The organism is Mesorhizobium sp. M0052, from assembly GCF_040323255.1.
Taxonomy (GTDB): domain Bacteria; phylum Pseudomonadota; class Alphaproteobacteria; order Rhizobiales; family Rhizobiaceae; genus Mesorhizobium.
This window is the reverse complement of sequence record NZ_JAMYUS010000022.1, coordinates 1-54,805: the sequence shown is the minus strand read 5'-3', so window position 1 is coordinate 54,805 and position 54,805 is coordinate 1. Positions and strand designations below refer to the sequence as shown.

Annotated in this window: 60 protein-coding genes (1 of these 60 cut by a window edge); 39 read left to right on the top strand and 21 right to left on the bottom strand. The window is 62.8% G+C overall.

The window, feature by feature from the left end; translation table 11 throughout:
* Both NKJ77_RS25615 and NKJ77_RS25610 read left to right on the top strand, forming a co-directional pair.
* Positions 1-1,172: the 3' portion of a mandelate racemase/muconate lactonizing enzyme family protein gene (locus NKJ77_RS25615; RefSeq protein WP_023831412.1), read on the top strand. It extends 43 nt beyond the left edge of the window; only the last 1,172 of its 1,215 coding nucleotides appear in the window; its start codon lies beyond the left edge, outside the window; its stop codon occupies positions 1,170-1,172.
* Positions 1,169-2,086 (top strand): NAD(P)-dependent oxidoreductase, encoded by a 918-nt coding sequence (locus NKJ77_RS25610; RefSeq protein ID WP_023805985.1) that lies wholly within the window; start codon positions 1,169-1,171, stop codon positions 2,084-2,086. Before NKJ77_RS25615 ends, NKJ77_RS25610 begins: the two co-directional genes overlap by 4 nt.
* Positions 2,087-2,178: 92 nt before the next feature.
* Here NKJ77_RS25610 and NKJ77_RS25605 read toward each other — a convergent pair whose 3' ends face one another.
* Entirely contained in the window at positions 2,179-3,117 is a 939-nt protein-coding gene (locus NKJ77_RS25605; protein ID WP_023728217.1) for a diacylglycerol/lipid kinase family protein, read from the bottom strand.
* Between the two features lie 659 nt (positions 3,118-3,776).
* On the opposite strand from NKJ77_RS25605, the gene NKJ77_RS25600 reads away from it, so the two are divergent.
* Positions 3,777-4,013, top strand: coding sequence for a hypothetical protein (locus NKJ77_RS25600; RefSeq protein WP_023683739.1), 237 nt, complete (start codon positions 3,777-3,779; stop codon positions 4,011-4,013).
* Positions 4,014-4,131: 118 nt separating this feature from the next.
* Here NKJ77_RS25600 and NKJ77_RS25595 read toward each other — a convergent pair whose 3' ends face one another.
* The gene (locus NKJ77_RS25595; protein ID WP_155923215.1) at positions 4,132-4,764 is read right to left on the bottom strand and encodes a hypothetical protein; all 633 of its coding nucleotides are present in this window, start codon (positions 4,762-4,764) and stop codon (positions 4,132-4,134) included.
* 286 nt (positions 4,765-5,050) lie between these two features.
* Here NKJ77_RS25595 and NKJ77_RS25590 point away from each other — a divergent pair, with 286 nt between their 5' ends.
* Both NKJ77_RS25590 and NKJ77_RS25585 read left to right on the top strand, forming a co-directional pair.
* Positions 5,051-5,566 carry a hypothetical protein gene (locus NKJ77_RS25590; RefSeq protein WP_023672002.1) on the top strand — a complete coding sequence of 172 codons (516 nt, stop codon included), beginning with the start codon at positions 5,051-5,053 and terminating at the stop codon, positions 5,564-5,566.
* Between the two features lie 141 nt (positions 5,567-5,707).
* Complete coding sequence (locus tag NKJ77_RS25585; RefSeq protein ID WP_245266129.1) at positions 5,708-6,160, top strand: YegJ family protein; 453 nt, start codon at positions 5,708-5,710, stop codon at positions 6,158-6,160.
* A 116-nt stretch (positions 6,161-6,276) separates the two neighbouring features.
* Here NKJ77_RS25585 and NKJ77_RS25580 read toward each other — a convergent pair whose 3' ends face one another.
* Both NKJ77_RS25580 and NKJ77_RS25575 read right to left on the bottom strand, forming a co-directional pair.
* Positions 6,277-7,245 carry a DUF3137 domain-containing protein gene (locus NKJ77_RS25580; RefSeq protein WP_023749774.1) on the bottom strand — a complete coding sequence of 323 codons (969 nt, stop codon included), beginning with the start codon at positions 7,243-7,245 and terminating at the stop codon, positions 6,277-6,279.
* Between the two features lie 45 nt (positions 7,246-7,290).
* Positions 7,291-8,337, bottom strand: coding sequence for a CapA family protein (locus NKJ77_RS25575; protein ID WP_031195364.1), 1,047 nt, complete (start codon positions 8,335-8,337; stop codon positions 7,291-7,293).
* Positions 8,338-8,483: 146 nt separating this feature from the next.
* On the opposite strand from NKJ77_RS25575, the gene NKJ77_RS25570 reads away from it, so the two are divergent.
* The 5 genes from NKJ77_RS25570 to NKJ77_RS25550 all read left to right on the top strand — a co-directional run bounded on the left by NKJ77_RS25570 (position 8,484) and on the right by NKJ77_RS25550 (position 15,752).
* Positions 8,484-9,749: a hypothetical protein gene (locus NKJ77_RS25570; protein ID WP_023711161.1), complete on the top strand. Its 1,266-nt coding sequence runs from the start codon at positions 8,484-8,486 to the stop codon at positions 9,747-9,749.
* 122 nt (positions 9,750-9,871) lie between these two features.
* Positions 9,872-13,048 (top strand): excinuclease ABC subunit UvrB, encoded by a 3,177-nt coding sequence (gene uvrB, locus NKJ77_RS25565; protein WP_023831414.1) that lies wholly within the window; start codon positions 9,872-9,874, stop codon positions 13,046-13,048.
* Between the two features lie 215 nt (positions 13,049-13,263).
* On the top strand, positions 13,264-13,599 hold the full coding sequence (locus NKJ77_RS25560) for a hypothetical protein (protein ID WP_023728225.1): 336 nt from the start codon (positions 13,264-13,266) through the stop codon (positions 13,597-13,599).
* A 305-nt stretch (positions 13,600-13,904) separates the two neighbouring features.
* Complete coding sequence (locus NKJ77_RS25555; RefSeq protein ID WP_023711159.1) at positions 13,905-15,431, top strand: ABC-F family ATP-binding cassette domain-containing protein; 1,527 nt, start codon at positions 13,905-13,907, stop codon at positions 15,429-15,431.
* Positions 15,432-15,578: 147 nt separating this feature from the next.
* On the top strand, positions 15,579-15,752 hold the full coding sequence (locus tag NKJ77_RS25550) for a hypothetical protein (protein WP_023672009.1): 174 nt from the start codon (positions 15,579-15,581) through the stop codon (positions 15,750-15,752).
* A gap of 49 nt (positions 15,753-15,801) precedes the next feature.
* On the opposite strand, the gene NKJ77_RS25545 is transcribed toward NKJ77_RS25550, so the two are convergent.
* Positions 15,802-16,416, bottom strand: coding sequence for a glutathione S-transferase family protein (locus NKJ77_RS25545; RefSeq protein WP_352535918.1), 615 nt, complete (start codon positions 16,414-16,416; stop codon positions 15,802-15,804).
* 220 nt (positions 16,417-16,636) lie between these two features.
* Between NKJ77_RS25545 and NKJ77_RS25540 the strand changes: the two genes are divergently transcribed.
* Both NKJ77_RS25540 and NKJ77_RS25535 read left to right on the top strand, forming a co-directional pair.
* Positions 16,637-17,065 carry a VOC family protein gene (locus tag NKJ77_RS25540; protein WP_023705894.1) on the top strand — a complete coding sequence of 143 codons (429 nt, stop codon included), beginning with the start codon at positions 16,637-16,639 and terminating at the stop codon, positions 17,063-17,065.
* Between the two features lie 71 nt (positions 17,066-17,136).
* Positions 17,137-17,490, top strand: coding sequence for a DUF1428 domain-containing protein (locus tag NKJ77_RS25535; RefSeq protein WP_023683729.1), 354 nt, complete (start codon positions 17,137-17,139; stop codon positions 17,488-17,490).
* A gap of 7 nt (positions 17,491-17,497) precedes the next feature.
* Here NKJ77_RS25535 and NKJ77_RS25530 read toward each other — a convergent pair whose 3' ends face one another.
* The gene (locus NKJ77_RS25530) at positions 17,498-19,132 is read right to left on the bottom strand and encodes a tetratricopeptide repeat-containing sulfotransferase family protein (RefSeq protein WP_352535917.1); all 1,635 of its coding nucleotides are present in this window, start codon (positions 19,130-19,132) and stop codon (positions 17,498-17,500) included.
* A gap of 203 nt (positions 19,133-19,335) precedes the next feature.
* The gene (locus NKJ77_RS25525; protein WP_023689691.1) at positions 19,336-19,518 is read right to left on the bottom strand and encodes a hypothetical protein; all 183 of its coding nucleotides are present in this window, start codon (positions 19,516-19,518) and stop codon (positions 19,336-19,338) included.
* Between the two features lie 323 nt (positions 19,519-19,841).
* Between NKJ77_RS25525 and NKJ77_RS25520 the strand changes: the two genes are divergently transcribed.
* The 3 genes from NKJ77_RS25520 to NKJ77_RS25510 are packed head-to-tail and all read left to right on the top strand — an operon-like array spanning position 19,842 to position 20,549.
* Positions 19,842-20,111 (top strand): hypothetical protein, encoded by a 270-nt coding sequence (locus NKJ77_RS25520; protein ID WP_023672014.1) that lies wholly within the window; start codon positions 19,842-19,844, stop codon positions 20,109-20,111.
* Complete coding sequence (locus NKJ77_RS25515) at positions 20,108-20,374, top strand: hypothetical protein (RefSeq protein WP_023711156.1); 267 nt, start codon at positions 20,108-20,110, stop codon at positions 20,372-20,374. The genes NKJ77_RS25520 and NKJ77_RS25515 overlap by 4 nt, the downstream gene beginning before the upstream one ends.
* A gap of 37 nt (positions 20,375-20,411) precedes the next feature.
* Positions 20,412-20,549, top strand: a complete 138-nt coding sequence (locus NKJ77_RS25510) for a hypothetical protein (protein WP_023683725.1) — start codon at positions 20,412-20,414, stop codon at positions 20,547-20,549.
* A gap of 555 nt (positions 20,550-21,104) precedes the next feature.
* On the opposite strand, the gene NKJ77_RS25505 is transcribed toward NKJ77_RS25510, so the two are convergent.
* Positions 21,105-21,521 carry a Kazal-type serine protease inhibitor domain-containing protein gene (locus tag NKJ77_RS25505; protein WP_023833512.1) on the bottom strand — a complete coding sequence of 139 codons (417 nt, stop codon included), beginning with the start codon at positions 21,519-21,521 and terminating at the stop codon, positions 21,105-21,107.
* A 484-nt stretch (positions 21,522-22,005) separates the two neighbouring features.
* Here NKJ77_RS25505 and NKJ77_RS25500 point away from each other — a divergent pair, with 484 nt between their 5' ends.
* The 3 genes from NKJ77_RS25500 (at position 22,006) to NKJ77_RS25490 (ending at position 23,400) form a co-directional block, all read left to right on the top strand.
* The gene (locus NKJ77_RS25500) at positions 22,006-22,218 is read left to right on the top strand and encodes a cold-shock protein (protein ID WP_006202520.1); all 213 of its coding nucleotides are present in this window, start codon (positions 22,006-22,008) and stop codon (positions 22,216-22,218) included.
* Positions 22,219-22,569: 351 nt separating this feature from the next.
* The gene (locus NKJ77_RS25495; RefSeq protein WP_023672019.1) at positions 22,570-22,782 is read left to right on the top strand and encodes a cold-shock protein; all 213 of its coding nucleotides are present in this window, start codon (positions 22,570-22,572) and stop codon (positions 22,780-22,782) included.
* A gap of 192 nt (positions 22,783-22,974) precedes the next feature.
* A complete protein-coding gene (locus NKJ77_RS25490) occupies positions 22,975-23,400 on the top strand; it encodes a BA14K family protein (protein WP_023672020.1) in 426 nt (141 codons plus the stop codon).
* Between the two features lie 66 nt (positions 23,401-23,466).
* Here NKJ77_RS25490 and NKJ77_RS25485 read toward each other — a convergent pair whose 3' ends face one another.
* From NKJ77_RS25485 to NKJ77_RS25475, 3 genes are all read right to left on the bottom strand, one after another.
* Positions 23,467-24,105, bottom strand: coding sequence for an MBL fold metallo-hydrolase (locus tag NKJ77_RS25485; RefSeq protein WP_023695789.1), 639 nt, complete (start codon positions 24,103-24,105; stop codon positions 23,467-23,469).
* 230 nt (positions 24,106-24,335) lie between these two features.
* Positions 24,336-24,650 (bottom strand): hypothetical protein, encoded by a 315-nt coding sequence (locus NKJ77_RS25480; RefSeq protein ID WP_023672022.1) that lies wholly within the window; start codon positions 24,648-24,650, stop codon positions 24,336-24,338.
* A 145-nt stretch (positions 24,651-24,795) separates the two neighbouring features.
* Positions 24,796-25,689 carry a branched-chain amino acid aminotransferase gene (locus NKJ77_RS25475; protein ID WP_023672023.1) on the bottom strand — a complete coding sequence of 298 codons (894 nt, stop codon included), beginning with the start codon at positions 25,687-25,689 and terminating at the stop codon, positions 24,796-24,798.
* 244 nt (positions 25,690-25,933) lie between these two features.
* Here NKJ77_RS25475 and NKJ77_RS25470 point away from each other — a divergent pair, with 244 nt between their 5' ends.
* From NKJ77_RS25470 to NKJ77_RS25455, 4 genes are all read left to right on the top strand, one after another.
* Positions 25,934-26,467, top strand: a complete 534-nt coding sequence (locus tag NKJ77_RS25470; protein WP_023683723.1) for a MarR family winged helix-turn-helix transcriptional regulator — start codon at positions 25,934-25,936, stop codon at positions 26,465-26,467.
* Complete coding sequence (locus NKJ77_RS25465) at positions 26,454-27,173, top strand: response regulator (RefSeq protein ID WP_023672025.1); 720 nt, start codon at positions 26,454-26,456, stop codon at positions 27,171-27,173. The genes NKJ77_RS25470 and NKJ77_RS25465 overlap by 14 nt, the downstream gene beginning before the upstream one ends.
* Positions 27,174-27,248: 75 nt before the next feature.
* Entirely contained in the window at positions 27,249-28,664 is a 1,416-nt protein-coding gene (locus NKJ77_RS25460) for an ATP-binding protein (protein WP_023672026.1), read from the top strand.
* A gap of 222 nt (positions 28,665-28,886) precedes the next feature.
* Positions 28,887-29,909 (top strand): glycosyltransferase family 4 protein, encoded by a 1,023-nt coding sequence (locus NKJ77_RS25455; RefSeq protein WP_023683722.1) that lies wholly within the window; start codon positions 28,887-28,889, stop codon positions 29,907-29,909.
* A gap of 10 nt (positions 29,910-29,919) precedes the next feature.
* On the opposite strand, the gene NKJ77_RS25450 is transcribed toward NKJ77_RS25455, so the two are convergent.
* From NKJ77_RS25450 to NKJ77_RS25440, 3 genes are all read right to left on the bottom strand, one after another.
* Positions 29,920-30,279 (bottom strand): tRNA-binding protein, encoded by a 360-nt coding sequence (locus NKJ77_RS25450; protein WP_023672028.1) that lies wholly within the window; start codon positions 30,277-30,279, stop codon positions 29,920-29,922.
* Between the two features lie 6 nt (positions 30,280-30,285).
* Positions 30,286-30,786, bottom strand: coding sequence for a type III secretion system chaperone family protein (locus NKJ77_RS25445; protein ID WP_006202532.1), 501 nt, complete (start codon positions 30,784-30,786; stop codon positions 30,286-30,288).
* A gap of 316 nt (positions 30,787-31,102) precedes the next feature.
* Positions 31,103-31,405, bottom strand: coding sequence for an accessory factor UbiK family protein (locus NKJ77_RS25440; RefSeq protein ID WP_023711152.1), 303 nt, complete (start codon positions 31,403-31,405; stop codon positions 31,103-31,105).
* Positions 31,406-31,559: 154 nt separating this feature from the next.
* Between NKJ77_RS25440 and NKJ77_RS25435 the strand changes: the two genes are divergently transcribed.
* The 10 genes from NKJ77_RS25435 (at position 31,560) to NKJ77_RS25390 (ending at position 39,643) form a co-directional block, all read left to right on the top strand.
* Positions 31,560-31,718: a hypothetical protein gene (locus tag NKJ77_RS25435; RefSeq protein ID WP_245259839.1), complete on the top strand. Its 159-nt coding sequence runs from the start codon at positions 31,560-31,562 to the stop codon at positions 31,716-31,718.
* Positions 31,719-31,802: 84 nt separating this feature from the next.
* A complete protein-coding gene (locus NKJ77_RS25430) occupies positions 31,803-32,042 on the top strand; it encodes a BrnA antitoxin family protein (protein WP_023831418.1) in 240 nt (79 codons plus the stop codon).
* Between the two features lie 103 nt (positions 32,043-32,145).
* The gene (gene lgt / locus NKJ77_RS25425; RefSeq protein ID WP_023672032.1) at positions 32,146-33,030 is read left to right on the top strand and encodes a prolipoprotein diacylglyceryl transferase; all 885 of its coding nucleotides are present in this window, start codon (positions 32,146-32,148) and stop codon (positions 33,028-33,030) included.
* Positions 33,027-34,091 (top strand): class I SAM-dependent methyltransferase, encoded by a 1,065-nt coding sequence (locus tag NKJ77_RS25420; protein WP_031195367.1) that lies wholly within the window; start codon positions 33,027-33,029, stop codon positions 34,089-34,091. Before lgt ends, NKJ77_RS25420 begins: the two co-directional genes overlap by 4 nt.
* Positions 34,092-34,242: 151 nt before the next feature.
* Complete coding sequence (gene pgeF, locus NKJ77_RS25415; RefSeq protein ID WP_023705898.1) at positions 34,243-35,037, top strand: peptidoglycan editing factor PgeF; 795 nt, start codon at positions 34,243-34,245, stop codon at positions 35,035-35,037.
* Positions 35,037-36,188, top strand: coding sequence for a M24 family metallopeptidase (locus NKJ77_RS25410; protein ID WP_023683716.1), 1,152 nt, complete (start codon positions 35,037-35,039; stop codon positions 36,186-36,188). Before pgeF ends, NKJ77_RS25410 begins: the two co-directional genes overlap by 1 nt.
* 55 nt (positions 36,189-36,243) lie before the next feature.
* The gene (locus tag NKJ77_RS25405) at positions 36,244-36,840 is read left to right on the top strand and encodes a hypothetical protein (protein WP_023831420.1); all 597 of its coding nucleotides are present in this window, start codon (positions 36,244-36,246) and stop codon (positions 36,838-36,840) included.
* A 141-nt stretch (positions 36,841-36,981) separates the two neighbouring features.
* Positions 36,982-37,917, top strand: a complete 936-nt coding sequence (locus NKJ77_RS25400) for a ribose-phosphate pyrophosphokinase (protein ID WP_023686119.1) — start codon at positions 36,982-36,984, stop codon at positions 37,915-37,917.
* Positions 37,918-38,009: 92 nt separating this feature from the next.
* Complete coding sequence (locus NKJ77_RS25395) at positions 38,010-38,525, top strand: hypothetical protein (RefSeq protein ID WP_023686120.1); 516 nt, start codon at positions 38,010-38,012, stop codon at positions 38,523-38,525.
* A 146-nt stretch (positions 38,526-38,671) separates the two neighbouring features.
* The gene (locus tag NKJ77_RS25390; protein ID WP_023683714.1) at positions 38,672-39,643 is read left to right on the top strand and encodes a Bug family tripartite tricarboxylate transporter substrate binding protein; all 972 of its coding nucleotides are present in this window, start codon (positions 38,672-38,674) and stop codon (positions 39,641-39,643) included.
* A gap of 35 nt (positions 39,644-39,678) precedes the next feature.
* Here NKJ77_RS25390 and NKJ77_RS25385 read toward each other — a convergent pair whose 3' ends face one another.
* The gene (locus tag NKJ77_RS25385; RefSeq protein ID WP_023733350.1) at positions 39,679-40,551 is read right to left on the bottom strand and encodes an AraC family transcriptional regulator; all 873 of its coding nucleotides are present in this window, start codon (positions 40,549-40,551) and stop codon (positions 39,679-39,681) included.
* 203 nt (positions 40,552-40,754) lie between these two features.
* On the opposite strand from NKJ77_RS25385, the gene NKJ77_RS25380 reads away from it, so the two are divergent.
* Together NKJ77_RS25380 and NKJ77_RS25375 are read left to right on the top strand one after the other, a co-directional pair.
* Positions 40,755-41,999, top strand: a complete 1,245-nt coding sequence (locus tag NKJ77_RS25380; protein ID WP_023744301.1) for an MFS transporter — start codon at positions 40,755-40,757, stop codon at positions 41,997-41,999.
* Between the two features lie 142 nt (positions 42,000-42,141).
* Positions 42,142-43,056: an alpha/beta fold hydrolase gene (locus NKJ77_RS25375; protein WP_023817450.1), complete on the top strand. Its 915-nt coding sequence runs from the start codon at positions 42,142-42,144 to the stop codon at positions 43,054-43,056.
* A gap of 98 nt (positions 43,057-43,154) precedes the next feature.
* Here the strand turns inward: NKJ77_RS25375 and NKJ77_RS25370 are convergent, their stop codons facing one another.
* On the bottom strand, positions 43,155-43,997 hold the full coding sequence (locus NKJ77_RS25370; RefSeq protein ID WP_155923963.1) for an alpha/beta fold hydrolase: 843 nt from the start codon (positions 43,995-43,997) through the stop codon (positions 43,155-43,157).
* A gap of 150 nt (positions 43,998-44,147) precedes the next feature.
* Between NKJ77_RS25370 and NKJ77_RS25365 the strand changes: the two genes are divergently transcribed.
* Positions 44,148-44,579, top strand: coding sequence for a MarR family winged helix-turn-helix transcriptional regulator (locus tag NKJ77_RS25365; RefSeq protein WP_023670043.1), 432 nt, complete (start codon positions 44,148-44,150; stop codon positions 44,577-44,579).
* Positions 44,580-44,601: 22 nt separating this feature from the next.
* On the opposite strand, the gene NKJ77_RS25360 is transcribed toward NKJ77_RS25365, so the two are convergent.
* The 5 genes from NKJ77_RS25360 to NKJ77_RS25340 form a co-directional block, all read right to left on the bottom strand.
* On the bottom strand, positions 44,602-44,847 hold the full coding sequence (locus NKJ77_RS25360; RefSeq protein ID WP_352535916.1) for a glutamine amidotransferase: 246 nt from the start codon (positions 44,845-44,847) through the stop codon (positions 44,602-44,604).
* Positions 44,735-45,364 (bottom strand): glutamine amidotransferase, encoded by a 630-nt coding sequence (locus tag NKJ77_RS25355; protein WP_352535915.1) that lies wholly within the window; start codon positions 45,362-45,364, stop codon positions 44,735-44,737. Before NKJ77_RS25355 ends, NKJ77_RS25360 begins: the two co-directional genes overlap by 113 nt.
* 178 nt (positions 45,365-45,542) lie before the next feature.
* Positions 45,543-46,544, bottom strand: coding sequence for a rhamnose ABC transporter substrate-binding protein (locus tag NKJ77_RS25350; protein WP_023701576.1), 1,002 nt, complete (start codon positions 46,542-46,544; stop codon positions 45,543-45,545).
* Between the two features lie 46 nt (positions 46,545-46,590).
* On the bottom strand, positions 46,591-47,580 hold the full coding sequence (locus NKJ77_RS25345; protein WP_352535914.1) for an ABC transporter permease: 990 nt from the start codon (positions 47,578-47,580) through the stop codon (positions 46,591-46,593).
* Positions 47,577-50,138: an ATP-binding cassette domain-containing protein gene (locus tag NKJ77_RS25340; protein ID WP_352535913.1), complete on the bottom strand. Its 2,562-nt coding sequence runs from the start codon at positions 50,136-50,138 to the stop codon at positions 47,577-47,579. The genes NKJ77_RS25345 and NKJ77_RS25340 overlap by 4 nt, the downstream gene beginning before the upstream one ends.
* A gap of 242 nt (positions 50,139-50,380) precedes the next feature.
* On the opposite strand from NKJ77_RS25340, the gene NKJ77_RS25335 reads away from it, so the two are divergent.
* The 4 genes from NKJ77_RS25335 to ychF all read left to right on the top strand — a co-directional run bounded on the left by NKJ77_RS25335 (position 50,381) and on the right by ychF (position 54,484).
* Positions 50,381-51,613 (top strand): ROK family transcriptional regulator, encoded by a 1,233-nt coding sequence (locus NKJ77_RS25335; RefSeq protein WP_245274371.1) that lies wholly within the window; start codon positions 50,381-50,383, stop codon positions 51,611-51,613.
* 265 nt (positions 51,614-51,878) lie between these two features.
* Complete coding sequence (locus tag NKJ77_RS25330; RefSeq protein ID WP_023686131.1) at positions 51,879-52,523, top strand: 50S ribosomal protein L25/general stress protein Ctc; 645 nt, start codon at positions 51,879-51,881, stop codon at positions 52,521-52,523.
* A 21-nt stretch (positions 52,524-52,544) separates the two neighbouring features.
* The gene (pth, locus tag NKJ77_RS25325) at positions 52,545-53,285 is read left to right on the top strand and encodes an aminoacyl-tRNA hydrolase (protein WP_352535912.1); all 741 of its coding nucleotides are present in this window, start codon (positions 52,545-52,547) and stop codon (positions 53,283-53,285) included.
* 95 nt (positions 53,286-53,380) lie between these two features.
* Complete coding sequence (ychF, locus tag NKJ77_RS25320; protein WP_023754576.1) at positions 53,381-54,484, top strand: redox-regulated ATPase YchF; 1,104 nt, start codon at positions 53,381-53,383, stop codon at positions 54,482-54,484.
* Positions 54,485-54,805: the final 321 nt, after the last annotated feature.

The following is a 54,805-nucleotide window of genomic DNA, read 5'->3' as shown; positions in this document are numbered from 1 at the left end:
CGCCCGGCATCGGCGGCAAGTATTTCATCTTCGTCAAGCTGACCACCGATGGCGGCGTCGTCGGTTACGGCGAGGCCTACAACGCCACCTTCTCGGCTCACATAACAGCGAAGCTGGTCGAGGACATGGCCGAGCGTTACCTGATCGGCCACGATCCGCATGACATCGAGACCTTCTTCCGCCGCGCTTATTCCTCAGGATTTACCCAGCGCCCCGACGTTACCGGCATGGGCTGTTTCTCGGCCCTGGAAATGGCCTGCTGGGACATTGTCGGCAAGGAAGCCAACAAGCCGGTCTACAAATTGCTCGGCGGCCAGGTGCATGAGACGCTGCGCTCCTACACCTATCTCTATCCGCACACCGGCAGCGTCCATTCGGAAGACGCGCCGGACGGCAGGAACGTCTACAATGACCCCGAATTGGCGGCCGCCTGCGCGCTCGAATATGTCGAGCAGGGGTTCAACGCCGTCAAGCTCGACCCGGCCGGACCTTATACCGCCTTCGACGGCCACCAGCCGCGCCTGATCGACATCGATGTCTCCACCCGCATGGTCAAGGCGATCCGCGAAGCGGTCGGCACCCGCGCCGATATTCTGTTCGGCACGCATGGCCAATTCACCGCGTCGGGTGCGCTGCGCATGGCGCGCGCCATCGAGCCCTACGATCCCTTGTGGTTCGAAGAGCCGGTCCCGCCGGACATGCCCGAAGTGATGGCGCAGGTCGCCCGCGGCACCTCGATCCCGATCGCCACCGGCGAGCGGTTGACCACGAAGTTCGAATTCGCTCGCGTGATCGAGAACCGCGCCGCCACCATCCTGCAACCGGACCTTGGCCGCTCAGGCGGCATTCTCGAAACCAAGAAGATCGCCGCCATGGCCGAGGCATACCACATCCAGATCGCGCCGCACTGCTATTGTGGGCCGATCGTTGGCGCCGCCAACATCCAGCTGGCGGTGACGCTGCCCAATTTCCTCATCCTGGAATCGCTGAAGCAGTGGGACGGCTTCCACGCGACGCTCTTGAAGAAGAAGATCGAGTGGCAGGACGGCAATGTCATTCCATCGAAGGGGCCGGGCCTCGGCGTCGAGCTCAACGAAGCGGTCTGCGACGCGCATCCCTACACCGGCAAGGACCTGCATTTGCAGATGATGCAAACGCCGCTGATGCCGTGAGCGAACGCTACGCCTTCATCGGCCTTGGCCATCTCGGCGGCAACCTTGCCGCCAGCCTGTTGCGCAACGGTTTTGTCGTCATCGTCTTCGACCGCGACCCCGCCGCCGTCGAGCGCCTCGTGGCGCTCGGCGCCACGGCCGCGACCAGCCCGGCCGAAGCGGCGGCACAGGCCGGCAATGCCATTACTTGCCTGCCCTCGCCCAAGGTCAGCGAAGCGGTGCTGGCGAATGCCGGCGGCCTGCTCGAGGGTCTGCCCAGGGGCGGCTCCTGGATCGAGATGTCGACCAACGGCCGCGACGAGATCCTGCGCCTCGCCGCCCTCGCCGCGGCCAAAGGCATCGAGACGCTGGAGTGCCCGGTCACCGGCGGCGTGCATCTGGCCGCGGTCGGAAAGACCACCGCGCTTGTCGGCGGCGATGCTGCGCTTTACGAGCGCCATCGTCCGGCCATCGAAGCAATGTGCGCAAAGTCGTTCCTGATGGGTCCGGTCGGCTCGGCGGCGGTGATCAAGGTGATCACCAACATGCTGGCCTTCATCCATCTCGTCGCCGCCGGCGAGGCGCTGATGTTGGCCAAGCAAGGCGGCCTCGACCTCGCGCAATCCTACCACGCCATCGTCGCCTCCTCCGGCAACAGCTTCGTCCATGAGACCGAAAGCCAGCTCATCCTCAACGGCTCCTACGACATTGGCTTCACCATGGACCTGGCACTGAAGGACCTCGGCTTTGCGCTTGCGATGGGCAGGGAGTTCAGACTGCCACTCCAATTGGCGCCGCTTGTGAGTGAGATTTTCCTGATGGGCAAACAGGAATATGGCGGCGGCGCCTGGTCGACCCAGATCGTCAAACTGCTCGAGGATGCCGTCGACATGGATCTGCGCGCGCCCGGTTTCCCAGCCAAGCTGGAAAGCTAAGCCGGGTAAATATGTCCTGCGATTTCAGGCCCTTGGCCGGTTCGCCGGAATCGCCGCTCAAACCACCTGAATCAATCCCTCAACGCCTTGATTCAATATCTCAGCGTCAGCGCTCCGGGCAGGATCTCAAACGTCGCGGGTATACGCCCCGGCGACTCGCCATCTATGTCGACCAGCGCGCCGTTCTTCTCGACATCGCCGATAGGTTCGACCACCACTTTCCGGCCACGCAATATGGTGATGGCGGGATGGTTGCGGTGCCGGCCGCCATAGAGCAGCCGAATATCCCAGATCAGCTTCAGCTTGCCGGCCGCGCGCAGGATGACGATGTCGAACTGGCCGTCGGCGAGTTCGGCGTCCGGGGCGATCATCATGCCGCCGCCGAAGAACTTTCCGTTGGCGACCGCCACCAGCGCCATGCGCGCCTCGACCGGGGTGCCATCGTCGACGGTGATCCTGACGTCCTGGAAGCGGTAGCGGATGAACTCGACCACGGTGCGCCAGAAAAACAGCGCCTTGGCCGACATCCTGCCCTTGCGCTTGTCGGCATTGACCGCACGGTCCGTGGCGCCGGACAGGCCGAGGCTGGCGATATTGATGAAGTGCCGGCTGGCCAGCGCGCCATGGTCGTCGATGTAGCAGATGCGCCCGGCATCGACCTTGCGCGCCTTGGCTTCGGCGATCCGCTTCAACGCCGCATCCACCTCTTTCGGCAGGCCAAGTCCGCGCGCGAAATCGATGCCGGTGCCGCAAGGCAGCAAGCCAAGTTCGGTTGTCCGGCCGCTCTCATCGAAAGCCTGCAGCAATCCGTCGGCCACCTCGCTGGCGGTGCCGTCGCCGCCGGCCGCGATCACCAGCTCGAAGCCGCTTGCCGCGAGGTCGAGCGCCAGCCTTTCGGCGTCGCCCTCGGCCTGCGTCTCGCGCAGCTCGAATTCGCCGAAATGCTTTTTCAGCGATGCGGCGACCTCCGGCCAATGCCGTTTCAGCCGGCCGCCGCCGGCAATCGGATTGAGCACCACCCCGACTTTCAATGCGCACCCTCCCCGCACCGAGCCGATAGGCTCGATGCTTTGCCGGCATTGAAGCCCGCGCCAGCCGGCGGAGCAAGGGGCACAGCCGATCAGGCGCCAAAAAGCGGGCGGGCTGTCTAATGCAGCTGGAGTCGAAATTCCGAGCTTTGTGGCAAACGATCCCCGATAATCCCGTTATCCACAGGCTCACGCCCATTCCCCAAAACCCTTACCCGGCGTAAGTTTAACCATCTCAGGCGGCTACCGATCGCCACGCCGAAAGGCAAAGCGAAAAGGCGGATTTCCTGAGGCCCGTACGGCCCGAAGCGAGAGCAGGCTTGCCTGTTCGAGGGACGGATGCCGAGACCTACGGGGCCGCGGAAAGCGTGCGAACGCCAACGGCGGACCGATGCTGCCATGAAGGACGGCGAAAACCTTCGATGGCGCGCCGAACGAAGCTCGCAAGGGTGGAGAACGGCGTGGTCTGGAACGGGCACTGCCCTCGGGCGGTGACTGGCAGGACCGTCAAAATCAAGGCCGGCATGGCGCGACGACTTCACGGAAGTTGCTGCCGCGACCGTGTCCTGATCTGACAGGGAGGCGCTGGGAGAAATCCCGGCGCCGACTGTCTTTTGGGCCAAGGGTCCGGTCGGCGAAGCGACGCGTAAGAAGCCGATACTTTGCTGGAACGCGATTTCGGCGCTGACGGCACCATCTTCATCACCAGGCGCGGTCAGCAATTCACCGACATGATCCCGCGCCTGATCGACAGAGGCGTGTCCTTCGTCGAGATCGGTGGCAACGACGCGATCATGCTCACCGTGCTTTCGGCGGCAGACTTCGCTCCGCCCGAAGGCGCCCGGGCGCTGTTCAGCCAACCGTTCCGATCGATCCGGCCACCCGTCGCACCGGGCTGATCGTCGCCGTGCGCAAGCTGCACATCGTGCTGCCGGCGCTGTTCGAAGCAGGCGCGAGGCTGGAGCGCGTCTACAACTGAAGCCGCGCCCTGCACCGCGGCCTGCCCGGCGGGCCAAGCTACTTCTTCGGGCCGATGCCCGGGATCAAATTGAGGCCAGCGTTTATATATTCCGGCCGTATGGCGCCGCTGATGAGCGTGAAGGTGGCGAGCATGATGCTGGCCAGCGCACCGTCATGCCATGGCCTGAGGGCCAGCGCGTTTACGGCATAGGCCCAGAATGGGAAGGCGAGCATCGACATGACGATGTTGGCTCCCGGAGCCTCCGCATTGTCGGCTGAATCGCTGACCGATTTCAGATACACCGGCGTCATCGCCAGCGCGACGATCAACATGATCCATGAAATGGTCCAGACGCTGATACCGGCCATTTCAATCTTATAGATGGCTGCCTGCACCTTACCCGGAATGTCCCCCGGATTGCCTTTGGTCTCTTCCGCCACCGCATCGGTCAACGCCTTGGCAACCGGCTGCTCAGTGGCATTGACCAGGATGGAGTTGACGAAGATGAAAAATGCCACGACTTCGGCAGGCACGTACTTCGCCACCCGGTCGAGATAGCCGTCGCCGCCTTTCGATCCTTGATCTTCTTGCTTGTCATCGTCGACGCCGAGCGGAGCATCGCCTGGAATGCCCTCGAGCGTTGAATCCCTTTTCGGCACAGGCTCAGCGGACCGAACAATTCTTCCCATGACAAACCCCTCCTATATTGTTGTATCGCCCCGTGAGTATCGTAGTAGAAAACCGGGCCAAGAAACAGTTGTCGCGGCCATAGCCGACAAGATTTATTCAGGCTTCTTCCTGCAAATGCATCACGCTCCCGCCCTATCTGCTACCGGGTGTCTCGAAATCCACCTATAGTGAGCCGTACCCGAAAAACGCATCCCCCGGCTCATCGCGTGATCGCGGCCAAAATCCCGCCTTGTTCGCGCGCGATGGAAGGACTGGCTGCCGGGGGGCAATCCGAAGGACAAGACCGTGATCAAGACCGCCCTTGTCGCCATGACCATTGTCGGCTGCGACTGCGACGCCAAGCTTTGCGAATATATCGGCGAGACGCCGGCGAAGTGGGCGACTATCGCCGACTGCGAAGCGGCGATGAAAAGCCAGATGCTGCACCAGAAGAACTTCGACTATCCGCTGGTCTCTGGCATCTGCCGCAGCAAGGGGTCGGCGTCTTCTTCGCAACTGGCGGCGGCCGCATCCCGCCCGGAACTGAAGCCCGCCAGCCGGAATGTCCAAACCCCGTTGCCGCCGGAACTGAGCCATCGGCCGAGCGTTCCCGTCGGCTCCCCGACGACGGCCATGGAGGCAGCAGCGGTACGGCCCGTCGCCTACGAGCAAGTGGTCGATGGCGGAACAGGCGTGCTCTACCGCACCAGGAACGGCTACGCCGTGGTCAAGACAGATCTCGGCCGCGTCGCGTCGGCAACGGTCGGCATTGCCAAGCGGTCCGCGAACTGGCTGGCAGGGCTGGTGCCGAGCGGGTTGTGAGCGGCCTGCCGTTCGGACCATACCACGCTATCGCACTGCCGTTGAAAACTCCAGATAGATGCATGATGGTGTCAGGCATCGACACGCAGGAGCGCCATTTCATGAAGCATGCAGTTCGAACCGTGCTGTCCCGGTGCGGCCTTGGCGCCGATTCCGACCGGTGCGCAGGATTCCGGCCAGGGCGGCGACAAGGTTGTAGGCGTCGCCAGGGACGATCCGGACATGGCGGCGGCCATTGCGCAGGCGCGCGCCAGCCTCGATGAATTCCTGTCCTTGTCGGATGCGCCGCCAGCCGGGACAACCAGCTACAAATTGAAAGTCGAGGTCAGGGACGGAGACGCCTCGGAGCATTTCTGGATCATCCCCTTCCACAAGACCGCGACCGGCTTTGCAGGAACATTGGCCAATGAGCCGCAAGCGGTGCACAATGTCGTGGCCGGCCAGGAACTCGAATTCAACCGGGACGATATTTCCGACTGGGGCTACACCAAAAACGGTCGCCAGGTCGGCAGCTTCACCGTCTGCGTGATGTTCAAGACGATGGCGCAAGAAGACGTCGAATATTATCGCCAGAACTACGGCTTCGCCTGCTGACGCGCGGCAGCCTGGCTAATGCATGCGCCCAAACAGGACCGCCGTTTTGGGGCAACGATATGCATGAAAACAAGACCTGAAGCGCGTCGCATGAATTCGTTTCGACGCGCGGCGCTTTAGGCCTCGCCATCCGTCGCGCCGATCTTGCGCACCAGCGCCGCCGTCGCCAAGATCGCGCCCATATCGGCGATCATCGGCGCGATGTGCTTGGTGTAATCGAGTGGCACGGAAATGGCGGGCAGTTCGAAGAAATTCTTCGGCTGCGGCAAGAGCAGGAAGCCATCGCTGCCATTAAGTGCCACCCGCGCCGGATCATCGCGCCATGTCTCGTGCAGCCATTTCAGCGCCTGCGCCAACCGGCCGCTCACCAGCGGCTGCGCGGCGGCGACATTGTCGGTGCGAAATTCGTAGTCGCCGTCGAGCAGCGGATCGCCGCTGGACAGTTCCTGCATCTTGCCGGCGAAGATGCCGCGGAAGAAACCGACCACCGCGTTGCTGCGGCGCGTCGCGACCAATATGCCGGGGAACGGCGCGATCGTCTCGAACGCAACGATGACGCCCTTGAAGACCGTCGACGAGCCTTTGCCCGAACCTTGGCGCAACTCCGCCTCGTAGAGCTCGAACGGAAAATCCTCGTAGCGGCCTGACACGATGTCGTCGAAGCTCTGCCGGTTGAAGGCGCCGACCACGGCGCGCGGCAGCCGGTCGAAGGAATTCGGCGTCACGCTGTGCTGATAGCGCACATCCCTGATGAAGCCGAAGATGATCGGCAGCAGCGTGTCACGGAACGATTGCTGCAGCCTCGTCGCCGGCCTGATCGCCAGGAAGTACAGCAGCAGCGCCGCGAAGAAACCGCCGGCATAGAGGAACACATGCGGCGTCGAGAACCATTGCTCGTTCAAGTCAGCGACCTTGTTGAACAGCCAGGCCACCAGCACGACAAAAACCAGCAGCAGCCCCAGAAACACCGGCACCCGCCAGCGCACCTGGCGGTAGGCCGAAGCCCGTCCAGCCTCATAGATCTCGATATTCTTCCTGATGCCGGCGACCACCGCTTCATCAGGCATGAACTCAGCTGCTTCCATCGCCCCCTCGCAAGTCCGTTTATGCCTATAATAGCGGGAAAGTCGTCAGTCGCCAAAGATCGCCTTCAGCCTGGCTTCGACCTTGCCCTTCATCCGGCCAGTCAGCGCCTCGACCGGAACCAACCGCTCATGCCCGCCTGAGCGCAGCCGCATGAAGGGATGCATCCGGTACCCGGCGATCGCACCGCGCATGCCGAGATCGGCGCTGACATCGACGACGAAAATGCCGGCGATGCGGCCGGGCCAGGGCTGCCGCGCCAGCGCCGTGCCGAGGAAGTCGCCAAGCCCGTAAGCCACGAGCGTCTTGCCGACCCATTGCACCGGCTGCACGACATGGGCGTGGTGCCCGGCAATCAGCCCGACGCCGTGACCGGCCAGCACCCTCGCCAGCATTTGCGTTTGCGGCTGCGGAAAATGCCGGAACTCCCAGTCCCAGTGCGGCACCGCACAGGTGAGATCGATATTCTTGTCGGCCGCGCCTCTCGGCCATGCCGCCGGATCGCCTTGCATCGAGACAAGCTCGGTGAATGGCCCGGCGTCACCATTGCGCCACAGTGTGAAGGCGGCAAAGCCGATCGTCAGCGGCCCGGCCTTGACCTGCTCGACCGGTCCTTTTTTCGCGGTGCCGATGGTGCGGATTCCAAGCCGCTTCAACGCCGCAACGGTCTCGTCGAAACCGGCGACGCCCTGGTCGAGCACATGGTTGTTGGCCAGCGACAGCACGAGCTTTTCACGCGCGATGCCTACGGCGGCAAGCGCCGCGGCAAGAAACCGCTCGCTCATCGCATGGTGAGTGCCAAGCCGCGTGCCAAACGCCACGCTCGGCCGCTCGACGACCGGACTTTCGCAATTGCCGATCACCAGATCGGCTGAGCCCAAGAGCTTTGCGATTTCCGGATCGCACTCCGGCGCACTATGGTTGGCCACCGCCGAAATATCGCCGACAAAGGCCAGCCGCACCTTCCGCCCCGGCGGCGGATCGATGATCGTCGTCGCCGCCCTCGGTGCAAAATCCCTGACATCGCCGCCGAGAGACGGTTTCAGGAAGCGCGGCAGCCATGACAGTTTGTAGGAAAGCGGATAGTTCGACACGCGACGCCCAATCGTTTGCCCAATCGGTTAGCTTGTGTAGACGGTCTGCCCGGGAAGTGTCGACCGTCAGTCCTTGAAACACTGCCGCCGGCAGACACGGCGCCAAATGCGTGTAATGTCTGCGCATCGCATAGTGGAGGGATGAGATGACACGTTTTGCAGGCCTGCTGGCGTCCGCCCTCCTCCTGTTGCTGCCTTTATCTTCGGCCCGCGCCGCCGCGCCCAAAGCGGCAACCGCTTTGTTCGAGGCCAAAACGGTGACCGAGCGCAACGCCGCGCTTACCACGCTCGAGGCTGCAGCCCAGGGCGATCCGGCGTCAGCCTATGCCGCCGGGGCCGGCGAATTCTTCACCGCGCTGGAAATCCTCGCCGGCGGTCTGCACCGCCACGGGTTCGAAAGCCCGCAATCATTCATGCTGCCGCTGATGCGGCTGCCGATTCCGGACAATCCCAATCCCGAACCGCTGACCTATGAGCAGTTCCGCGCCATTCTGGTCGCCTTCCGCGACCGGCTGGAGACATCCGCGGCCACTCTGGGCTCGGTACCCGCCGATGCCGATATCGGCATGGTCGTCGACCTCACCCATGCCGGCATCGATCTCAACGAAGACGGTGCCATCGCGCCGGATGAAAGCATGGCCGCGATCATGGCCTCGCTGTCGCGCGGCGGTATCTCGTCGGACGGCGCCGCTCCCTCGCTCACATTCCGCTTCGACCGGGCCGACGGTTTCTGGCTGCAGGGCTATGCCGAATTCCTGATGGCGCAGGCCGATTTCTGGCTGGCGCATGATTTCAGGACCATGTTCGACGGCTCGTTCCACATGCTGTTCCCGCGCGCCAAACTGCCGCTGCAGGACGTTCTGGTGCCTCCCGCCGGGGACATGGGCAGCAGCATCTTCTCATCGGAATGGCGCATCGCGGATTTCATCTCCATGGTTCACCTCGTGAACTGGCCGGTGGTCGAGCCGGAGCGCCGTCAAGCGGCGCGCCGCCATCTGCTCGAAATGATCCGGCTGTCGCGCGAGGACTGGAAGGCGATCCGCGCCGAGACCGACAATGACCGCGAATGGCTGCCGGGACCGCAGCAGAAGGGCGAGAACCCGCTCACCGGGCTCGAAGTCGGCGAGGAGCAGGTCGAGGCCTGGCTCGCCACTCTGACCATGGCCGAAGACCTTTTGGAAGGCCGCAAGCTGCTGCCGCATTTCCGCATCACGGTCAGCACCGGCCAGGGCATCAACATGAAGCGTTTCTTCGAAGAACCGAAGCCTTTCGACCTGGTGCTGTCGATTACCGGCCCGGCCATCGCGCCCTACCTCGAGAGCGGTGAGATCGTGACCAGCGGCGAGTTCGACCAGATCCAGCGTCAGTTCGGTGGCGGTGGGTTTTTGACCTTCGCGCTGTGGTTCAATTGAGCAGGTGGCCCGGCTTTGCGTGACACAGCTCCTGACACCCTTGTGTCAGGAGCTTCGACCCGCTTAGCGTCCGTTGCCATTGCACTCTTTCCATTTTGGCGGACTCTGCCCATATTTGGGGCATGGCCAAACTTCCCGAGAAAAAGACACCGTCTCCGGCGGGTGACAACAGCGCTTCGCCGCCCAAGCGGCGCAGCCCGTTGACCGATTTCCTCGATGCCTCGGAGCCTCTGCACAGAGCCGGCTTTGCCGAAGCGCCGCAGGCCGACTTCACCGGCACGCCGCTGACCGGCTCGATTGCCGACTGGGCCGAGCAGATCGAGCAGGAGGCCGAGAAGGAAGGCCGTCTCACCGGTAAGGGCGATGGTAGATCGCCAAAGTCCGCGAAGAAGATCCCGGAGCGGTCCGCTGCGCCCGGCCGCAGTTCGCGCGGGACCTCGATGGGTGGCGCGGCAACGGCGCGCGAACGCACCGCCGCCGGCCTCAACCCGGTCGCCGGTCTCGACATCTCTCTGGAAGACGCCGAGACGATGGCCTCGGGCAGCGTCACCGCGACGGTCGCGGCGCTGTCGGCGCTGATCGAATCCGGCAACCCCTTGCACAAGGACGGCGTGCTGTGGACGCCGCACCGCCCTGCCCGCCCGGAAAAATCCGAAGGCGGCATCGCCATTAAGATGGTGTCGGATTTCGAGCCGGCCGGCGACCAGCCGACCGCCATCAAGGATCTTGTCGAGGGCGTCGACAACAATGACCGCACTCAGGTGCTGCTCGGCGTCACCGGCTCCGGCAAAACCTTCACCATGGCCAAGGTGATCGAGCAGACGCAGCGCCCTGCCTTGATCCTGGCGCCCAACAAAACGCTGGCCGCGCAGCTCTATTCCGAGTTCAAGAAATTCTTCCCCGACAATGCGGTCGAGTATTTCGTCTCCTATTACGACTACTACCAGCCCGAAGCCTACGTCCCGCGTACCGACACCTTCATCGAGAAGGAATCCTCGATCAACGAGCAGATCGACCGCATGCGCCATTCGGCCACGCGTTCGCTGCTCGAGCGCGACGACGTCATCATCGTCGCCTCGGTGTCCTGCATCTACGGTATCGGCTCGGTCGAGACCTACACGGCGATGACCTTCCAGATGCAGATCGGCGACCGGCTTGACCAGCGGGCTCTGCTCGCGGATCTCGTCGCCCAGCAATACAAACGCCAGGACATCAATTTCGTCCGCGGCTCGTTCCGCGTGCGCGGCGACACGATCGAAATCTTCCCGGCTCACCTTGAAGACCGCGCCTGGCGCATCTCGATGTTCGGCGACGAGATCGAGGCGATCACCGAATTCGATCCGCTCACCGGCCAGAAGACCGGCGAGCTGAAGAGCGTCAAGATCTACGCCAACTCGCACTACGTGACGCCGCGTCCAACGCTCAACCAGGCGATCAAGTCGATCAAGGAGGAGCTCAAGCACCGGCTGGTCGAGCTCGAGCGCGCCGGCCGCCTGCTGGAGGCACAGCGGCTCGAACAGCGCTGCCGCTTCGATCTTGAGATGCTGGAAGCCACCGGCTCCTGCGCCGGCATCGAGAACTATTCGCGCTATCTCACCGGCCGCCAGCCGGGCGATCCGCCGCCGACTTTGTTCGAATACATCCCCGACAACGCGCTAGTCTTCATCGACGAAAGCCACGTCACCGTGCCGCAGATCGGCGGCATGTATCGCGGCGACTTTCGCCGCAAGGCGACGCTGGCCGAGTATGGATTCCGCCTGCCCTCCTGCATGGACAACCGGCCGCTGCGCTTCGAGGAATGGGACGCCATGCGACCGCTCTCCGTCGCCGTTTCGGCAACGCCCGGCGCCTGGGAGATGGAACAGGCCGGCGGCGTGTTCGCCGAGCAGGTCATCCGCCCGACCGGCCTGATCGATCCGCCGGTCGAAGTCCGCCCGGCGAAAAGCCAGGTCGACGATGTCGTCGGCGAAATCCGCGACACCACGGCCGCCGGCTACCGCACGCTGGTCACCGTTTTGACCAAGCGCATGGCCGAAGACCTGACCGAATATTTGCATGAGCAAGGCGTGCGCGTTCGCTACATGCACTCCGACATCGACACGCTGGAGCGCATCGAGATTCTGCGCGATCTCCGCCTCGGCGCTTTCGACGTGCTGGTCGGCATCAACCTGCTGCGCGAAGGCCTCGACATTCCTGAATGCGGTTTCGTCGCCATCCTCGACGCCGACAAGGAGGGCTTCCTGCGCTCCGAGACGTCGCTGATCCAGACCATCGGTCGCGCCGCCCGCAACGTCGACGGCAAGGTCATCCTCTATGCCGACCAGGTCACCGGCTCGATGGAGCGGGCGATGGCCGAGACCAACCGCCGCCGCGAAAAGCAGATGGAATGGAACGCGGCCAACGGCATCACCCCGGAATCGGTGAAGTCGCGCATCTCCGACATTCTGGACTCGGTCTACGAGAAGGACCATGTCCGCGCCGATATCTCGCAGTTCACCGACGGCGCCGGTGCGATGATGGGCAACAATCTCAAGGCTCATCTCGACGCCATGGAAAAGCAGATGCGCGACGCCGCCGCCAATCTCGACTTCGAGAAGGCCGCCCGCATCCGCGACGAGATCAAGCGGCTGCGCGAGATGGAACTGTCCATCTCGGAAGACCCTCTGGCCAAATACGCCGACATGGAAAGCCCGGTCTCCGGCCGCGAGAAGGGCAAGCACAACAAGGGCGTGGCCAAGCACCGTACGGCTGAGGAACAGGAGCGTTTTCGCAAGTTCGACGACGCACGCGCGGCTGAAGAGGCGGCCAGGGCTGCCCGGTCCAACCTCTTCCGCAAGCCGGCGCTCGACGAAATGGGCGCCGACGGCGCCGTGCCGGTAAAGAAGCCACTGTTCGCCAAGCCCTCGATCGACGACATGGGCCCAGGCACCGACATGCCGACACCGGCCGGAGCGGTATCGCGCTCGCTGTTCAAGAAACAGTCGGCCGAAGAGGCGCACGGCTCCGACTTCGGCATTCCGGGCGATGCCACCAAGCCGCTGTTCAAGAAAAACTCGCTGGACGAGATGACCGTGCGGCGGACCGAAAAGCCGGTCGAAGGAAAAGTGCCGGCCAAGCCAAACCCCATCTCCCCCCAAGTGGGGGAGATGTCCGGCAGGACAGAGGGGGGCGCGAAGGATCGCGACGATTCCCCCAAGCCAATCATTCGCCAGCGTGCTGGCATCGGCTCCTACGAGGACCCAGGCGATGCGCGTCGTGATAAGCGGCGGCCGGGGAAGACGGGACGGCCAGGAAAGTAAGCGCCCTTTCCCTTCTCCCCTTGTGGGAGAAGGTGGATCGGCGCGCAGCGCCGAGACGGTTGAGGGGTGTTCCAGCGGAGTGAGACGTTGGTATTTTCTGGAACACCCCTCGTCCGACCGAGCTTCGCTCGGCCACCTTCTCCCACAAGGGGAGAAGGTAAGAACCGACCCGCTGCACCGTTGCGAATTTTCGACGCCGGCCACTAGAATGCGTGATGATCGTCACGCGCAGACTTCAGGAAGACGAGTTCAAGGCTTGCTTCGCCGAGCCCATGACGAACGTCACCGCCAAGGCAGAGGCTGCCGTGGACATATGGCCGTATGTCGAGGCGCTGGATCTCGATGAGATCGGCCTGCCCTATTTGAACGACGTCCACTATGTCTACCGGGATGCCCAAAACCGGTTCGATCAAGTTCTGATTGGCACCGGCAGGTTCAACGCCCTGCTTGTGATCGTTGTTGATCTTCACAGGAGCGCAGTGTTCGGACATTTCCTGCTGGATCCAAACAGGGAATACGGAGTGAGCGGAGGCCATCTGAGGCCCGTGTGACAGTAGCGGCCGATTGCCAACCGACCCGCCCACTTGCCTCCACCCCCGCCTTTGGTGTAATCGCTCCACACACTCAAAGTTTTGTCTTGAAAGGAGGGCTGCGTGTCTATCGATCACCATCGTCAGCGTGGCCCGATTTCTGCCCTGCGAGTTCGCTTGCAGGGCTGACCAGGGACATTACGGGTTTTTTCCCGTTTCGATTTTTTGGTCTGCCCTTCGTGGTGCGCAAAGCTGAGCCTGACGGCCGGCAAGCACACCGTCAAAGTGCATCCGGAGTTGTCTCCGGCAAGACCAGAGAAATCGCAATGGCCCTGATCAGCCTCAAATCCCTCGGCGTCACCATGAGTGCGCCGCTGTTTTCCAATCTCGACCTCACCATGGGCGCCGGCGACCGGCTCGGCATCGTCGCCGCCAATGGCCGCGGCAAGTCGACCTTGCTTAAATGCCTGACCGGCGCGCTGGAGCCGACCTCGGGCGACATTTCTCGCACGCGCGGCCTGCGTGTCGGCCATGTCGAGCAGTCGGTTCCGCCAGCCCTTCTCAGCCGCAGCTTCCATCAGGTGGTGGCCGATGCCTTGCCGGCCGAGCAGGCCGACAGCGAGATGTGGCGCGTCGACGTGGTGCTGGATTCGCTCGACGTGCCCGAGCCGATGCGCGAACGGCCGATGCAGGCGCTGAGCGGCGGATGGCAGCGGCTGGCGCTGATCGCCCGCGTCTGGGTCACCGATCCGGATGTGCTTTTGCTCGACGAGCCGACCAATCATCTCGACCTCGCTAAGATCAGCCAGCTGGAAAGCTGGCTGAACGCCCTGCCGCGCGAAGTGCCGGTGGTCATCGCCAGTCACGACCGCGCCTTTCTCGACGCCGTCACCAACCGCACGCTGTTCTTGCGCCCGGAGGACTCGCCGGTGTTTGCACTGCCCTATTCCAGGGCGCGGCAGGCCCTGGACGAATTGGACGCCTCGACGGCGCGCCGGTTCGAGCGCGACATGAAGGTGGCGCAGCAACTGCGCAAGCAGGCCGCCAAGCTCAACAACATCGGCATCAATTCCGGCAGCGACCTTTTGACGGTGAAGACCAAGCAACTCAGGGAACGGGCGGAGAAGCTGGAAGACGCCGCGGTATCGGCGCATCGCGAGAAATCGGCCGGCGCGATCCGGCTGGCCAACCGCGGCACCCATGCCAAGGTGCTGATTACGCTGGATGACGCCGCAGTGGAAACGCCGGACGGCACGCTGCTGTTCAAGACCGGCAAGCGCCACATCTGCCAGGGCGACCGCATCGTGCTGCTCGGCCGCAACGGCGTCGGCAAGTCGCGTTTCGTCGATCTGATCCGCAACGCCATCGCCGAGCCGGACACGGTGCCGAACGTCAAGGTGACGCCGTCGACGGTGCTTGGCTACAGCGACCAGGCGCTGGCCGGCATCAGTGGCGACGACACGCCGCTGGCTCTGGTCTCGCACCGCTACGATGTCGGCGAGCAACGCGCCCGCTCGCTGCTTGCCGGCGCCGGCGTTGTCATTGAGATGCAGGAGAAGAAGATCGGCGTGCTGTCCGGCGGCCAGAAGGCGCGGCTGATGATGCTGGCGCTGAGACTCGCCAACCCCAACTTCTACCTGCTCGACGAGCCGACCAACCATCTCGACATCGACGGCCAGGAAGCGCTGGAGGAGGAACTGCTCAAGCACCAGGCGAGCTGTGTGCTCGCCTCGCACGACCGTTCCTTCATCCGCGCCATCGGCAACCGCTTCTGGCTGATCGACAAGCGGAAGCTGACCGAAGTCGAAGACCCCGAGGATTTCTTCCGCTCAGTGGCTGAAACGGCGGGCTGAGGAACTACCACCATGGGCCGCACTGTGTTGCGGCCCATGGTTTCACATCTCCCAGAATATTTTCAGCGCTCTGTCGGATCGCCTGAACCTGCTGCGTCCTTGGGATGCCGACACGATGATGCCGGCTTCATCTGAGGAGAACGCATCATGTCCATCCTGTCATCCATAGGCCGCGTCGCCGCCCGTTACGCACAGAACCGCGCCCGCTATCGCAGCGAGCGCGAGCTTCTGGCCCTGCCGATCGAACTGCGCAAGGATATCGGCTGGCCGGAAATCCTCATCGACGCGCAAAACGGCCCGCGGATCTGCAGGGCGCCCTGACCATGCGGTCGGGAAAGATCGATGCAGGCCGCCGCGGGGCGACCGTTGCTCAGTCATGCGTATCGCCCGACAGCGGCGTCGCCTGCATCGATCGACGCTTTTCGAACGCCTCGAACCAGCGCGTCAGCCGCGCCCGCGCGCGAAAGGACGGCAGCTGGCGGAACGCCATCCAGGACAGCGTGGTGGCAAGCGCTATATGGCCGACATGGAGCGGTGTCTCGTCGTCCAGCGCGCTTTCGATCCAGTCATAGCTGGCCTCGATTTTTTCCCGGTAGCCTTCGGCAAGCGCTGCATAGCGCAACTGTTCGGGCCGCCTTTCCGTCTCCCAGCGCAGGCCTATGCCCGTCTGCGCCAGGCCTTGGGCGACCGCCTGCAACCGCAACGCCTGCCAGCGCGCTTCGCCGTCCTGCGGCAGCAATTTGCGGCCGTCATGCAGCGTATCGAGATAGGCGCAGATGACATCGGAATCGAAGAGCGGCGGCGCATCCGGCCGCAGCAGCACCGGCACCTTGCCGAGCGGGTTTTCGGCGTAGACACGGGCATTGCGCAAGGTCGGGCTGGTCTCGTGATGAATGACCTCGAGCCGGTCGGCAAGCCCGACCTCATGGGCGAAGACGAGCGTTTTGCGCGCAAAGGGCGAATGGGTCTGGTAATAGAGGATCATTGTCGTCTCAGCGGGTTGGAGAAGCAGTCCCCTTTTCTAGCCTGCTCATACCGAGGATTGCGCTCTGATTGGGCGCCGCCGACGCAAGTTCATTTCACCCCAAAAATCGCAGCGGCCCAAAAAATCGCATCAGACATGTAGGATTGCCGCCGCCTCGTTCGTCCTGAGGTTCGCAAAGGCCAGACCAAGCGCCCAGACCAAACCCAAAGAGGAACAAGACATGACCGACCAGACCCCCATTCAGCCGGCCGCGAAAGTTCTCGGTGGATTGACCCCCTATTTGCAGCTGGACGGCGCCTTCAAGGCCGCCGAATTCTACAAGAAGGCCTTCGGCGCCGAGCAGGTGTTCTTCTATCCGCCCGATGAGCAGGGCCGCACCATGCACATCCATCTCCACATCAACGGCTCGACGCTGATGATTTCCGATTTCTACCCCGAAAACGGCATGCCTGCCGTCAAGCCGCAGGGCTATACCATGCAGCTCCATCTCGGCGCCGACGAGATCGATGGCTGGTGGAAGCGCGCGGTCGATGCCGGCTGCGAAGTCGCAGTGCCGCTGCAGCTGATGTTCTGGGGCGACCAGTGGGGCAACATGCGCGATCCCTTCGGGGTCGAATGGGCGATGAACGCGCCGGCGAAGAAAGACTGACCACCGCTGACAAAGCTCCTTACCGGCTGACGCCGGTAAGGAGCTTTGTGAGATACTCCAAGGAAAACCCAATGTCCTATGTCGATGGTTTCGTGCTCGCCGTGCCGAAGGCAAACATTGATGACTACAAGAAGCTGGCCAACCTCGCAGGCCCGATATGGAAGGAACACGGAGCGCTCGCCTATGTCGAATGTATCGCCGACGACGTGCCCTATGGTGAGTTGACCTCGTTTCCGCGTGCCGTTCAGGCAAAAGACGACGAGATCGTCGTCTTTGCCTGGGCCGTCTATTCGTCCAGGCAAAGCCGCGACGCGGTAATGGCCAAGGTGATGGCCGATCCGCGTTTGACGCCCGATTTGGGGCCTATGCCCTTCGATATGAAGCGCATGATCTTCGGCGGTTTCCAGCCCTTCATCGAGCTTTAGCCGCTGCTCAGGCCAGCTTGTCCAGCAGCGGCTTCAACCTGTCGCCATAGCGCTTCCAGAGATCGACCGAGCCCTGATACATCGGCTGGCGCACCTGCGCGGCCGAGGCCGTGCGCACCGGGCGGTCGGTCTCGTGGAACGACAGCGCCTTGTCGTCCCAGGACAGGCCGAGATGCCCGATCAGCGCCCGCGTCTGTCCCTCCTGGTCGGCCACGAAATCCTCGTAACGCACGTCATGCACGACGCCCGGCAGAACATCGCGCCAATGCGCCATGATGTCGGTGTAGATATTGTGGAAATCGGCGAGCTCGCCCAGATCATAGCCGTAGCGGTGGTTGTCGCCGCGGAAATGCACCTTGTAGATCGAAAGGCAGGTCGCCGCCGCATCGCGCGCGCAATGGATGATCTTGGCTTTCGGCAGCATCATATGGATGAAGCCGATGAGCAGGAAGTTGCCGGGCATCTTGTCGGTGACATGCCTGAAGTTGGGATAGCGCTCATGCAGCATGTCGAGATAGGCTTGGCCCGCTACGGCAAACTCCGCGTCGGATACATCGACCAGTCCCCAGGGGAAACCTCCGGGCATGGTCAGCGGAAATTGCTTGCCGACCGCGGTTTTCAACATGCTGAGCTCGCCCGCGCCATAGACTTGTGGATGGCTGGCGATGATCTGTTCGACCAGCGTGGTGCCGGAGCGCGGCATGCCGACGACGAAAATCGGCGTGTCGTCGGAGATTGCACTTGGCTTGTGCTTTTCGAAAAAGCCGGCGTTGAACACCGTCTTCATCGCCTCGAATTCGGCCCGCGTCCTGACCGAATCATAATCGATGCCCTTGCGGCGGATCGCATTGCCTTCAGCGAAATAGTCGAAGGCCCTGTTATAGTCCTTCAAATCATCATTGGCCTTGCCGAGACCGAAGGACAGCTGCATGCGTGCCAGGCTGTCGGCCGGCGCCTTGGCATGCTGGGCCTCCATGCCGGCGAGTTCGGCGTCGCGCTCCTTCTGGCGCTTGACCTGCGTCAGCATCAGCCAGGCCTTTGCCATGCCTGGCGTGATCGCCAACGCCTGCCGAAACAGGTCTGCCGCTTCATCGAGCTTGCCTTTTTCCATCAGCCCGACGCCGAGCCCATGCAACAGGTCGGCATCCTTGGGCCGGATCGTCAGCGCCTCGCGAAAGGTCGCCAGCGCCTCATCCAGACGACCGGCTTCCTGCAACGTTTCGGCAAGCCCGATGCGGGCGCGGACATGGAAGGGATTGCGCCCGATTGTGCCGCGATAGATGTCCTCCGCAGCCTCGAACTGGCCGAGCTGTTTCAACGCCGAACCCAGATTGTCGCGTGCCGCGAGCTGGTCGGGCTTGAGATCGACCGCGCCGCGGAAGAAATCGGCGGACGCGGCAACGCGGCCGAGATCGCGCATCACCGTGCCGAGATTGTTGAGGAAATCGGGATTCTTCGGCTGCAGACGCACAGACTGCTCGATTAGCTCCAGCCCTTCGGGGCTGCGCCCGGTCTGGTGCAGCAACAGGCCCAGGAAATGCGCCGCTGCCGGGTGATTGGCCTTGCGCGCCAGCACCTGCCGGTACAGCGTCTCGGCCTCCTGCCGGCGCCCGGCCTGATGCAGCTGCAGCGCCTGCTGCACATATTGGTCGAGGCCCAGCGGCGGCTGTCCGCCAGCTCCAGCACCCGCCGCTCTTCTCTGATCTCTGTTGATGGGAAACCTGCCGTGTTTGTCCGCTTGCCGGACCTAAGGCATGGAAGAGACAGATTCAAGGGTGCCGCCGGATATCCTCTTCGGTCCGGACAAGGTGTTGCTGCGGTTGAACCCAAAGCAGCGCAGCCCGGTCAAATCAGCCGGTTGCTCTCGGCGAGCCGGCGCTCCCGCCGTAGCGTGCCGTCGGTGTCGGCAATCTTGCGCCGTGCCGCTTCGTCGCTTCTTATCGTCAGGCGCACTGATATTGCCTTGGGGAAGAGGACGATTGGCTCGATTGTTGCGGTCGGACGATCCGGCGTTTTCATGAATCTCATATATTTTTGCCTTTCGTAAAAAATAATCTTAGGGGCACCGGAATAATTATTCCGATGCTCTCTAAATAAGAAATTGGCTGATATTGTTCCACGATAGCAGATTTATTAGGGGTTTATACGAGAAATTTTTTATACCGGTCGAGCCGTGGCGGAAATCAGCTTGAATAACCAACAATTTCGGATTATTGGTCTGAGATCGTTTTTTGGGTCAAGCTTGGCATATGGCGGCGTCGGAGATACTCGACCCGCCAAACTCATTCCAATCGCCGATGGTTGAGTTCCCGGTTGATGCCGGAAAGCATCGACGAACCAGAGCCAAGCCAATGCCGGATCGCACCACCCGTTCCATCGCCCATTTCGCGGCACCCTTCGTGCTTGGCGGGCTGGAAGGGCAACTGCCGGCCGGCGACTATGACATCGATCACGACGAAGAGCTGATCGAGGGCATGTCGCGGCTTGCCTGGCGTCGCGTCGCCACCTTCATCCATTTGCCGGCAAGGGCGGTGAAGAACCCGGCCACCAGCCAGCTTGTCGCCATCGACTACCTCGAACTCGAAACAGCGCTGAGGCGCGACCAGGAGAACGCAGCATGATCCGCTTCCAGCAGAATGCGCGTCCGCGCACCGACACGCCCTCGCACCTCTTCGCCATCGGCCAGACCGTGCGCATGAAGAGCCGCAGCGGGCTCGCCCAGAAGACCGCCGAGCTGTTTCAGATCAAGAGCAGATTGCCGGTCAAGGATGGCTCGCCGCAATATCGCATCCGCAGCGAGCAGGAGACCTATGAGCGGGTCACCACGGAAGACAACCTCGAAGTGGCGGACGCCCCGGCTGTCCCCGACAGCCCGGCCGTCTGACACCGCACCCACCCAGCACGTACGAAGGAGCAGACGGATGGCCAAGGGTCAGCAGCGCAGCAATCGCGAAACTCGCAAGCCCAAGAAAGACAAGGTGGTGGCCAAGGCCGCCTCCCCGTTCGGTTCCTCGGTCAAGCAGGCAGAGAGCAGCCTGAAGCCGAAGTCGAAGGGCTGACCAGGCAGGGCGCGCCTGGCGCACCTGCCGGCAATGGACTGACGATCTCGGACTGACGATCTCGCGCAAAACTCTGCAACGGAGGCTTGCTTGACGTTCTTCGTCGAGCCGCTCGCGCGACGTCGACGAAGCCACGCTCGACAAGGTATCGCTGGACGCGCCGAACCTGCGCGCCGCCCTGCAGGGCGCCACCGCGCTGTTCCACAGCCTCGCCATGCCGCAGATCCCCGACCGTCTGCGCATTTGCGACGAGGACGGCGCAGAGCTTTATGCCGGCCCGGCCGACGGGGCGTATTCGGCGTAGGCAACCACTCCGATCCGCGACCTTGCCTTCTCCCTTGGGGGTGAGAAGCGGTCCGCGCAGCAGACGAAAAGCCAATTGTTGGCTTTTCGAGTTTCGAACGCCCTGAGCCTGCGAAGGACCAAGGGTGGTCCGGTCCACCCGCCCGGTCCCCGCTGCTTCGCAGGGTCCCGGCATTCGCCGCCTTTTTTATCGTGCCAGTGGGACGGTGAATTCGCCTCCGGCGGACTCACCCGACAGGGGAGAAGGAAAAATCAGCACGGGCCGTCCTCGACGACGCGGTAGTCGGCGGCACGGGCCTCGCAGGCGTTGGGAAAGGTGCGCAGCTCGCCATGGCGGCGGGCGCAGACCGGGGCGTATTCGCGCGTGCAGAATGTCGGCTCTTCGCCGCCACCACCGCCACCACCGCCGCCGTCGCGGCAAGGGCCGTCGCGAACGATGCGGTAGCCTTCCCGTTCGGCAAGGCAGGCATTGGCGAAGGTCTGGCGGTCACCGCCGCGCCGCGCGCAGACCGGCTCGTATTGCCTGGTGCAGAATTCCGGTTCCGGCCGTGGCGGGCGCGGACGTGGTCCCGGCCCGTCATCGACGACGACGGTGCAGGCCGCAAGAAGACCCGACAGGAAGAGAATAGTAAAACCCTGGCGCGAGAAGGTCGTCGCAAGAAATCTCATGAATATGCCTCCCTCGAGACCCCCGTCCCCGGCGCAAAACGCGCCTGTCGATCCTCGCCATTCCCTTGCCAAATGCAACCCCCGTTTGCGGCGCGGGAGCCATGCGATGCCCGGCCCGCGTATTGGTTTGGCCCTGGACCAGACCGCTGGACCATGCGTGGCCGGGCTCTGGCTGATGAACTCTTAAGAACCCAGGTTTATCGAAGCGCCTTCGTTGGGATGCGTCGATGGACGCGGCCCGCGGCGCTATCTTGCAACGATCACGTTTCCGTGCGATAAATTTTGTGTTCGGGCATTTGCGACCCGGAGAGCGGAACGTTTTGGACGACCTTTCCCCGATACTGTGAATCTCTGACGGCCCCATTTTCGGCGGGGGGTTTTACCATGCGCAAATGCAGGACTGCCGAAGCAACCACCGGGACTTGCCCACGATGCCAGGCGGCGGGCAAACCATAAGACTGACACGGGTGAAGGAGTTTCCCCAATGGCCCAGACCGGCACCGTTAAATTCTTCAACGCGACCAAAGGCTTCGGCTTCATCACGCCCGACGGCGGCGCCAAGGATGTGTTCGTCCACATTTCCGCGATCGAGGCCTCGGGCCTGCGTACCCTCGTCGACGGCCAGAAGGTCACCTTCGACGTTGAACCCGACCGCATGGGCAAGGGTCCGAAGGCGGTCAACCTCCGCGCGGCCTGAACCGGCGGTGCCCGCGCGCCCGTCAGGGCGCTCGAAAAAGCACCTAAAGCGTGTTTGAACCGGCTTTGTCAGCCGTCCAGAGTTTCGAAGGCGCGACGTTCCCGTTGCGCCTTTTTCATGACCGCCGTCGCCGGAGGCAAAGGACGCTTTATCGGTCAATGCCGTGGCTGATCGCCGGAGCAATCGTCTGGCGCGAATTGCCTTCGGTGCCACGATCTATTTGAGCAGCCTTCAGCGTTGCCGCCGTCGCCAAAACTTTCTCTTGCCGATAGCGCTAAAATAAAGGACAAATTTCCCTTCGGGCATTTGCCGGCCCGAAACTGGACTTTATGGGATCAAAGGGAGCTTCCCATGCCGCAGACCGGCACCGTCAAATTCTTCAATCATGCCAAAGGCTTCGGCTTCATTACGCCCGACGACGGGCAGAAGGATGTCTTCGTTCATATTTCGGCCGTGCAGGCTTCGGGTCTTTCCGGTCTGGAGGATGGACAAAAAGTGACATTCGACACCGAGCCGGACAAGCGCGGCAAGGGGCCGAAGGCCGTCAACCTGTCGGTCGGCTAAGCCGGCTCAAGACAGTCCGGACGGAGATTGACGAGGCGGAGCGCCTTGCGTACGCGCTTGGTTTTGCCGCAAGAACTGGATCGTATCAGCCAATTCCGTTCAGCCCCCGTTCAGCCACGGTCTTCTATTAATCGTCCCCTAGGCTGGACCGCATCCCCGAAAACTATCCGGGCCGGCACGAAGGAGACCAAAATGAATCGCATTTTCAAGACCGCCATCCTGGGCGCCGCTCTCGCCGCGACCACCCTCGCCACCTTGCCTGCCGCCAATGCCAAGGACTGGAACCGCTGGCATCATGGCCATGGTCGTCATCATAATGGCGACGCGCTTGCGGCCGGTGTCGTCGGCCTTGCGGCCGGCGCTCTGATCGCCGGTGCGCTGAGCAACCCGCAGCCGCGCTACAGCAGCTATGACGACGATTACGACTACCGCGAAGTGCGGCCGGCGCCGGTGCGCCGTTACTATGCCGAACCGCGGGTCGTCTATGCCGACCGCTATGCCGAGCCGTGGACCCGCGACTGGTACGAATACTGCTCGGACCGCTACCGGAGCTTCAATGCCCGCAGCGGCACGTTCACCGGCAATGACGGTGAGCAGCATTTCTGCGTCGCGAATTGAGCTTCCCTGTGCCACAAAAAGCGCTGACCGCAAGGCCAGCGCTTTTTTTTTGGCAGAAAGACATCGCTAAGTCAGGAAGGGATTGGTCCGCCTCTCCTCGCCAAAGCGGCCACCCGGGCCGTGGCCGCAGATGAAGCCGATCTCGTCACCGAGCGGCAAAAGCTTGTTCTTAATCGAGGCGATCAGCGCCGCATGGTCGCCGCCCGGCAGGTCGGTGCGCCCGACCGAGCCGCGAAACAGCACGTCGCCGACATGAGCGAACTTCGCCGCGCGATTGTAGTATACGACATGGCCAGGCGCATGGCCGGGGCAGTGCAGCACCTCGAACATATGTGAGCCGAACGAAACCGTCTCGCCCTCTGCGAGAAACCGGTCGGGCACGCAGTTGCGCGCCCCGGCAATGCCGTAGCGCTGGCCCTGGTTCTCGAGATTGTCGAGCAATAGCTTGTCGGCTTCGTGCGGGCCGATGATCTCGATGCCGAGTGCTTCCTTCAGCTCCATGGCGCCGCCGGCGTGATCGATGTGGCCATGGGTGATCCAGATCGCAGCGGCGGTGATCGCATTGTCCTTCAGCACCGCCAGCACCTTGTCGATGTCGCCGCCCGGATCGACGACGACGCCATGCTTGTCATCCATGTCGAACAGGATGGTGCAGTTCTGCTGGAAAGGCGTGACCGGCACGATGCCGGCATTGAGCTGACCCATGATTGTCCTTTCGCTGTTCCAGCGTGATGTAGAGGCGCGGGCGAAGGCCGTCCACTGCTGAAAGGCAAACAGTCCGTCCCAAAACAGAAATGGGCGGCCCAACGGCCGCCCATTTGACGAAGCCTGAGTCTCGAGCAATTCCAGGAAAAGTGTAAAGCGGTTTTCCGTCCGGAATTGGATAAAACAACAAACTAGATCATTCGCCGTGAAACGGTGAATGATCTAGAGGCTTACTTCTTCATCGCGCCCATGACCGCACCGATGATGCCGGTCAGGATGGCGCCGCCGCCGGCGCCGCCGAGCAGGTTTTTGAGGTTCAGCGTATCGCCCAATCCGCCCGCTGCCGTTGCAGCCGCTGCCGGGTCGGCCGTGCCGCCGAGCAGGCTGCCGAGGATCGCCGCCCCGCCGACGCCGCCAACCGCGCCGCCGAGGATTTTGGTCAACTGGCCCATCGCCGCATTCTTCAGCGCGACGCCGACCGCCTGACCACCGACAACACCTGCAATTACCTGTACAACGAGCGCAATGAGCGTATTCGTATCCATGTACCTAGTCCCTCCATAGCTGCCAGCCTCCCGGGCCGACACCATCATGAGACGCTGAATTGTACGAAAGTCAAATGCACAGATGCTGAAATAAAGGGGCCGGCCTCAAAACCGCCCCTGCTTGCGAAAAAAGCTGTGACTTTCGTTATTCTGCGGCTATCGCATGCTTAGGTTGCACCGCAGCAGAATAGTCGTTCATCAAAGTCTTGGCGATCTCGCCGACCTCGAATCGGTACGGACCGATCTCGGAGACCGGCGTCACTTCCGCTGCCGTTCCGGTGAGGAAGCACTGTTCGAAGCCTTCGAGTTCCTCAGGCATGATGGCGCGCTCGACGACTTCAAGGCCGCGGTCCTTGGCGAGGCCGATGACGGTGCGGCGGGTGATGCCGTCGAGGAAGCAATCGGGCTTCGGCGTGTGGATCTTGCCATCCTTGACGAAGAAGATGTTGGCGCCCGTTGCTTCGGCGACCTGGCCGCGCCAGTCGAGCATCATGGCATCGGCATAGCCCTTGGCCTCGGCGGCATGCTTGGACATGGTGCAGATCATGTAGAGGCCGGCGGCTTTCGACTTCGACGGCGCGGTGCGCGGATCGGGCCGGCGCCATTCCGCCAGATCGAGACGGATGCCCTTGAGCTTCTGCGCCGGGTCGAAATAGCTCGGCCATTGCCAGATGGCGATGGCGCAGTTGATGCGGCTGTTCTGCGCCGACACCCCCATCTGTTCGCTGCCGCGCCAGGCGATCGGCCTGACATAGGCGTCCTGGAAACCCTGCTTCTTCAGAAGCGTGGTCGAGGCGTCATTGAGCTCGGCCACGGAATAGGGAATATTGAAGCCGAGCAGGCGCGCCGATTCATGCAGACGCTCGGTGTGCTCGTTGAGCTTGAAGATGGCGCCGCCATAGGCGCGCTCGCCCTCGAAGACGGCGCTGGCATAGTGCAGGCCGTGGGTCAGCACGTGGATCTTGGCATCGGCCCATTTGACGAACTCGCCGTTGATCCAGATGAAGCCGTCCAGTTGGTCGAAGGGAACGGATGCCATGGAAACCTCCCGCGGGCGGCGACCCGCACATCATTAGTGTTGTTCTTGTTGCGCGACAGCCGCGTCGGGCGGCCCTTGAAGCGTAAGCGGAGAATCGAACTCTGGCAAACTCAGGAAGTTCCGGAAAAACCGCACTCCCTTGCCTTTTCGTTCGCATTCAGCCGAAAAGCTTGTCAAAAATTACCATTGCGGGGAAATTACGTCAATAGTACTGACATAATTTCCCTCTATGGACGGAGAAATGATGACGGATCGAAGCCCAGCTGCCGGAAAACCGATCAAGACGCCGATCACCGACGAGGACGGCATCGACTTCGCCATCATCGAACTGTTCTTCTTTGCGTATCGCGATTTCACTTCCGATCCGGACCAGATCCTGGCCGATTACGGCTTTGGCCGCGCCCATCACCGGGTGCTGCATTTCGTCAACCGCCGGCCGGGACTGACGGTCGCTGAACTGCTCGACGTGCTCAAGATCACCAAGCAGAGCCTGGCGCGGGTGCTCAAGCAGTTGATCGACACCGACCATATCGTGCAATTGCAGGGTCCGCGCGACCGCCGCCAGCGGGAGCTCTATCCGACAGCCAAGGGGCGCGCCCTGGCGCTGGCCCTGGCGCGGCCACAGTCACGCCGCATCCGTGCTGCATTGGAAGATTCCGGAGCCAGCGAGCGTCCCTTGATCGAACGATTCCTGGAAGCCATGGTCAATCCGGAACTAAGGGCGCAGATCGACATTGTGCCTGCAAACATGTCAGGGAAAAGCCATGGAGACCATTGAGAGGGTGGACCAGCCGACGGCGCCGGACGATGACGCGCCGCATCTGCTTGTGGTCGACGACGACACCCGCATTCGCAATTTGCTCAAGCAGTATCTGACCGAAAATGGTTTTCGCGTCACAGTCGCCGGAAATGCCGGCGAGGCCAGGCGAAAGCTTGCAGGACTCGACTTCGACCTCCTTGTCCTCGACGTCATGATGCCCGGAGAGACCGGCGTCGACCTCACCAAGGCGCTGCGGGCGGAGAAGAACGTACCGATCCTGATGCTCACCGCGCTATCGGAAACCGACAGCCGCATCACTGGGCTCGAGGCCGGCGCCGACGACTATCTGCCCAAGCCCTTCGACCCGCGCGAACTGATCCTGCGCATCAATAACATTCTGCGCCGCGGCGGCCCGGCGACGACGCCCAAGGTCGAGCAGCTGGTCTTCGGCCCCTACACCTTCCAGATCGCCAGGCGCGAGCTGAAGCGGGGCGGCGAGGCGCTGAAGCTGACCGACCGCGAGCAGGAGATCTTGGCGATCTTTGCCGCGCGGGCCGGCGAAACGATCCCGCGTCACGAGCTTGTCGGCGACGATTCGGAAGTCGGCGAGCGCACCATCGACGTCCAGATCAACCGCCTGCGCCGCAAGATCGAGCGCGATCCGTCCAATCCGGTCTGGCTGCAGACGGTGCGCGGTATTGGGTATCGGCTCAGCGTGGAATAGAATGCCGCTGACGGCCGCCCTTGGCCATAGATGTGTGGCCATCGACCAGCGGCCATTGACCCAGCGGAAGGATAAATGGCGACCACGCAACTGGAACGGCCGGAACAAGGCGGCTTTGGCGCGCGCGTATCACGCGCGCTGAAAGCAATGCCGCGTGCCTGGAAGCGGTTCTGGCGGCTGGTTGCGTTCTATATGCCCAAGCGGCTTTATGCCCGCTCGCTGATCATCGTCATCGCGCCGATGATCCTTCTGCAGTCGGTCGTCGCCTTCGACTTCATGGAACGCCACTGGGCAACCGTGACGCAGCGCCTGTCGCAGGCCACCGTGCGCGACATCGCCGCGATCATCGACATGATCGAGACCTATCCGCATGATGGCGACTACGCCAACATCATCCGCATCGCCCAAGACCGCATGCAGTTGAAGGTCGACCTCTTGCCGCCCGACCCGTTGCCGGCGCCTGGACCCAAGCCCTTCTTCTCGATCCTTGACGACGTCCTTTCCACCGAGATCACCCGCCAGATCAACCGCCCGTTCTGGATCGACACGGTCGGCAATTCCAACATCGTCGAGGTCCGCATCCAGCTCGAGGGCAAGGTGCTGCGCGTCTTCGTGCGCCGCAGCCAGGCCTATGCCTCCAACACCCACATCTTCCTGATCTGGATGGTCGGGACGTCACTGGTGCTGCTGACGATTGCCATCCCCTTCCTTCGCAACCAGATCCGGCCGATCCTGTCTCTGGCCGAGGCCGCCGAAAGCTTCGGCAAGGGCCGGCCGATGCCGCGCGATTTCCGCCCACGCGGCGCCGAGGAGGTTCGACGGGCCGGCTTTGCCTTCATCCAGATGCGCGAGCGCATCGAACGCCAGCTGGAACAGCGCACCGCCATGCTGACCGGCGTCAGCCACGATCTCAGAACCATCCTCACCCGCTTCAAGCTGCAGCTGGCGCTGGCTGGCGGCAAGCCCGAGACCAAGGCCGCGCTCAACCAGGACATCGACGACATGCAGTCGATGCTGGAAGGCTATATCGCCTTTGCCCGCGGCGAAGCGTCGGAAGATGCCGGCCATTTCGATCTCGAGGCCTATTTCCAAAAGCTCGGCGAGGAGGCGTCGCTGCACAAGCGCAAGCTATCGACCGTGCTTGCCGGTGATCCGGACGTGCATGTGCGCCCGCACGCTTTCGCCCGGCTGTTGTCCAATGTCGCCGGCAATGCCTTGCGCTATGCCAAGACGGTGGAGATCAGCGCCGATCACGGCCGCGGCTCACTCGTCGTCACCATCGACGATGACGGTCCGGGCATCCCGCCGGAAAAGCGCGAGGACGTGTTCAAACCGTTCGTGCGGCTCGACGAGGCGCGCAACCTCGACGCCAGCGGCACCGGCCTTGGTCTCTCTATCGCCCGCGATATTGCCCGCAGCCATGGCGGCGACATCATGCTGGAAGACAGCCCGCTCGGCGGCCTGCGGGCGGTGATCAAGGTGCCCGCCTGACCAAAGCATGATCTGGAAGACGGGCTCGGCCAAAAACCACCTTCATCCGCCCGTCATGAAACCATGGTCAAGAGCGCGCATGAAGCGCGCGACCTCAGTTGATTCGGCTCAGCCGCCTTACTTCGACCTCGTGCATGCCCGGGTGCGGTGGAGCGAAGCGAGGGCAGCCGGCCCGTACCGCTATCGCATCAAGGCAACCGTCGACCCGAGCAAAGGACCGCCATGCGCATCCTGATGGTCACCGACGCCTGGCGGCCGCAAGTCAACGGCGTCGTCCACACGCTGGAGCGGCTCACCGAAACGCTGAAAACCTTCGACGTTGCGGTCGACTTCCTGACCCCGAATATCTTTCGCACCTTGCCGTTGCCGACCTACCCCGACATCAGGCTGGCGCTGACCACGCCCGGTCATGTCGCGCGGCTGATCGAGGCTCGCAAGGCCGACCATATCCATATCGTCACCGAAGGCCCGCTCGGCATCATGGCGCGGCGCTATTGCCGCAATGCTGGCCGTCCCTTTACCACCAGCTATCACACCCGCTTTCCCGAATATCTCAGCGCCCGCCTGCCGGTGCCGGAGAGCTGGGCCTATCGCTGGCTGCGTGATTTCCACAATTCGGGACAAGGCACGCTGGTCGCCACCCAGTCGCTGGCGGAGGACCTTGCGTCGCGAGGCTTCACCAAGCTCAGGCCGTGGACGCGGGGCGTCGACACCGATCACTTCCGCCCGGACAAGAAGAAGGACCTCGGCTTTCCCGGCCCGGTATTCCTGTGCGTCGGCCGCGTCGCCATCGAGAAGAACCTGAGCGCCTTCCTCGATCTCGACCTGCCCGGCAGCAAGGTGATCGTCGGCGAAGGACCGGAACTGGCTAGGCTCAGGGCGAAGTACCCGCAGGCGCACTTCCTCGGCCATCGCCCGAACGATGAGCTGGCCGAGATCTACGCCTCGGCTGATGTTTTCGTTTTCCCCAGCCGCACCGACACGTTCGGCAACGTCATCATCGAGGCGCTGGCCAGCGGCACGCCGGTGGCCGCCTATCCGGTCACCGGACCGATCGACATTGTCGGCGACGGCATCGGCGGCGCGGTGTCGACCGATCTGCGCGAGGCCTCGCTCGCCGCGCTCAATGTCGACCGCGCCGAGGCGCGCGAACGCGCCATGCGCTACAGCTGGAAAGCCTGCGCCGAAATGTTCATGGACACGGTCGAAGAGGCGCTGAGCACAAGGCGCAAGCTGGCCGCCTGACGCAATCTTCCTAAAACAACCTGCCGCCGTCCGGCACCTTGCGCTCGATGGCGCCAAGGACCACGGCGCCTTCCTCATCAGGGAAGCCGAGCGTGAGCACTTCCGACATGAACGGACCGATCTGGCGCGGCGGGAAATTCACCACCGCAAACACCTGCCGTCCCACCAGCGTTTCCGGCGCATAGTATTTCGTGATCTGTGCCGAGGATTTCTTCACGCCGATCTCAGGGCCGAAATCGATCTTCAGCTTGAAGGCGGGTTTGCGCGCCTCGGGGAAAGGCTCGGCCTCGACGATCGTGCCGGCACGGATGTCGACACGATCAAAATCGGCAAAGCTGATCTCGGGCTTGCGCGCGCTGCTCGAACTCATGGAAGCTCAAGCGTTGCCATAGGTCTCGAACAGGACGCCGGCCAGCGCATCCTTGGCCGAGGTTCCCGACCAGACAACGAACTGGAAGGCCTGGAAATAGCACTCGCAGGCTTCAAGCGCCGACGACAAAAGCACCTCGACCTGCTGGCTCGACGGTTCGACCCCGCCGGCGAGCAGCAGCGACTGGCGAAACATGATCGCGCCCTCCTGCTCCCAGAGATCGAAATGGCCAAACAGCATCTGCTCGTTGATCAGCGACAAAAGCCGCATCACTTCCAGCGCGCGGGCTTCCGGCACCTTGATGTCGAAAGCACAGGCCAGATGCAGCGCCTCGAAATCCTCCATCCATGAGAAGGAGACGTGATAGTCGGTCCAGCTGCCGGCAACCGAGATCGAGATTTCGTCATCGCCGGCCCTTTCGAAGGACCAGTCATTGTTATGGGCGACCTGCTCGATGACATCCACCGGATGGATTTCGCGGGAGAATTCGAGTTCGAGAAGTTCCATGGAATGCTTCCTGTGTTCAGGGGAGCGCCACACGCTCCGCGGGGCACACACGACGAACAATCTTGTCTTGAACTCGGACGGCCAGGACTTCACGACACAAAGACCCCGGACCGGACCCCACCGCCCGGCCGCATGACCCTGCTCCGAATCATGCAACAAATTCAGTCTATTGATCGGGAGTCGCGTGAACAGCCTAATTTTTCGCACTGCGTCATCAGCATGTGGAAAGGCGCTGTCACAAAGATTCATGCATTGCCGGTAAACGATTCACGGCAAAGCATTTTTTCGGATTGTGCTTTGTGGAAAAGTTCAAATTTTATTTTTTTGCTTTGGGCTTTGCCGCAGCCGCAGGTGCGGCCTGTCCGGTCAATTCGGCAAGCCTGGCCTCGAGCGCATCGATGCGGGCGGCCAGCCTGGTGTTTTCTTCGCGGGCCTTGGCAGCCATGTCGCGGGCAGCCTCGAACTCCTCGCGCTGCACCACATCCATGGTGTTGAGGATGCGCTCGGCCTGCCCCTTGAAGGCAGTCTCCACCTCGCGGCGCACGCCTTGTGCGGCACCCGCGGCATCGGTCATCAGCTTGGCGAATTCATCGAGAATGCGGTTCGGTCCGGTTGACATGGCAAATCCTCGCTTGCTCGAATTGACGTAGTGGCACTGCCTGCGGAATGCAAGAACGTTGAAGCTGGTGCGGCTTCATGTCGGACGCGATTTGGCTCACGGTCCGGGCGACAGATGCTATTATCCCAAATGGATTCTTGGAACGACGGTTGCCGTGACGGACAGTGCGGACTTGGAGAAGCGCTTTGCAGCACTCGATGCAGCACTCGCAAAGGGCATTTCGGATGCCGATGCGGGCCGGGTCAAGCCTGGCGACGAGGTGCTGGACAGGCTTGAAGCCAAATACAGGGCAATGGCAGAGAGAACCAAGTGAAGTTACTGGTCTTCACCGACCAGCGGCCTAGTTTTCCTCACGACTTGCTCCAGGCAAGAAGTCACTCGCATTCAGGATCAACCAATGGCAACGCCCCCGCGCCGACCGACCAATCCGATGGAAGCCGCTGAAGCGGCCTTCAAGCCGGTCAAGAAACCCGCGCCTCCCATTCGCGAACCCTCCGCCGCACCAAACGTTCGCGAGCTTGTCTCGATCAGGATCGATCGCGCCGTGCTCGACCATTTCCAGGAAGATGGCCCCGGCTGGCATGACAGGATCAACGATGCGCTCAGGCAATTGGTCGCCGGCAAGCCGCAGGGTTGAGCCCATTATCTCTGACGATCAGGCTGTCGTCACCTTGCCTTGACCCCGCCAAAACCCTGCCGCATGGTCCGCGCCCTAACGCGAGCCCTCCCAGGAGATCCTGTTGAACGACTATTTCCCGCTGCCGATGGCGTCGCTGTCCTTCCCCAACATCGACCCGATCCTGGTTCAGATCGGTCCGCTGGCGGTGCACTGGTACGGCATCGGCTATATCGTCGGCATCCTGTTCGCCTGGTGGTACGCCAAGCGGCTCGTCACCAACACAAGGCTGTGGCCTGATGGCGTCTTGCCGATGAAGCCGATCGACCTCGACGATTTCATCGTCTGGGCTGCCGTCGGCGTCGTGCTTGGCGGACGCACCGGCTATGTGCTTTTCTACGATTTAAAGCGCTATATCGACCACCCGCTCGACATCTTCGCCGTCTGGCAGGGCGGCATGTCGTTCCATGGCGGCCTGCTTGGCGTCATCCTCGCCATGACGCTGTTTTCCCTCAAGCGCGGCATCCGCACCTGGACGCTGTTCGACGTGGTGGCAGCCGGCGTGCCGGTCGGGCTCGGCCTCGTCCGCATCGCGAACTTCGTCAATGCCGAACTCTGGGGTCGCGTGACCGACGTGTCGTGGGGCGTCGTCTTCTGCAACGAGCGTCTCCAGCAGACCGTGGCGGGTTGTGTCGCGGGCCTGGAGCCTCGCCATCCGAGCCAGCTCTACGAAGCGCTGCTCGAGGGCGCGGTGCTGTTCCTGGTCCTGCGCTTCCTCACCCATTCGCGGCTGAAGCTGAAGACGCCGCGCTTCGTCGGCGGCGCCTTCATCTGCGGCTACGGCCTGTCGCGCATCTTCGTCGAGTTCTTCCGCGAGCCTGACCAGCAACTCGGCTACCTCCTTGGCGGCTGGCTCACAATGGGCATGGTGCTGTCGCTGCCGATGGTGCTGGCCGGCATCTGGGCGATGGCCACCGCCAAGCCGGCGCCGCAGCCACAGCCGGCATGACACGGCTGAAAACCCGCATCGTCGACCTGATCGGCGCGCTTGGCCCCCTCCCCGTCAACGAGTATATGGCGCTCTGCCTGTTCGACCCCAGCGACGGCTACTACACGACGCGCGAGGCATTCGGCGCCGCCGGCGACTTCGTCACCGCGCCGGAGATCAGCCAGATGTTCGGCGAACTCGTCGCCGTCTGGTTGTATCAGGCCTGGCAGGCGATCTGCCGGCCGCTGCCGGTCACCGTCGCCGAGATCGGCCCCGGTCGCGGCACGCTGATGAACGACATGCTGCGCACCCTGGCGCGGCTCGATCCGGCGCTTGCCGAAGGCGCGTCGTTCGCCCTGATCGAGACCAGCCCGAGGTTGACCAAAATCCAGAAACAGACGCTTGCCGAAAGTTCAGCCGATGTCGGCTGGCACGAAACCATCGCCACGTTGCCGCAGGCGCCGTTGCTGATTGTCGGCAACGAATTGTTCGACGCTGTGCCGATCCGCCAGTTCATCCGCGCCGGCGCCGGCTGGCGCGAACGGGTGATCGGCCTCGATGTCTCAGACGAGTTGAGCTTCTTCGCCGGCGCCGGCTCGGTCGAGGCGATGCTGCTGCCGGAAGACGCCGCCGAGGCGCCACAAGGCTCTATTTTCGAAATAGCACCGGCCCGCGCGGCACTGATGGCGACCATTGTCGAACGCATAGCCGACCACGGCGGCGCCGGGCTGTTCCCTGATTACGGCCATCTCCAGCCCGGTTTCGGCGACACATTGCAGGCCGTGCGCAGGCACGCCCCCGAAGATGTGCTGGCCAATCCCGGCGAAGCCGATCTCACCGCCCATGTCGACTTCGCGGCACTGGCCGCCGTCGTGCGGGCGCATGGCCTCGATGTGGAATTGGCGACGCAGGGCGACTTTCTGCTTGGCATGGGATTGCTTGAGCGAGCTGGCCAGTTGGGCAGCCAGGCAAGCCAAGAGGCACGACAAACCATTGCCGATGCCGTCGAGCGCCTGGCCGGACCCGACGGCATGGGCACGCTGTTCAAAATCCTGAAAATCCTGCCGCATCAGCCAGTCTGACCCTCAGAGATCGTTACAAGCCGTCCCGCCATGTCGCTTGTGGTCGCATGCCTGCTTTTGGCCAATGCAAAGTCGACGCGGCAGCACTGTCGCAATCACTCGGCCGAACTTCGCCTTGACGAAAACGCCGGCGCGGACAACAAACCCATCCATGCTGAATCAGACCAAACCGGATCCTGTTCGCTCGCCGCTGCTGGAAGCGGCCAAGCCACGAGGTATCCGCCATGGCTATTTCACCCGTATCGGCGGCGTCTCCGGCGGCATCTATCAGGGACTTAACATCGGCACCGGGTCGGATGACGATCAGATGCTGGTCGCCGAGAACCGCCGCCGCGTCGCTGCCTGGATGGGTGTGCCGGCCAGCCATCTCCTGACCGCGCATCAGGTCCACTCGCCCGATGTCGTTATTGCCAGGGAACCCTTTCCCGGCCCGCGGCCCAAGGCCGACGCCATCGTCACCGACCGGCCGGGCATCGCCATCGGCGCCTCGACGGCCGATTGCGGCCCGGTGCTGTTCGCCGATGCGCAAGCGCGCATCATTGGCGCTGCACACGCCGGCTGGAAGGGTGCTTTCACCGGTGTGCTTGAAAACACCATTGCCGCGATGGAAAGCCTCGGCGCCCGCCGTGAGCGCATCATTGCGGTTCTCGGTCCTTCGATCGGCCCCGACAATTACGAGGTCGGGCCGGAATTCGTCGCCCGTTTCGTCGAAGCCGATGCCGAAAACATCGGCTATTTCGCGCCTTCGGCCAATCCGGCGCATGCAATGTTCGATCTCAACCTCTATACGGTCGACCGGCTGAAGAAGGCTGGCGTGACCGCCGAGGGGCTTGGCCGCTGCACCTATGCCGAGGAGGATCTCTTCTTTTCCTACCGGCGCGCGACGCATCGCAAGGAACCGGACTACGGTCGGCAGGTTTCGGCAATTGTTTTGGAGAACGGATAATGGCGCTGCATTTCGAACGGTCGGAATTTGACGCCCGGCGTGACCGGTTGATGATCGAGATGACGGAAAAGAAGCTCGATGCTGTACTGCTTTTCGCCCAGGAGAGCATGTACTGGCTAACCGGCTACGACACGTTCGGCTTCTGTTTCTTCCAGTGCCTGGTTGTGAAGGCTGACGGCTCGATGGTGCTGCTCACCCGCTCGGCCGATTTGCGCCAGGCGCGCCACACATCGATCATCGACAACATCGTGCTGTGGACCGACCGCGACGGCGCCAACCCGGCGGTCGACCTGCGCAACCTGCTCAACGACCTCAATCTCCTCGGCGCCCGCATCGGCGTCGAATACGACACCCATGGCCTGACCGCCTTCAATGGCCGCCGCGTCGACGAGCAGCTGCAGACCTTCGGCCAGATCGCCGACGCCTCCGGTATTGTCGGCCGTCTGCGCCTGTTCAAGAGCCCGGCTGAAATCGCCAAGGCCGAAAAGGCCGCCAACCTTTCCGACGACGCGCTCGACGCGGCCCTGCCGCTGATCAAGCAGGGCGGCGACGAAGCGCTGATCCTTGCCGCCATGCAGGGCGCGGTGTTTGCCGGCGGCGGCGACTATCCGGCCAATGAATTCATCATCGGCTCGGGCATCGACGCGCTGCTCTGCCGCTACAAGGCCGGGCGCCGCAAGCTGACCAAGAACGATCAGCTGACGCTCGAATGGGCCGGCGTGTTCCATCACTATCACGCGCCGATGATGCGCACCGTGCTGACCGGCAAGGCGTCGAAGCGCCATCAGGAGCTGTTCGACGCCGCCCGCGCGGCTCTTCTGGCGGTCGAGAAGGCGATGACGCCCGGCAACACCTTCGGCGACGTCTTCGACGCGCATGCCCGCACGCTGGAGGCGCACAGCCTGACCAAGCATCGGTTGAACGCCTGCGGCTATTCCGTCGGCGCCCGCTTCACCCCGTCCTGGATGGATATGCCGATGTTCTACCAGGGCAATCCCGAGCCGATCGCGCCCAACATGACATTGTTCGCGCACATGATCATCATGGACTCCGAAACCGAGACGGCGATGACGCTTGGCCGCACCTACCTGACCACCGAATCCCAGCCGAAGCCGCTTTCACGCCATGATCTCGACTTGATCGTACAGTGAATCCATAATGGTTGGTCCACGCGGGGGCGTTCGCGACTAAGGAGTTTTCGGGCAGATGAGACGATCGCATGTGACGACCGTGTCATTGCTCGCAGCGCTTGTGCTGGCCGCTTGCACCAATGCCAAGGACGTCCTTGAGCCGTCCGCCATCACGCCGCCGGCAGCCTCGGCCCAACCGGCTCAGCCCTTCACTGCCCCGGGCATCGCGCCCGCCGCCACACCAGCGCCGGCCGTCGGCGCCACGACACCCGCCAACCCCGCGCAGAGCGCCGCCGCTTTGTCGAAGACCCGGCTGCAGATCGCGCCGATCGTCGGCGCCTCCGTGGAAGCGGCAACGCCGCTGACGGCCGAACTGCAGACACGCGCCAAGCAGCGCGGCATCACCCTTGCCGGCAGCGCCGACCAGGCCGCCACCCATGTGCTGAAGGGCTACTTCTCGACCATGACGGAAGGCAAGGATACCACCGTTATCTATGTCTGGGACGTCTATGACCCCGCTGGCAACCGGCTACACCGCATCAATGGCCAGCAGAAGGCGCCCTCGGTCAATGCCGCCGAAGGCTGGCCCGCGGTTGCACCCGCTACCATGCAGGCGATCGCCGACCAGACGATCGACCAGTTCGCGGCCTGGCTCGGCGGCAGCGCCGGCTGATCCGCCTGTTACCGGCTTCCGTTCACTGTTGACGTTTTTGAGATTAGCCGGCGGATTCCCGTCAACGAGGCTTGCAATACCGGCACGGCTCGCTACAAGCCCGATTAAGAGGACCTCCCCATCCTTCGCCAGGAACGGTGCATGAAGCTTTTCGCGGGCAATTCCAACCGGGTGCTGGCCGAAGCGGTCGCCCGCTATCTCAATGTCCCGCTGGGCAAGGCCAGCGTCAGACGCTTCGCCGATCAGGAAATCTTCGTCGAAATCCAGGAAAACGTGCGCGGCGAGGATGTCTTCATCCTGCAGTCGACCTCGTTCCCGACCAACGATCATCTGATGGAACTGCTCATCATGATCGATGCCTTCATGCGCTCCTCGGCCAAGCGCATCACCGCGGTCATCCCCTATTTCGGTTACGCCAGGCAGGATCGCCGGGCCTCGGGCCGCACACCGATCTCGGCCAAGCTGGTCGCCAACATGATCACCCGCGCTGGCGTCGACCGCGTCTTGACGCTCGACCTCCATGCCGGCCAGATCCAGGGTTTTTTCGACATTCCGACCGACAATCTGTTCTCGGTGCCGGTGATGGCCCGCGACGTGAAGGCAAAATACAAACAGCTTGCCAATGTCGTCGTCGTCTCGCCCGATATTGGCGGCGTGGTGCGCGCCCGCGCGCTCGCCAAACGCTTCGACGCACAACTGGCCATCGTCGACAAGCGCCGCGAACGTCCCGGTGAATCCGAAGTGATGAACATCATCGGCGCGGTCGCCGGCAAGGATTGCCTGCTGATCGACGACATCGTCGATTCCGGCGGCACGCTGTGCAACGCCGCCGATGCGCTGCTCGCCAACGGCGCTACCAGCGTCACCGCCTATATCACCCACGGCGTGCTGTCGGGCGGTGCGGTCGCCCGGATCAGCGGCTCGAAGCTGCAGGAACTGGTGATCACCGATTCCATCCAGCCGACGCAAGGCGTGCTCGACGCCCCGAATATCCGCGTCATCTCCATCGCCGACCTGATGGGCGAGGCGATTTCGCGCACGGCGACCGAAGAGTCCGTGTCGAGCCTGTTCGATTAATCCATGTTGCCCAAAAGCGTGCCCACGGGCCTGGCTCGGGGGTAATCTCCTTTTTGGAATCTGCCCCAAACCGTCGTGAAAGGAGCCAGCTGATGCGCAATCGAATCAAGGCTGCAGGCATCGCAGGAATGCTTCTCGCAATCGGCATCGCCAGCGCGGCCTATGCGCCGACAATCGCTCCGGTTTCGACCGCGCAGGCGCAAACGGAATATCTTCCCACCGAAAAGGATTTCATCGGCAAATGGAGCATCGCAGGGTCCGCAATCCGGCCACCGCGTGATCTGAAAGAGCCGGCGAAGCCCGACCAGGAAGCGTCTGCGACCGAATTTCAGCAGACTGTGACCGCCTTTTATGGCGCCTTCGACTATCTGGAGATCACGGCGGACGGCCGCTACAATTTTCACCAACCGGGTGACCCGGCATCGGGGCCTTGCGTCTGGTGCGGGACATGGTCGTTCAAGAACGATTCCCTGTGGCTCGAACTGGACACGGCGCCCAGGCTCGACATCTACGCCGAGGGCGGCGACATGCAGATGACCTACACGGCCGAGCCTGAAGAGACGTCACGATACAAATGGCTTGTTTTCAGCTGGACCAAGGCTGATTGAACTGAGGGGTGAGGCGTTCTCGCGCACGCCAACCGAAGCATCGGTGTCAAGCCCGATCTCCTGAGGCGGGCAGTCAGTCCATGGTTGCATTGTGCGAGGAGTTCACCATGGCCATACTGCCCCTCCAATCAACGGAGGAGTAGCAGATGCGGCGTAGGACTTTGCTCGGGCTCGCGGTTTCCATCGCAGCCACCCTTTCAGCACCGGCGGCCTGGGCCGCCGATTTTCCGGACCGGACCATCACCATGGTTGTCCCCTTTTCCGCCGGTGGCTCGACGGATCTGGTCGCGCGCCTGGTCGCCAACAAGATGTCCGAAAAGCTGGGCCAGCAGATTGTCGTCGAAAATGTCGGCGGCGCCGGGGGCAGCATCGGCGCTGCCCAGGTCGCCCGAGCCGAACCGGATGGCTACACGATCCTGATGGGCACGGTCGCAACCCACGCGCTCAACCCGCTGATCCTGAAGACAAAGCCCTACGACGCGGAGAAGGATTTTGCGCCGATATCGTTGCTCGTGCTGGTGCCAAACGTCCTGGTCGTAAACCCTGAATTCCCCGCCAAGGACGTCAAGGAACTGATCGAGATGCTGAAGAAGGACCCGGACAAATATGCCTACGCCTCATCAGGCAATGGCACCCCGCTGCATCTCTCCGGCGAGCTTTTCAAGACGATGGCCGGCGTCAGTATGCAGCACATTCCCTACAAGGGCGCCGGACCGGCCTTGAACGACGTTATCGGCAATCAGGTGCCGATGATGTTCGACAACCTCCCCTCTTCATCGGGCCATATCAAGAGCGGGACGCTGAGAGCGCTTGGCGTCACCACCAAGGAGCGCGTTCCCTCCTTCCCCGACATACCGGCCATTGCCGAAACCATTCCCGGCTATGAAACCTACAGCTGGAACGCTCTGTTCGCGCCCGCAGGCACGCCGCCGGAGGTCGTCGCCGTTCTTCAGAAGGCGGCAGTTGAAGCCCTGAAAGACCCTGATGTGATCGCCCGCATGGCCCAGTTCAGCGCCTCGATCGTGGCCTCCACCCCGGAAGAGCTTGGAGTGCATGTGAAGGCCGAACTCGCCAAATGGGAACCGATCGTCAAGGCCAGCGGCGTTCAGCTGGACTAGGGCCTACGGCAAAGTACTGCGGGCTTTTCCTGGCGCTACGGCGCCGGGGCCTCAAGTCGAGGCTGAGCCCGCCGCATGCCTTCGTCGCGGGCGCCGCGCATATAGCCGCGCGGCGAGGCGCCGAGCATGCGCTTGAACATGGTTATGAATGCCGGCACGCTGTCATAACCGAGGTCGAGCGCCACCCTGGTGATCGGCTCGCCATCGGCGAGCCTGGGCAGGGCCGCAAACAGGCAGGCCTGCTGGCGCCAAGTCGACAAGGACAGTCCGGTCTGGCGCTGGAAGGCGCGGGTGAACGAACGGCGGCTCATGCCTGCGGCATCCGCCCACTCGTCGATCGTGGCGTGCGGCGAAGGTGCCGCGACAAAGCGTCGGCAGAGCGCCGCCAGCTTCGGGTCGGACGGGAACGGCAGCCCGAGCGGCCGTTCCGGCAAGGTCGGGATCTCGTGCAGCAACAGGTTCATGATCAGCCCGCCGCGGCCTTCCAGTTCGCCGCCTTGCGGCAGCTTTTCCGATTCGACGATCAGGCTGTGCATCAGCTCGGTGATGCCGACGACGCGCAAACCTTCCGGCAGGCCGGGGATAGCGCCCGGCATGACATAGACCGAGCGCATCGAGACATCGCCCAGCATTTCGACAGAATGCTCGGTGCCGGCCGGTATCCACATTGCGTGGTCGGGCGGCACCATCCAGCGCCCGTACCTGGTCGTCACCAGCACGACACCGACCAGCGCATGCAGCAGCTGGCTGCGGCTGTGGCGGTGTTGCGGCACGAGGTAACCGTCGGGATATTCGGTCGGCAAAGCCACCGCCGGCCCGGAAACCTCCTCCAGCCACTGCCAGCGGCTTTCGTGCAATCGGCCGAGATCGGCATTGCCGGCGCGGAAGATGTCCCTGCCATGTGGCATCGGCTATGGCCCACTTGCGAAACTATTGGACCAAACCACGAAAGAAGTCGCCTCGCAAGCGGCTTATAAGGCAGCCATCCCCAAGGCGCTCCGCAGGGGCGTCGCCCAAGCGCTTCAGACGAGCGTCCTTAAGGCGGTCCGCGGGAGCGGCCGCCAAGCCTGCCCGCGGGCAAACACCCGCCAAAAAGACCTCGGAGCCTGCCTTGACCGATACGACAGCCACCAGCATTGCACCGCAGCCAAGCGCCAGCCTCCCTTCAGCCCAGGCGACCGCCTTCACCGTCATCCTGGCGGTGAGCTTTTGCCACGGCATCAACGACATCATGCAATCGCTGCTGCCGGCGATCTATCCGCTGCTGAAAGAGAATTACGGTCTCGATTTCTGGCAGATCGGTCTTCTGACCTTCACCTTCCAGGTCACGGCGTCGCTGCTGCAGCCGGTCATCGGCATGATCACCGACAAGCGGCCAATGCCCTATTCGCTGCCCTACGGCATGGCGTCCTCGCTGATTGGCCTGATCGTTCTGGCCTATGCCGGCCACTATGCGCTGCTTCTGGTCGGCGCCTCGCTGATCGGAATCGGCTCGGCGATCTTCCATCCGGAATCCTCGCGCATTGCCCGCTTTGCCTCCGGCGGCCGCTTTGGCCTGGCGCAATCTTTGTTCCAGGTCGGCGGCAATTTCGGCCAGTCGATGGGGCCGCTGCTCGCTGCCTTCATCGTTGTGCCCTTCGGCCAGACCAGCATTTCATGGTTCGCCGTCGGGTCTCTGACCGGCATCATCGTTTTGTCGCGGGTCGGCGGCTGGTACAGCCGGATGCGCGCCGCGCAGGGCAATCGCAAGGCGGCAAGCTTCGTCTCCCCCTTCCCGCGCAAGAAGGTGATGGGAGCGCTGGCGGTGCTGACGCTGCTGGTGCTGACCAAGAACGCCTACATCGCCTCGCTCTCCAGCTACTACACCTTTTATTCCATCCATAAGTTCGGCGTGTCGGTGCAGATGAGCCAGGTCATGCTGTTCCTGTTCCTCGGCGCCTCGGCGCTGGGCATCCTGCTCGGCGGACCGTTCGGCGACCGCTACGGCCAGAAGGCGATGATCTGGTTCTCGATCGTCGGCGTGCTGCCGTTCACGCTGGCGCTGCCCTACGCCAATTTCGAATGGACGATGGTGCTGACGGTGCTGATCGGCCTGATCCTGTCCTCGGCCTTCTCCAACATCGTCGTGTTTGCGCAGGAGTTGGTGCCGGGACGTGTCGGCACCATCGCCGGGATCTTCTTCGGCTTCGCCTTCGGCATGGGCGGCATTGCAGCCGCCGTGCTCGGCGTCGTCGCCGACATGAAGGGCATCGATTTCGTCTTCCAGATCTGCTCGTATCTGCCGCTGCTCGGCCTGCTGACGGTGTTCCTGCCCAACATGAAGGAAGCCAGGAAGGCGCAAGCGGCGGCCAGATAAAAACCGGTCGATTTTGCGGATTTGACGCAGGGCGCGGCATTGCTGCGCCCTCTGTGATTCTTTCACCATGCGCTGGTTGAAAAGCCTGCTAGAGATAGTCATCAACGAAGGCTTGGGGCCTTCGACGTCTCTGGGGGATGACATGCGCAAGATCGTATTGGCCGTATTGGGTGTGCTTCTTGTTACCTTGCCGGCGACGGCACGCATCGTTCCCTTTCCGCCGGGTTTCAAGACGCAGTCCGTCGAAACCAACGGCACCAAACTCTATGTGCGCGTTGGCGGCAAGGGTCCCGCCGTCGTGCTGCTGCACGGCTTTGCCGATACCGGAGACATGTGGGGCGCCGCGGCCATCGCCCTCGCAAAGGACCACACCGTCATCGTGCCGGACCTGCGCGGCATGGGTCTGTCGGCCCACCCGGAAGCGGGCTACGCCAAGAAGAACCAGGCCGTCGACATCGCCGGCGTGTTGGATGCCCTGAAGATCGACAAGGCAGATCTCGTCACCCACGACATCGGCAACATGGTCGGCTATGCGCTCGCCGCTCAGTATCCCAAGCGCATCACCAAATGGGTTATCATCGACGCGCCGCTGCCCGGCATAGGCGACTGGGAAAAGATCAAGCAAAGCCCGCTGCTTTGGCACTTCAACTTCCGCGGCCCTGATATGGAGCGGCTGGTCGCGGGGCGCGAGCGCATCTATCTCGACCGCTTCTACAACGAGTTGTCGGCTGACCCCAAGAAGATCGACGAGGCGACGCGCAGGCACTACGCCAAACTCTATGCCCGCCCGCATGCGATGCATGACGCCTTCGAGCAGTTCAAGGCGTTTGACCAGGACGCGATCGACAACCAGGCGATGCTTGCCGCCGGCGGCAAACTGACCATGCCGGTACTGGCTGTCGGCGGTGAAAAATCCGCTGGCACTACGCAGGCCGATCTCCTGCGGCTTGTTGCGACCGATGTCACGGGCGGCATCGTGCCCGCTTCCGGACACTGGATCATGGAGGAAAACCCCGACGACACCGTCAAACTGATCACTGGTTTTCTCGATAAATAGGCACTGTCCCGCTGACATTTCGACGAAAGCAAATGCACCCGCCCGGCGGCGGGTGCCTTGCCTATCCAACTGGACGATGTCTATTCAACTGAACGATTCTACGCCTTGAAGAACGCCAGCAGGTCGGCGTTGATCACATCGGCGTGGGTGGTCGCCATGCCGTGCGGAAAACCCTTGTAGACCTTGAGCTCGCCCTTCTTGAGGAGCTTGACAGCCAGCAGCGCGGAGTCGGTGATCGGAACGATCTGGTCGTCGTCGCCATGCATGACCAGCACCGGCACGTCGATGGCCTTCAGATCGTCGGTGAAGTCGGTTTCCGAGAACGCCTTGATGCAATCATAATGCGCCTTGGTGCCGCCCATCATGCCCTGGCGCCACCAATTCTCGACGACAGCCTGCGATACCTGGGAGCCGGGGCGGTTGAAGCCGTAGAACGGGCCGGCCGCAATATCGTGGAAAAACTGGGCGCGGTTGGCTGCCTGGGCGGAGCGGAAACCATCGAACACCTCGATCGGCAGGCCACCCGGATTGGCCGCCGTCTTCAGCATGACCGGCGGCACCGCGCCGAGCAGTGCGGCCTTGGCGACACGGCCACCGGAACCGTACTTCGCGACATAGCGGGCCACTTCGCCGCCACCGGTGGAATGGCCGACATGGATCGCGTCCTTGAGGTCGAGATGCGCCGCAAGCTCCGCGACATCAGCGGCGTAGGTGTCCATCTCGTTGCCGGTATCGGTCTGGGTGGAGCGGCCATGGCCGCGCCGGTCATGGGCAATGACGCGATAGCCCTTGGACAGGAAGAACAGCATCTGGGCGTCCCAGTCGTCGCTGCTCAGCGGCCAGCCGTGATGGAAGACGATGGGTTGTCCCGTTCCCCAATCCTTGTAGAAAATTTCGGTGCCGTCCTTGGTGGTGATCGTGCTGCTGCCGGGCTTGGTCATCTCGCTCTCCATTGATTGCTTCCGCGATAATCAATATCGCGATAACCATACGACTAGCGCAGGTCCAAATCCTTGTCTACAGAAAATATGTATCGCGATATCATTTTTCGTGGTACATATTGATGTGCTCAGTCGGCAAAGGAATGCCTCGTGCCTCTCCCGTTGGACAACCAGCTCTGCTTCACGCTTTACGCCACCAGCATGGCAATCAATCGCACCTACAAGCCCATGCTGGACGAGATGGGCATCACCTATCCGCAATATCTCGTGCTGAACGCACTTGCCGAAGCCGGCGGGATGTCGGTCGGCTCGATTGCGCACAGGCTCGCTTTGGAATCGAGCACCATCACGCCGCTGGTGAAGCGCATGGAACAGGCCGGTCTCGTCACCCGCCAGCGCAGCCAGACGGACGAGCGCCAAGTGCAGGTCGACCTGACGCCTGCCGGCCGCGCGCTGCTCGTCCAGTGCAACTGCCTCAACGAAACCCTGATCGAACGCTCGGGCATGACGATGGCTGATCTCGATGCCTTGAATCGGCGGATCCAGGCGCTGCGCGAAGCGTTGAGCAGCAAGCCGGACTAGCTGCCCTACAAACACGCCAGGCTTAATCCTTGCCGGCCAGCCAGCGCATGATGTTGGCCATCAATATGCCGTAGAGCGGCCATCCCAAAAAATCCTGCGACAGCCAGTGCGGGCCGATGTCTGTCGCCCACGCGACGGTGCGGCCACGGCCATGCTCACGAACCGCCAGCAGCGGCCAGTCGGTGCCGCGATACTGGCAGGTCGCCAGAAGCTGGGACGAGCCGTCGCGCCTGAAATCGAGTTTGTTCATGCCGAGGATCGGCGGCAACGGACCCGCGACACCGGCAAGGATCGGATGCGACGCCTGAAAGGATCGACGGCTGCAGGCCTTGCGGCACTTCCAGCCCGTCCGAGAATGGCAGGCAGCGCACGGGCAGGATGTCCTCGACCGGGGTGTCGTGGAAACGCGCCGTGCCGAACATACCCTGGAATCCCATATAGCCTCCGGCCAGCATCAGCCCGCCGCCGCCTTCGACATAGGCCTTGAGGACCTCGAGGCGGTTGACGCCAATGCGCCCGGCGCGGGCCTCCGGCGTGACCAGCAAGGTCAGCGCGCCGACATCGGAGATCACCACCGCCTGGTATTCGGCCAGCGCGTCGAGGTCATACGGAAATTCGGCCGCGCAGCGATCGCCACCGATCTGCGTCACCGCTATGCCCTCTGCGGCAAGTGCGGCATTGAAGGCCGTCGCGCCGTTTACCCACGTCGCACTCGTCAGCACATCGCCGCCGGCGGCGACCGAGGTCGTCGCCGCGAAGGTCTCGCCTGCCAGCAAGAGTTTCATCGTCGCCCTCGCACTGTTCGACTGAGGATTGAAAGGCGAGCGCCGGCTCGAACCGGCGCCCGCAAAGCCTTGGGAGGCTTAGAGCAATTCCAGGAAAAGTGTGACCGGTTTTCCGTCCGGAATTGCGTAAAACAAAGGGATAGAGCGGTTCGCCGTTTCCGTGAAACGGTGAAACGCTCTAGAACTTGAACTCGGCCAGGTTTTCCGGCGTCACGATCTTGGCCGGGCCGAGGATCAGTTCACCGCTGGCGCCGATCGTGTATTCGCCGAGCCTGCCCGCCGTGAACTTCTCACCTTCCTTGCCGGTGATCTTGCACTGCGCTAGCGCCTGGGCCGCCTGATAGGTCAGGTAGCCGAGATCGGTGACATTCCACCAGATATCCTGGGCAGCGCCATCCTTGATGTACTTCGAAATCAAAGTGGCCGGCGCAAGGCCGGTCAGCTTGACCTTGCCGATCATGCCGGCTTCCTCGAGTGCGCGCGCGGCCGCCGGAAGGCCAATGCCTGCCGGCACGATGATCACCTTGAGATCCGGAAACGCCTGCACCAGCGCCAAGGCCTGCTGCTGGTTGACCTGCTCGCTCTCCTCGCCATAGGCGACCTGCACCAGTTTCATCTTGGCGTATTTCGGCTCTGCCGCCATCTTCGCCTTCATGAAGTCGATCCAGGCGTTCTGGTTGGTCGCCGTCGGCGTCGACGACAGGATGGCGAACTCGCCTTCGCCGCCGCTGAGGTTGAATGCGCTTTCCAGCATCATTTCGGCCAGACTGTCGCCCTTCACCTGGTTCACGAACACCGCGCGCGCATCGGCCGCGACGTCGGAATCGTACGAGATCACCCGGACGCCTTGCTGAACGGCGCGCTTCAGCGCAGGCGCAACGGCATTGGCGTCGTTGCCGGCGATAGCGATGACCCCGACCTTCTGCGACACAAGGCTGTTGATGAATTCGATCTGTGCCTCGGCCGTCGCCTGCGATGGGGCAACCTGGGTGGCGGTGCCGCCAATTTCCTTCGCAGCCTCCTCGGCGCCGCCGAAAGCCACCTTGAAGTAGGGATCGGTGTCGAGCTTGGGCAGGAAGCCGACCGTTACAGGTTCCTTGGCGCATTCCTGGCTGTATGCCAGCGAGGCCGGCGCAAGCAGAACCGCGGATGCGAGCAGGGCTATTCTAAACGCTTTCATTGTGTCTCCTCCGTCAGAATTCGGGCTTGAAGAAAGGGGCCCGAGATCACCCCTTGGTTTCGCGCAGGACGCGCGATCTTGACAGCCGCTCCTCCAGGGAGCGCCAGTAGTTGGAGACCAGCAGCGAGCCGATCAGGAGCAGGCCGATGATCATGCCTTGGGCGTCGCCGCCGATCTGGTTGAGCGCCAGCACGTTGCGGATGATGGCAATCAAGAGCAGCGCCAGCATGACGCCGGTGAGCCGCCCCTTGCCGCCAAAGACACTGACGCCGCCGAGCAGCACGATGGTGATGACGTCGAGCTCCATGCCGAGCGCATTGTTGGCGCGGGCGTTGGAGAGGCGCGCGGTATAGACGATGCCGGCGATGGCCGCGACGATGCCCGAAACGACGAACAGCTTCAGCACCATTTTGCGCGTATCGATGCCGGAATAACGCGCCACTTCGGGGCTGCCGCCGAGCGCATAGATGCGCTTGCCGGTCGGCGTCTTCTGCAGCACCACCGCGAAGATCGGCGCCAGCAGCAGGAACGGCACGATGGTCCACGGGATTTGTGTGCCCGGCAGATTGTTGATGCCGAAATCGACGACCGCCGGCGGCAATATGTTGACCGAACCGGTGCCGAGCAGGATGTAGCCAATGCCCCGATAGAGCGCCATGGTGCCGAGCGTCACCACCAGCGACTGCAGCCCCAGCCCTGAAACCAGATAGCCATTGAAGGCGCCGAGCAGGCCGCCGAAGACCAGCGTCAGCGGAATGGCCGCCAGCGTCGGCACGCCGCCCTGGACGAGCAGGCCAAACACCACGGATGTCAGGGCCAGCACCGAGGCGATCGACAGGTCGATCTCGCGGGTGATGATGAGCAGCGTCATCGGCAGGATCAGCAACGCCTTTTCCGAGGCGCTTGCGGCCAATTGCGAGAGGTTGAAGCCGGAGACGAAATTCGGCACGAAGACCGCCGCATAGATAAAGACGGCGAGGCAGGCGGTCGCCAGCAGCAGATCCCAGAAGTCGATCGAGCGGATAAATTTTCTCATCTCGCCCTCGCCTGTCTCGCCTGTTCGGCACGCCGCACGACGAAGGTGTCGATGCCGATGGCAACCAGGATCACCAGGCCATAGACGCCCTGCAGCCAGAGCGGATCGACGCGCACCAGCGTCAGCCCGTTCTTGATGACCAAGAGCGTGAGCGCGCCAAGGATGATGCCGAGCAGCGTGCCCGAGCCGCCGCGGATGGCGACGCCGCCGACCACCGCAGAGGCGATCACCGTGAGTTCGAAGCCGAGCGCGACGCGGGCATCGATGGTGGCATAGCGCGATGCCCACAGCGCCCCGCACAGGCCGCCGAGCAGGCCGGCCATGCCGAAGGCCAGCAGGATGCGCCGGTCGACCGGGATGCCGATCAGCCGTGCGCCGTCGGGATTGGAGCCGGTGGCAAACAGCTCGCGCCCGGTTGCGGTGCGATAGAGCAGCACATAGCCGGCGCACAGGATGACAATAGCGATGATGACGATCAGCGGCACGCCTGCGATCTTCAGCCCGGTCATGTCGAGCCAGGCTTGCGTGACTTCGTCGGCGCTGACCTGGTCGCCCGCCGCCCAGATCGAGTTGAAACCGCGGAAGATCGACATCGAAGCCAGCGTAACGACGATGGCCGGGATCTTTCCCCTGGTAACGACAAGGCCGTTGAGCAGTCCGGCAAAGCCGCCGACCGCGCAGGCGGTGATCAGGCCGATGCCGATGTCCAATCCGGGATAGGCCTGAACCATGCTGGCCGCCATATAGGCGGAGAGGCCGATCACAGCTGCGATCGACAGGTCGATGTTGCGGGTGATCAGCACCAGCATCTGCGCCAGTGCGGCGACAATCAGCAAGGCCGCGTCCATCGACACAGCGGTGAGGTTCGCCGCGCTCACCATGCGCGGGTTGATGATGGTGACCGGAATGGCGACGGCGAGCATCGCCGCAAGCAGGCCGAATTCCCGCCGCTTCAGAAAATCGAACGGTCCTTTTGCCTTTTCCTCCTCGGCGGTGCGTTCTATCTGCGCTGCCTGGCCGGCACGTTCATCGGTCCTGGTCGCCGCTTCCAGTACCTTTTCCTGCGTGGCTTGTCCGCGCGAAAACTCAGCAGTCTGGCGGCCTTCGCGCAGCACCACAATGCGGTCGCACATGCCGATCAGCTCGGGCATCTCTGACGAGATCAGCAGGATCGCCATGCCTTGCGCGGCAAGGTCCGCGATCATTGCATGCACTTCCGCCTTGGTACCGACATCGATGCCTTGCGTCGGCTCGTCGAGGATGAGCACGCGCGGCTCGGTGCGCAGCCATTTGGCCAGCACCACCTTCTGCTGGTTGCCGCCGGATAACTCTTTCACCGGCTGCCCGTAGCCGGAAAAGCGCAGCTTCATGCGCTTCAGCCAGTCCACCACCAGACCGATGGCGCGGTCGGTGCCGTAGAGACCGCGTTGTGCGGCCTTGTCGAGAACAGGTAGCACCGCATTGTCGAGGATGGAGAAATCCATCACCAGGCTCTGGCCCATGCGATCTTCCGACACATAGGCGATGCGCGCATCCATGGCGTCGCGCGCCGAGGCGAACTGCACGGGCTTGCCGTCGATCAGGATTTCGCCGGCCTCGGGCCGGTCGATACCGAACAGCACGCGCGCAATCTCGGTGCGTCCGCTGCCGACCAGACCGCCAAGGCCGAGCACCTCACCTGCGTGAAGCTTGAGGTCGATGCCGGTAAAGCCGCCGGCGCGCGAAAGTCCCTTCCCCTCCAGCACCAGCGCGCCTGAGGCATGGCGCCGTTCGGGATAGAGGTCGGTGACTTCGCGGCCGACCATCATGCTGATGGCGGCAGCGCGGCCAAGCTCGGCTTTCGGCTTGACGCCGATCAGGCGCCCGTCACGCAGCACCGCGATGCGGTCGGCGATGCGGAAGATTTCATCCATGCGGTGGCCGACGAACATCATCGCCACGCCGTGCAGCCTGAGATCGGCAACGACGGAAAACAGCCGCTCGACCTCTCGCTGCGACAGCGCCGCCGTCGGTTCGTCCATGATCAGCACGCGCGCATCCAGCGATAGCGCCCGGGCTATTTCGACCAGTTGCTGTTCTGAGGTACGCAGGGTTCCCAGCCGCGTTGCCGCCGGCACGTCGAGGCCGACGGTCGCCAGCACCTTGCGCGCGCCGGCCAGCATGGCGGCATTGTCGATGCCGCCAAAGCGGTCGCGCGGCATGTGGCCGAGATAGATGTTCTCCGCCACCGACAGATCGGGAAACAGGCCAGGATGCTGGTGCATGACCGCAATGCCGGCCGCCTGCGCGTCATGCGGCGAATGGAAGACGGCTGATTTGCCGTCAACCTCGACATGACCGCTGGTGGGAGAATGCACACCGGCCAGAAGCTTCACGCAGGTGCTCTTGCCGGCGCCGTTTTCGCCAAGCAGCGCCAGCACCTCGCCGGAGCGCAATTCGAAGGAGGCGTCCTTGAGCGCAATCGTGCCGCCGAAAGCCTTCGTCGCCTGAACCAGGGCAACAGGAACAGCCCGCACCACCGCAGCGTCGGCTTCGCTTTGTGTGCCCGAGTGCAGCACGTCTCCTCCCTGACTAGTTATTTTTTCAATTTGCTATATTAAATAGCCCAAAGGCGCAACGGCAAAATTGACTTCCATGGTTCCGACGCGCACTGTCGCCGCCAACATAGGCACCGCAGGGTGCGCTCGGCCGCAGGTGGTTTGCGGGCTTCGCGCCGGGAACGGGACATTTGGGGAGTGTGCGGGTTTTGTCAGGGAAAGGCAGCAATTCTGTCAAAGTTCGGCACTATAATGAGCGTTTCGTGCTCGACGCCATCCGTCGCCTCAAGGAAGCCTCCAAGTCCGATCTGGCGCGCGCGGCAAGCCTGACGCCGGCGGCCGTCGCTGCCATCGTCGACGGCCTGGAATCTTCCGGATTCGTAAAGCAAGTGGGAAAAAGGTTCGGGCAGCGCGGTTCGCCCTCCACGCTGTACCGGCTGACGCCGGAGCGCATCTACAGCGTCGGCATCAAGATCGGCCGGCGTGCGCTTGAAGCCGTTCTGGTCGACTTCGCCGGTGAAATCCGCGCAAGAGAGTCGCACGAATACCGCTTCCCCGATCCTGATTTGGTGCTGAAGGCCGGCAACATGGCGCTGGCCACCTTCGAAAAGCTGGTGGATGGGCTTGGCGATGCCAGCATCGTCGGCGTCGGCATTGCCTCACCCTATTTCCTCGGCGGCTGGAGCGAGGAACTCGGCTTTCCCGACGATCTCGGCAGCCGCTGGGAGGCGATCGACCTGACGACATGCTTTGCCACGCCGGCGAAGACGCCGGTGTTCGTGGAAAACGACGCCACGTCGGCGGCGCTGGCCGAACTTGTCCAGGGCGCCGGCGCCCGCTTTCGCGATTTCATGCACATCTCGATCGACACTTTTGTCGGCGGCGGCCTGGTGCAAGGCGGCAGGGTCCATACCGGGCCGCATGGCAACAGCGCTGCCCTCGGACCCTTGCCGGTCTCGCCCTCAAGCCTCGATTCGGTGGCGGCGAAGCCTGCGCGCTACCAGAGCCTGCTGCATCGCGCCTCGATCTATGTGCTGGTCAATCACCTGAGGTCGCGCGGCGTGGTGATCAATCGTGTGCGGGAACTCGATCCGTTGCCAGCCGAAGCGCGCGTGCCGCTGTTCGAATGGATCGACGATTGTGCGAGCGCGCTGGTCGAGGCGATCATCGCCATCACCTCCATCATCGACATCGAGGCCATCGTTCTCGACTCGATCCTGCCCAGGCTGATCCATCTCGAACTGCTGGCAAGGGTGCAGACCCAGTTCAACCAGGCCAGCGCAATCGGCATCGTCGCGCCGGAGATCGTGTCGGGGCAATTCGGCCCTGAGGCCTCCTCGATCGGCGCTGCCATGCTGCCGTTCTCGGCGCTGCTGGCGCCCGACAGCGGCGTGCTGATGATCGGCAAGGACCGGACTAAACTGCTGAGCGCGCTGTCCACGCTGGGTGGCGCCAAGGGAAACGGATCAAATCCGCCCACCGACCTGCCGGCCTGAGCGCAATGCGGCGCGCCCAACGCAGGCATCGGCCGCCCTTGCCCGCCATGGCTTGCACGCCTGCCCGCCTTCCGCTATAGAGCCGCCACCCGCGTAGACACCCTTGGAGGCAACGCGGCGGAAGGCTGCCTTCCCTTGTGATCCCGAACAAAGCTCCGCGTATGCGGTTTCTGGCATTCGGACATCCAGGCCTGGCGGCTTTCGACGTTTACGGTCCAGGCACACTGCCACCGCAAACGCTCCATAAAACGCGAAAGGAAATGCCATGAGCCACGATACTTACGAGCTCAAGGCCGAAGCGCGCGAACAGGTCGGTAAGGGGTCCGCCCGTGCAGTTCGCCGCAACGGTAAAGTGCCTGCAGTTATTTACGGCGACAGACAGCCTCCCCTGGCGATTGCGCTGAACTACAAGGACGTCTTCTACAAAATCCATGGCGGCGGGTTTTTGACCACGATCGCCACGATCGATGTCGACGGCAAGAAAATCCAGGTTCTGCCCAAGGATTTCCAGCTCGACCCGGTCAAGGATTTCCCGGTCCATGTCGACTTCCTGCGCATCGGCAAGGACACCGAGGTCAACGTCGACGTGCCTGTCCACTTCATCAATGAAGACAAGTCGCCCGGCATCAAACGCGGCGGCGTGCTCAACATCGTGCGTCATGAAGTCGAGTTCCACTGCCCGGCCAATGCGATCCCGGAATTCATCACCGTCGATCTCACCGGCGCCGACATTGGCGATTCGATCCACATCTCGGCGGTAACCCTGCCGGCCGGCGTCAAGCCGGTGATCTCCGACCGCGACTTCACCATCGCGACCATTGCCGGCTCCTCGGCGATGAAGCCGGAGACGGAAGAGACGGCGGAAGCGGCAGCCCCCGAAGCGGCGGCTCCTGCTGCCGAAGAGAAGTAATTTTCGAGCCCGGAGCGCACGATGCTTGTCTTTGCAGGCCTCGGCAATCCGGGCGCGAAATACGCTGATAACCGGCACAATGTCGGCTTCATGGCGGCGGACGCAATTGCCCGCCGCCATTCCTTTTCGCCCTGGTCGAAGAAGTTCCAGGGCCTGATCGCCGAAGGCACGATTGCCGGCGAGAAGATTCTCCTGATCAAACCGCAGACCTTCATGAACCTGTCGGGACAGCCGGTCGGCGAAGCCTTGCGCTTCTACAAGCTCGGCCCCGAGGCGCTGACCGTCTTCTACGACGAGATCGACCTGCCGGCCGGCAAATTGCGGGTCAAGGTCGGCGGCGGCGCCGGCGGCCACAACGGCATCCGCTCGCTCGACCAACATGTCGGCAAGAACTTTCGCCGCGTGCGCATCGGCGTCGGCCATCCCGGCGTCCGGGAAATGGTGCATGGCCATGTGCTCGGCGACTTCGCCAAGGCCGATCGCGAGTGGCTGGATGTGCTGCTCGACACCATCGCCGACGATGCCGGGCTGCTGGCCAAGGGCGACGACAGTTCCTTCATGAACCGCATTACTCTGGCCCTGCGTGACAAGCTGGTGCCGACCAGCGACGACGACCGGCCGCCGCCCAAGGCGCCGAAGGCTGAAGGTCCAAAGGCTCAAAGCCACATCCGCCAGGCACGGCCACAGCAGGCGCCGGCCAAGCTGCCGGAAAGCGGCCCTATGGCCGCCATGCTGAAGAAACTGTTCGGCAAGAAGGACTGAGCGTCGATAGGATCGGGACTGCGGGGCTTGACGTTGCTCACCCCTATCGCCCATAGCCCTCATCAAATTTCTAGTTTCCCGATAGGACCGGACACATGGGTTTCAAATGCGGCATCGTTGGCTTGCCCAACGTCGGCAAGTCGACGCTTTTCAACGCATTGACCAGGACGGCGGCGGCGCAGGCCGCCAACTATCCGTTCTGCACCATCGAACCGAACACCGGCGAGGTGGCGGTGCCTGATCCGCGGCTGCAGAAGATCGCCGCAATCGCCAAGTCTAAGGAGATCATCCCGACCCGCATCTCCTTCGTCGACATCGCCGGCCTGGTGCGCGGCGCCTCCAAGGGCGAAGGGCTGGGCAACCAGTTCCTCGCCAACATCCGTGAGGTCGACGCCATCGTGCATGTGCTGCGCTGTTTCGAGGATGACGACATCACCCATGTCGAGGGCAAGATCGACCCTGTCGCCGACGCCGATACGGTCGAGACCGAGCTGATGCTCGCCGACCTCGACAGCCTCGAGCGCCGCATCGTGCAGATCCGCAAGCGCGCCGGCAGCAAGGACAAGGAAGCAACCACCGTGCTGCCGATGATGGAGGCCGCACTCGAGCTCCTCCAGGCCGGCAAGCCGACCCGCATCCTGCTCAACGGCATTTCAGCGGAAGACCTGCGCATCCTGCAGGGACTGAACCTCTTGACCTCGCACCCCGTGCTCTATGTATGCAACGTCGCCGAAGCCGACGCCGCCACCGGCAACGAGCACACCAGGGCCGTGGAAAAGATGGCGACAGCGCAGGGCGCCGGCACCGTCGTAATCTCGGCCGCGATCGAGGCCGAAGTCGCCCAGCTCTCGGACGAAGAAGAGATGGAGTTCCTGTCGTCGCTCGGTCTCGACGAACCCGGCCTCAACAAGGTCATCCGCGCCGGCTATGATCTGTTGCATCTCATCACCTATTTCACCGCCGGGCCGAAAGAGACGCGCGCCTGGACCATCCACAAGGGCGACAAGGCCCCGCAGGCCGCCGGCGTCATCCACACCGACTTCGAGCGCGGCTTCATCCGCGCCCAGACCATCGCCTACAACGACTACATCACGCTGGGCGGCGAAGTGGCGGCCAAGGAAGCCGGCAAGGCGCGCGACGAAGGCAAGGAATATGTCGTCCAGGACGGCGACGTGCTGCTGTTCAAGTTCAACACCTGATTTGATGGAAATCGCGTCACCCATGGGGCGCGGCCATGTAGGCGAAGGCAGGCGCCTACACCCGCAGTGGGCACGAGATTGCAGGATGGCATCCCCGATACTGTAAAGCGCACCGATACGGCGGTCGATATCTGGGTAGACGAAATCATTCAGCCTCTATGCGCAATAAATACACCCCTATGACATAGTTCCTCCTAGACACTCCAGGTAGTGTGCTGAGAGTTCTGCAAATTCGGTGAGAGAGGGCGGTCATGGCAGGCTGGTGATGTTCAACGTCACCGATTCCCTGGAAGGAACGCCACCATGACCAAGACAGAAGGT

Coding starts and splice junctions, on each gene's coding strand:
- pgeF (WP_023705898.1), top strand. CDS start 34,243: ATGCTGAATCAGACCAAACCGGATCCTGTTCGCTCGCCGCTGCTGGAA.
- NKJ77_RS25475 (WP_023672023.1), bottom strand. CDS start 25,689: ATGGCATCCGTTCCCTTCGACCAACTGGACGGCTTCATCTGGATCAAC.
- NKJ77_RS25455 (WP_023683722.1), top strand. CDS start 28,887: ATGCGCATCCTGATGGTCACCGACGCCTGGCGGCCGCAAGTCAACGGC.
- NKJ77_RS25555 (WP_023711159.1), top strand. CDS start 13,905: ATGGCCCTGATCAGCCTCAAATCCCTCGGCGTCACCATGAGTGCGCCG.
- NKJ77_RS25465 (WP_023672025.1), top strand. CDS start 26,454: ATGGAGACCATTGAGAGGGTGGACCAGCCGACGGCGCCGGACGATGAC.
- NKJ77_RS25580 (WP_023749774.1), bottom strand. CDS start 7,245: ATGGAAGCAGCTGAGTTCATGCCTGATGAAGCGGTGGTCGCCGGCATC.
- NKJ77_RS25560 (WP_023728225.1), top strand. CDS start 13,264: ATGATCGTCACGCGCAGACTTCAGGAAGACGAGTTCAAGGCTTGCTTC.
- NKJ77_RS25490 (WP_023672020.1), top strand. CDS start 22,975: ATGAATCGCATTTTCAAGACCGCCATCCTGGGCGCCGCTCTCGCCGCG.
- NKJ77_RS25535 (WP_023683729.1), top strand. CDS start 17,137: ATGTCCTATGTCGATGGTTTCGTGCTCGCCGTGCCGAAGGCAAACATT.
- NKJ77_RS25440 (WP_023711152.1), bottom strand. CDS start 31,405: ATGTCAACCGGACCGAACCGCATTCTCGATGAATTCGCCAAGCTGATG.
- NKJ77_RS25375 (WP_023817450.1), top strand. CDS start 42,142: ATGCGCAAGATCGTATTGGCCGTATTGGGTGTGCTTCTTGTTACCTTG.
- NKJ77_RS25595 (WP_155923215.1), bottom strand. CDS start 4,764: ATGGGAAGAATTGTTCGGTCCGCTGAGCCTGTGCCGAAAAGGGATTCA.
- ychF (WP_023754576.1), top strand. CDS start 53,381: ATGGGTTTCAAATGCGGCATCGTTGGCTTGCCCAACGTCGGCAAGTCG.
- NKJ77_RS25570 (WP_023711161.1), top strand. CDS start 8,484: ATGACACGTTTTGCAGGCCTGCTGGCGTCCGCCCTCCTCCTGTTGCTG.
- NKJ77_RS25420 (WP_031195367.1), top strand. CDS start 33,027: ATGACACGGCTGAAAACCCGCATCGTCGACCTGATCGGCGCGCTTGGC.
- NKJ77_RS25350 (WP_023701576.1), bottom strand. CDS start 46,544: ATGAAAGCGTTTAGAATAGCCCTGCTCGCATCCGCGGTTCTGCTTGCG.
- NKJ77_RS25545 (WP_352535918.1), bottom strand. CDS start 16,416: ATGATCCTCTATTACCAGACCCATTCGCCCTTTGCGCGCAAAACGCTC.
- NKJ77_RS25470 (WP_023683723.1), top strand. CDS start 25,934: ATGACGGATCGAAGCCCAGCTGCCGGAAAACCGATCAAGACGCCGATC.
- NKJ77_RS25515 (WP_023711156.1), top strand. CDS start 20,108: ATGATCCGCTTCCAGCAGAATGCGCGTCCGCGCACCGACACGCCCTCG.
- NKJ77_RS25550 (WP_023672009.1), top strand. CDS start 15,579: ATGTCCATCCTGTCATCCATAGGCCGCGTCGCCGCCCGTTACGCACAG.
- NKJ77_RS25370 (WP_155923963.1), bottom strand. CDS start 43,997: ATGACCAAGCCCGGCAGCAGCACGATCACCACCAAGGACGGCACCGAA.
- NKJ77_RS25495 (WP_023672019.1), top strand. CDS start 22,570: ATGCCGCAGACCGGCACCGTCAAATTCTTCAATCATGCCAAAGGCTTC.
- NKJ77_RS25485 (WP_023695789.1), bottom strand. CDS start 24,105: ATGGGTCAGCTCAATGCCGGCATCGTGCCGGTCACGCCTTTCCAGCAG.
- NKJ77_RS25450 (WP_023672028.1), bottom strand. CDS start 30,279: ATGAGTTCGAGCAGCGCGCGCAAGCCCGAGATCAGCTTTGCCGATTTT.
- NKJ77_RS25505 (WP_023833512.1), bottom strand. CDS start 21,521: ATGAGATTTCTTGCGACGACCTTCTCGCGCCAGGGTTTTACTATTCTC.
- NKJ77_RS25400 (WP_023686119.1), top strand. CDS start 36,982: ATGAAGCTTTTCGCGGGCAATTCCAACCGGGTGCTGGCCGAAGCGGTC.
- NKJ77_RS25480 (WP_023672022.1), bottom strand. CDS start 24,650: ATGGATACGAATACGCTCATTGCGCTCGTTGTACAGGTAATTGCAGGT.
- NKJ77_RS25460 (WP_023672026.1), top strand. CDS start 27,249: ATGGCGACCACGCAACTGGAACGGCCGGAACAAGGCGGCTTTGGCGCG.
- uvrB (WP_023831414.1), top strand. CDS start 9,872: ATGGCCAAACTTCCCGAGAAAAAGACACCGTCTCCGGCGGGTGACAAC.
- NKJ77_RS25405 (WP_023831420.1), top strand. CDS start 36,244: ATGAGACGATCGCATGTGACGACCGTGTCATTGCTCGCAGCGCTTGTG.
- NKJ77_RS25510 (WP_023683725.1), top strand. CDS start 20,412: ATGGCCAAGGGTCAGCAGCGCAGCAATCGCGAAACTCGCAAGCCCAAG.
- NKJ77_RS25345 (WP_352535914.1), bottom strand. CDS start 47,580: ATGAGAAAATTTATCCGCTCGATCGACTTCTGGGATCTGCTGCTGGCG.
- NKJ77_RS25390 (WP_023683714.1), top strand. CDS start 38,672: ATGCGGCGTAGGACTTTGCTCGGGCTCGCGGTTTCCATCGCAGCCACC.
- NKJ77_RS25445 (WP_006202532.1), bottom strand. CDS start 30,786: ATGGAACTTCTCGAACTCGAATTCTCCCGCGAAATCCATCCGGTGGAT.
- NKJ77_RS25540 (WP_023705894.1), top strand. CDS start 16,637: ATGACCGACCAGACCCCCATTCAGCCGGCCGCGAAAGTTCTCGGTGGA.
- NKJ77_RS25500 (WP_006202520.1), top strand. CDS start 22,006: ATGGCCCAGACCGGCACCGTTAAATTCTTCAACGCGACCAAAGGCTTC.
- NKJ77_RS25410 (WP_023683716.1), top strand. CDS start 35,037: ATGGCGCTGCATTTCGAACGGTCGGAATTTGACGCCCGGCGTGACCGG.
- NKJ77_RS25355 (WP_352535915.1), bottom strand. CDS start 45,364: ATGAAACTCTTGCTGGCAGGCGAGACCTTCGCGGCGACGACCTCGGTC.
- NKJ77_RS25330 (WP_023686131.1), top strand. CDS start 51,879: ATGAGCCACGATACTTACGAGCTCAAGGCCGAAGCGCGCGAACAGGTC.
- NKJ77_RS25525 (WP_023689691.1), bottom strand. CDS start 19,518: ATGAGATTCATGAAAACGCCGGATCGTCCGACCGCAACAATCGAGCCA.
- NKJ77_RS25395 (WP_023686120.1), top strand. CDS start 38,010: ATGCGCAATCGAATCAAGGCTGCAGGCATCGCAGGAATGCTTCTCGCA.
- NKJ77_RS25430 (WP_023831418.1), top strand. CDS start 31,803: ATGGCAACGCCCCCGCGCCGACCGACCAATCCGATGGAAGCCGCTGAA.
- NKJ77_RS25385 (WP_023733350.1), bottom strand. CDS start 40,551: ATGCCACATGGCAGGGACATCTTCCGCGCCGGCAATGCCGATCTCGGC.
- pth (WP_352535912.1), top strand. CDS start 52,545: ATGCTTGTCTTTGCAGGCCTCGGCAATCCGGGCGCGAAATACGCTGAT.
- NKJ77_RS25520 (WP_023672014.1), top strand. CDS start 19,842: ATGCCGGATCGCACCACCCGTTCCATCGCCCATTTCGCGGCACCCTTC.